Source organism: Rhodococcus wratislaviensis, from assembly GCF_041228765.1.
Classification (GTDB): domain Bacteria; phylum Actinomycetota; class Actinomycetes; order Mycobacteriales; family Mycobacteriaceae; genus Rhodococcus_F; species Rhodococcus_F wratislaviensis.
The window spans coordinates 1-57,671 of record NZ_CP150489.1 but is presented as its reverse complement, the minus strand read 5'-3'; the positions used below and the strand labels follow the sequence as shown (position 1 = coordinate 57,671).

Below are 57,671 nucleotides of genomic sequence, written 5' to 3'. Positions count from 1 at the left end.
TTCGCCAACCGATCAGCAACTGAAACGTACCCGCGTCGAGACGCGCACCGATATGCCCGCGGCACCGTCGAACGACTTGGGCGGCCGCGATGGCATTTGGCGGGACCCGGACTCGACTTTCGTGGCGCGATCGATCGCGGTCACCGTCGTGTTCGATCATCATTCAGATCTACTCCCCCACTTCGGGGATCGAGTGGCGGTGTGTCTCTGCGGCGCGGCCGTCAGCTCGCCAGGCTACCCCAGAGGAGACCCGACTAGAGCTCGACGGATATCCGTTGCTGCATCGTGCGGGCGTGTTGTTGCTTCGCGGTGATGGCAGCCTCGATGCGGCAGCGCAGGTTTTCGTCGTCCAGGCGTGGACTGTCGAACCCGGTCACCACCGCCAGCTCGGTTCCGATGCGGATGTGGGCAGTCTTATTGACCACCGATCCGTCGTCACGGCACGCCAGCTCGCGCCCAGCGGCGATGACCTGAGCCATGGCGTCATCGCGATCGGATGCCTCCCCTGCGCGCACCGATGTCCGCTGAATCTCCAGATCCCAAAATGACACGAACCACTCCACAACCGCTCCCTCATCCACTTTTCTTGAGTGAACTGTATGAGTCACCGGCGTCCAGCATGCAACGCGGCGCCCCGCCCACCTGCAATGCGCAGATGATCGCCGACGTTGTGATGGTGTTGCATCTGCATTGCGGTCCACATGTCCGATTGTCTGTTGCATCCGAATCGGGCGCCGGCGTTGCCAACCTCGTACTGTCGGCGTTGCGTTTCCGCAACCACGCGTTGCGTTGCCAACCTCATCTGGTTGGTCGGCAACGTCGGACTGTGTTGCGGTCAGAGGCGCTGGGTGTTGCGGAAGTTCGGAATTTGCTGGGCGGGACAAGCTTCGTTGCTGTTGGTCGGGTCGTCTCCCCGGTCGAGCCGCGGAGAGTACGAACCGGCCGTCGCCGCATTGCCGGGGCGGGTGATCAGGGTGCGCCGACCAATGTGTACTGCGGATCGAGCGTTGCCGCATTGCGTCCGTCCGCCATCTCCTCGAGCTCCGGCAACGGGGGCGTCCGGAACCCGGCGTCGACCGCGCGTTGCGCAACCTTGTCGAATCGGCGCATTGCGGTGCTTGCGGCCTTGGCCCGCGTGAGCGTGGCGATTTCCGCGTAGCTGTGCTGTTCGATGATTCGCAGTCGGGCCGTCTCTTTCACAACAGGCTCGAAGTCGGCGCACGTGTCGATGAAGTCGAGGAGGTTCTCGATGGTCTGGGCTTCGTCCGGCAACACGAATGGCTCTTGCGAGTCCTCCGGCGCATTGCCGACCTTCAGGGCATCGGCGTTGCGCCCGTCCAGTGCGCTGCGCGCAACGTGCTCCTCAGTGAGGGTCGCAACGTCGGTGAGGTCATCTGGGTTCGCTTCGGTTGGTTGCGCGGCATCCGCAACGCCAGTGGAACCCTCGGGTCCGGCCGCGGCGGTCTCACGGCTGTCGTCGGGTGCCGAGGAGTCGTCTGCTGTTGCAGCGTCGGCGAACTGCGCAACGGCGTGAGCAATGCGAGGCGCAACGTTCGGGTCCTGTGCAACGTCGAGGTCCTGTGCAATGTCGAGATCCGGCGCAATGCTCGGGGCACCGAGGGACGCAATGTGGCCGACGTTCCGTGTCGATGCCGGCATCGACTTAGCCGCCACCGTCGGGTAATCGGTCGTGATGTCCTCACCGTCCGGCTGTTCGAGGTCGCGGGTGTCTCGGACGACCGCGGTGTACTCGGTGTGGGCGGTGCCGATGGCCTTGATGAGGATTCCGACACCGTGGGTGAAAGCCAAGACCAAGAGTGGTGGAATGACTGCAATGAGGGAGGCGCCGGTTGGAGTCAGTGGGGTGTATCCCAGGTCGATGCCCGCTGCAACACTCCGCGCAGCTGCTTCGCCGGCGCGGTAGGCGTGGTAGGCGTTGCCGAAGACGCTGATGAAGACGACGACCACGGCGAGCCAGAGAAAGAAGTGCTTACCCGTTGCGCTGCCGTTGATTTTGCTTAGCGCAACGATGGCGATCGTTGCGCCGAGGATTGCGCCGTCGACGATGGCGGGGAAGATCCAGGTGAGGTAGTGCGGGATTCCGGCCTGCATTGCGAGGTCGCGTTGCACGGCGAACGAGAGTACGAACGCTCCGGTGGTGATGCCGACCGCAATGGCGATCGCAACGATTAGGGCGGCAATCAGGGCGCGGAGCTGGATTTGTGCTGCTCGGATACTAAGGTCGTTCATGATCGGGGTTTCCTTCCACGGGGTCCCGGTCCACGAGGCCCCCGCCGGCGCAATCGGCGGGGGCCTCCTTATGTTGGTGCGGCCAGTGCGTCGCGGTGGGCATGTCTCGAACCACAAAGTGCCCACCTAGCACCGATAGCTAGTGTTGCTATCGGTGCTAGCAGCCGTTTTTGGTCAGGTACTCGATAAGCGCGGCGTCGGTGACCGACGAGATGGTGATGCTCCGGTCCCCGGTCTCGTAGCGCAGCTTGTCCACACCGCGCGTCAGGCGCGCCTTGGTCGAGGGCCGCAACCGCACGTTGTGTTGTTCGCTGAGCTTCTCGACAGGCGATGCCGTCTCGGGCGCAGGAGACAAGACCGGCGTGACGGGCACGTCGGCGACAGACCTGATGGTCGATTCGGTCGGAAGTTGCGTCGGCTGCTCGTCGACGGCGGCCGGGGTGGGGTCTTTGACGACCCGGGGGCGCTCAGGAAGATCTGCGGCAGGGTGCGCCGGCCTGCGGATAGCGGGTTCACGTTGGACGCTCATACGGTTGCTCCTGCGGTCTTGATGGGTAGTTCGTTGAGAAGGTCGGTGTAGGCGAGCTGCAATGACAGGGATTTTCCGCCGGTGAATTTGTGGATGGGGGTGCGCGCGCTGTGTGCGTCCTGCCGGGTGGCGTATTCCGGGATGGTGGTGCGCGCGACGAGGTCGCCGTAGACCTCGCGCAGTTCGCTCTCCCGGAATCGGTGTTCGCCTGTCCCCCGCTGTCGGCTGAGGACGATCTTGTCGATAGCCAGGTTCGGGTTGGGGCGTCGCTGGACGTTCTCGACGGTTTCGAAGAGCTTGGTGACGCCTTGAACGCTGTCGATGGTGGGCTCGGTTACTGCGATGACCCCGTCCACTGCGCAGAAGACGGCGAAGAGGAGTTTGCCGAGCGACGGTGGGCAGTCGAAGAGGACGGCGTCGTAGGCGGAGAGGTCGAGGCCTTCGAAGGCGATGTCGAGGCGGAAGATGAGGTCGTTGGCCCCATCCGATTCGATGTTCGCGAGCGTCTGGTCGGCCGGGATCAGATCGACGCCGTCCCATGGGGTGGCAATGATGGCGTCGATCGCCGTGCCCGATTCGGTTCGGCTCATCAGGTCGTAGGTTGTCAGCATCTCGTCGGTGATGGTGACGCCTACGCCGTTGGTGGCGTTGCCCTGGGGGTCGACGTCGACAATGAGGACGTGTCCGCCGGCGTTGCTTATTGCGCTCGCGAGACCGAGGGTCGTGGCGGTCTTGCCCACTCCCCCCTTCTGATTGCAGATCGCGCATTTGCGTGTCATGACTTGGTTTCCGTTCCGTCGAGGCCAGGAGACTTCCAGATGCGCGCGATGAGCGTTAGTGCAACTCCGCACGCTCGCGTAGGGAGCATAGCCAGGCTTGGCCGCTGAACTAGCTCGACACGCCGAGCAACGCTAGCGCTCTTTGCTAGGTGAGCTAGCGTTCATAGCCTAACTAGTGGCTCTAGTTTGGCTTTCATAGCAATCGACGCTTCCGACGCAAACATAGCTAGGACGTCTATGGTTGCGACCCTATCTACAGTCTCTGTAATAGCTTTGCTCACAACAGTTACTGCACTAGTTTTCATAGCGACATTAGATACGACTGCGCTTATAGCGATGACAGCAACGATCGATAGCCAAACTTCCGTCGCAAGCATCGCGCTCTTAGCTCTGTTCGCACTCATAGCTCTGCAAGCACCCCTACGCCCCCTAGGCTGCATAGCCAGCTTATTAAGGCTAGAACGCCTAGAAAGGCTCGAAAGGCAAGTCGGACTAGACATGCAAGCGACCATAGAAAGCGGCGCAACTATAGCGCTCATACGGCGTCTAGCTCCGATAGATATCGTTGCTGATGTCTCTCTGATAGCGACGATTGCGGGAATTGCTGCGCTACAACGAGTAGCTGCGATCGTCGCCATAGCAGAACTATCCGCGCTATGAAGACTAGAGTCGATAGCCCAGTTAGACCGGATATTTGCGCTTCCCTCCCTGCTACCAAAGCGGATCCCGTCAATGCTATCGGAGCTAGCGTTGATATTTCAGCAGGTCAGGAAGTCGTCGGCGGCAACTATGCCACGAGGCACCGTCACGCGAAACGCACCCCTCCACCAGATCGCATCCGCCTAGGCACGGGCGGAACCCGGGGAAACAGAACAGGCCGGCTTCGAGTCTTCATAGCTCGACATGCCGCCCGAGCGGACCTCGCCCCGGATCCACCAAGTACGATTCTCGAGCTAGCGGCGCTCCGCTAGCTAGGCTAGCGGTCCAATCTCTGTGAGCGAGAACTGCTATTTCCGCCAGCGGCGTAAGTGCAACGGTCGCTATACCGCTAGCTACTATGTCGCTCCTAGCAGCCGTCGGCACGCGAGCAATCAACGCTCGCATAGATAGAGCCCCGTGGAGTGGTGTAAATCGTTGAGCGCGTGGCGCTGTGATTGCGGTGATCATACCGTAAGGGCGGTGGATTCCTCCTTCTTCGCGGGGATGTCGGCGTGCCCGGCCGAGGATTCCGGCTCGGGGGCGCGCAGTTGTGCCATCGATTCCTCGGATAGGTAGCGGCGGTCACCGACCTGCCATTCCTCGTGGGTTTCGATGAGCACACAGGTCGCCAACCGGAGCAGCGCCGCGGGGTTGGGGAAGATCCCCACCACGTCAGTGCGGCGCTTGACCTCCCGATTGAGGCGTTCGAGGGGATTGGTCGACCACACCTTGCACCAGTGCGGTTTGGGGAAGTCCGCGAACGCGGTGATCTGCTCCTTGCAGTCGCTCAACATCGTTGCCACCGCGGGAAACTGGGGTTCGAGCATGGCCGCGACGGTGTCCACCTGTTGCCGCACATCTTTCCCGGCGGGTTGGCTGAAGATGGTGCGGATGGCGGCGGCGACCATCTCCGCCTGCCCCTTGGGGACACGGGCGAGAACGTTGCGCAGGAAGTGCACCCGACACCTCTGCCACGCCACCCCGAGCAGCACGGTGTCGATCGCGGCCCGTAGACCGCTGTGGTGGTCGGAGATGACCAGCTGAACCCCATGCAGGCCGCGTGCACGCAGACTCCGCAGGAACTCGGCCCAGAACGCCTCGGTCTCGCTGTCCCCGACCGCGCAGCCCAGGACCTCGCGTCGCCCGTCGGCGGCCACCCCGGTGGCGATCACCACCGCCTGTGAGACCACCGCAGCTCCTCGCCCGCCGCGCCTGCCACCGGCACGGGCCTTGCAGTAGGTGGCGTCGAGGAACACGTACGGAAACTCCTGTCCGCCCAGCTCACGGGTGTTGAAGGCGGTCACCTCCTCGTCCAGGTCGGCGCAGATCCGCGAGACCTCGGACTTGGAGATTCCGGTGTCCGATCCGAGAGCGGTGACGAGGTCGTCGACCTTGCGGGTCGACACCCCGTGCACGTAGGCCTCCATGATCACCGCGTGCAGTGCACGGTCGACGCGCCGGCGGGGCTCGAGCAGCGACGGGAAGAACGATCCGGACCGCAGCTTGGCGATCTTGACGTCCAGGTCGCCGCTGGTGGTGGTGACCGTCTTCGTTCGGGTGCCGTTGCGGCTGGTGGTGCGCTCGTCGGTGCGTTGGTAGCGGTCGGCGCCGATGTGGGCGGTGGTCTCGGCCTCGATCAGTGCCTGCAGGATCGTGGTCAGCAATGTCCGCATCACGTCGCCGCCGTCGGCGGTGCGCAGTGACTCGGTCAGGGCGAGTAGGGCAGACTGGTCCAGGGCCATCGCGTGGCTCCTCTCGTGGAAACTTTGGTCGGTTTCTCACAGAGCCTCACGCGGTGGCCGTCCTCATAGGGAACGACACGCGGTCACCCTCGGGCCTTCCGGATTTACACCACCCGAGGGGACTCAAACCTCGCATAGCTAATCGAGATCTCTGCAATAGCGTTACTTTGCTATCTAGCGTCTCTAGCAACGCTACGTAGCATGACTAGCATCGCACCGTGGGTTACATCGCTTTCGCAACGAGCGCACATTCGCTGGACAGCGCGTCGCAGAGAAGCATTCCCCCGGGTTAAGAAGGAAGCGGCAGGACGTGTGAATCAGGTGTGCACAGAGCCGACGGTTCAGGGCAGTAATCGGTGGGCGAGTTGTTCGGCGTTGAGTTGCCGAATGCCGTCGTCGACCGCTTGGCGGTCGGTAAGGTCGACGCCTCGCTCGATGAGCGCTGCGGCCACCTGTTTGGCCGGGCCCCAGGTAGTTTCATCGTCGAATGCGTCATGGAACTCGGTAGGAAGGTGTCTACAGCATCAACGACGCGGCTGATCCATTGGCGGTCGATCTCCTGTTGGGTCAGCGCGAAGGTCAGCCATCGGCGCAACACGAAGGGCAGTGCGTTGCGTTGGTCGGCGTCGAGGACTGCTTTGCGGGGAAGCCAATCGGTGAGCAGCAGCATCACCTCGCCCGGGCTCCAGCACAGCGGTCCGGCGCCTATGTAGCCGTCGCCGTAGTCCAGGAACAGCTCTGCCAGCGACCGGCTCACCTCGTCGTCGCTTCCGATGTCGTTGAGGAAGTCCTCGACCAGTTGGCGGCGCCATTGCTCGGGAAGTCCGACGTGTTCGGGCCATTCTGGCAGGTAGTTCCGGCAGCGGGACCATGCCAGCGCCCGGTGATCGCAAAAGTCCTCGTCGGCGGTGCGGGGCCAGGTCATGTCGGTGGTGCGTAACGCGTGCGCGAGATCGGCGAGCACCTCGGCGACCGGGACCGACTGGAGCGGCATCGGTGCCTCGTCGGGCTCGCGCAGCTGGTCCCACGTGGTGGCTGCGCCAGGATTCAAGAGAGCAAGCTTGTCGATCATCAGCCCGCCGACCTGGTAGATATTCGCCATCAATGTGTGTGGGTGCGGTCCGTCGTAGTCAATGAACAGGACCCGTTCGCTCTCGTACACGTCGACCGCGCGCCACGCTGCGGTCGGAGTCCACGCCGCGACGGTGTGCCAGGCCGGCAGTGGTTGGGTTTCGGCCAAGATGCCGAGGGTGTCGGTCAGCATGGAAAGGTCGGCCGCAGGTGCGACCCGCGCGAGCGCGTCGACCGCGGCCAGCGAGTGCGGGGACGGTGTGGAGCATGCTCGGCCGGTGACCTGCATGCACAGTAGGTGCTCGGGTTCGTGTTCGGTCAGTGCCGCCATCGACCACGCCTCGCCGAGCCACCCGCTGGCCCAGGTCTCGGCGGTGAGCACATCGTCGATTTCGAGGAGTTGCCGGGCGTCGAGCAGCAGAAGATCGGCTGGGTGAAGTTGCCGAGGAGCACGGCGAACGGGTCGGCTTTTGCCGCCCTTGCGGCGGCCACGGCTCTTGGGCATATCCGCAGTCCACCACAGACATCGACCACGGCGCCATCACGACGCGCCGTCCGGTGAGATTTCGGCGACGTCCATATCTGCCGTCACGTGACAGAAACCGTAGGTAGCCCCGGGTATCAACGCTCGCCTAACTATTCGCAATAGCCAGAACTACCTAGTGTTGCTAGCTCGCATTGCTAGCAACACTAGGTCAGCGTTACTTGGCTGCCGAATAGCCGGGGAGGACGCGGTGCCCGTTGAGCGCGACCGCTGGGGTCGTGCGCCGTTGAAAAGTCTTCATCCACGAAGATGGGGGGGTGAACCGCCTGCTGTGCGAGAGGGTCGACTTCGATTACCAGGCGTACGAGGCCATCTCGGAACTGCTGGTGGGCAGGTGGTGCGGTGTCAGAGTTGCGTCTGCCCACGCTCAGGCATCATGTGTCCCTCATAGTGACGTTCTTGCGAGCTGGACCGCGAACCACGACTGCGGTTTCCACGACTGCGCGTGCCTCATCGGAAAGGGCGAGAATCGCGTGATCTCTAGCCTGGACCGTGGCCTCGTCGTAGGCGTGGACAACGACGTTGTCGTCGGCCCACACAACCGAGTGGTCACACGCTCTGATGAATGCGTGATTATGAGCTACAACGCGGCACTGGTCGAAGGCAGTAACCGTCGCGTGTGTGTAGGCCCAGACATGAACTTGCCCGGTGACTTCCACGGTCGTCGCGTCAGTGGCGACGATGTGCGCGGTCGCGGGTAGTGGTGAGTCGAGATGAATCCGTGCCTGCGATCCAGCGGTAAACCGCAAGGTCCACTCGTCGCCGGCCGATGCGAAGGTTTTGTCGTCGAGTTCGATTAGCTGACCTGCAGTGTCAACCACGACTGTTTTGGCGCCGTTGCGGAGACGCTCGCGGATCGAGTCTGCGTTGCGGCTGATGCGGGGAGGCGCCTGGACTCGGCTGACATAGACCCGTGGGTGGCGTTGGGTCGATCGGGACACGGTGTTCTTCTTACCCACGAGCGCACTCCGTTCTGTGCGAGTCGGCCACGATGATTGCCGCAGTATATGGCCGAGACTCGGTGGGGAGTGGTACCTCGCTCGGCGCGGTGGTGATCGTCCGCGGCCGGTCCGACCAGCGTTGCCCTATGTGCATGGTGCGCCGAGGATCGATGGGCATGGTTACGCCGCCTGCCTTTGGGGTGCCAGGGTGGCGCGGATCTGTTCCATGAGCGCTTTTCGGTGCTCAGGCGACGCCGCTGCGCGACGGGATCGTTCGCGTTCGGCGTCACGCTCAGCCCTGCGCTGTGCGCTGTGCGCAGCCTCTGCGGCGCGTTGCTCGCTGGGGGAGAGGCCCGACCAGTCGATTCTGGACAAACGCCAGGTCAGATATCCGATCGGCGAGCGAACAGTGTCTGGCCAGAGCTCACCTCGCGAGACGGTGTCAGCGGTCAAAGCTTGGGCGATATCCCGTCCTGTCCAGCGGGTGGTGTCGATTCCTGCGCGATCGATGACGTCGCACACCGCGCCGATGTGACCGCTGGGTGCGACGACTGGAGCTGCGGCGACCAGGGCAGAGGCGGCTCGTTGGAGATTTATCGGGCGCGGGTTCGTCTGATTCGAGGATGAGGGTTGGCTCTCGCGCGCGCCCGCGCGTTTGGTGATTACTTCTCTACAAGAGATCCCCTTCGGGGAAAAACCACTCAAAGATAGGGGGTCACGGTCACGGTCGCGGGCTTGGGGATTGGGATTCGAACCCGTCGGGGTGGTGTGGCGAGCGTGCTTCGCCGCGCGGTGTGTCCTGCGGGGGGAGCTGCCGCGCTTTTTTGGTTGTGGGGGAGCGGGGGTGGCTGCGACGAGGTCAGGTGGGGAGGATAGAGCCCATACGCTCGCAGCGCGGTGCTGACGCCCACCGTGGTGGACTTCTGCAGCTTGGAATTCACGCGTAGTCAGGGTGCGGCCCCGTACCAGCTCGAAGCCGAGGTGTAGTGCTTTCAGCACGCGGCGACCTCGTTTGACCACCGATTCAGACACACCAGCGCGGGCGGCGAGATTCTGGACGGTGGCAGTAACGCGGCGCCCAGTTTTCGAGTCGGCTGACGACGCGTGCACGGCAGCGACGGCGACCATACTTTCGACGCCGATCCTGTGTCGGGCGGCTGCGGCGCGTCCGGCGGCGGTCTTGGTGACTGCGTACCGGACCTGTCGCATCCATCCGTCGCGACTTGTCCAGATCGGGATGCTTGCTTCTTGGCCGGGATTGACGGGCAGCGTCCAAGATTTGCCGCGCTGATCGGTATCCGTATTGAGTTGTCGCAGCTCGTCAATCCACGGCGTCTGAAGTGGTTGCGTCGCCGGTTGCGTGGTTTGGGGAACCGGCGAGTGTGATTTATCCCACGACACGCCGAAATCGGAATGTTCAACCGTGGAAAGGGCATCAGGGTATGCGTTACCCTGGGACGTACCTAGTAGCACAGGTAATCCCTTCGGGGAATGCAGTACCGAGTCGAAGAGGCTGCACACTTCTTCTTCTCACCTCAGGGAATGACCGTCCTGCCAGACGATCGCCCTAGACGGGAGGACCTGCCAGTCCTCCCAGCGGGATTCATTGACTAAACCCACCCCCGCCCGGGGGTCCCTTTTGGGTGGTACCGCTGCTCTTGAATTAGCTATCGAGGTAGTTCCGATCCGCTAGTCGCCAGGCCCACCGCCCTCCTCCGCTGGAAGGGCCGGTACGCGCATACGCAGCACCGGAAGTCGCAGATCAGAACCCGCAGATTCCGTCGCGTAATAGGCGCCCTGGTAGGCCAACACAGGTGTAGCGCCGTCGAAAGGGTCTCGCCCGTGCGGGAGTGTCGTAGCCGGCACGTGGTCTCGTTGAGACAGACACGTGACTGACTGGAGGTTCGCAGGCAGGGCAGAGTTGCGGCCGTGCGTTATCATGGAGTAAGCACCGCCTCTTCCTTTCGAGGTAGTGGTGGTCAGGGAGCTGGTAAGGTCCCGAAATTTCATACACGGACAACCCCCGACGCCGCCAAGCCCTGGGGGTTGTTCCGTGTTCAGGTATCGTTCATGCGCCCATCGCCAATTGCTCGATGCGATGCAGCGACCCTGCAGCTTCGATTTCAAGTAGCCGGAGTTGTTCCGGTCGAATTTTCTCGCTGATGTAATCCGGGATGTCCAGTCCGTGCGTGATGGCGAGGATAAGCACGGAGTAGTCGCCAGCAGGGATGCCGAGTTCGGCTGCCCGACTCTCGTAAACCTTGTGGTGTCTGAGGGGCGCGCGGGTAGCGATTTGCCCGCGGGGGCCCTTGTTGTGCTGTGCCATGAGGAAACCCTAGATCGAACCTGTAACCGATACGGGTAACCCGCACTCTTCGGTGTGTCGCATGTGACTGAAGTGGTCATCACAGGTGGCTGCCTTTCGTGCACGAATCGGTGGGTCAGGATTGAATGGATGTGGCCGCGGGGGTTCAAGCAAGCCTGCTTCCAGCAGGCGCGACAAGATTGGGTGATCGGGACCGATCTGCCCTGCTCTGAAGCGCGCTGAACCTGTACTGCTACGCGGGATGTCGGTGGAGAAGTAGACGGGCGAGCGAAGCGACCTCACGGATCTGCTCAAGGGAAGCCGTTTCAGGATCCGTCACGACCAAGTCGATGACATCGACAAGCTTCTCTCGGGCGCCCACACTCAGGGTCAGCGCCTCAGCTGAGATCACCAGAGGACCGCACTTGGCGAGAAGTTGCTCGGAAAGCACGGTAGGTGTCGCGACGCCGTCCGAAACGATCCTGGCGCAGATGACATCCTGCATCGGGACGAGTTCCCACCGGCGCCCGAGGAAGTCGACAGCACCGACGGCGGTCATGCTGCGACTCCTGTCGCCGAACCCTGAAAACAGGCCTCCCAGGCATCGATAGCGGCGTTGATGCGGGCCTCCGCGACATCGGAGGGTCGAGTGGCGAGTTGCGCCCAGAACGCGCAGGAGACGGTCTCGGCACCGCTGAACTCGATGCCGGCCAGATAGTCGCAGGCGTCGATAGCGGAATCCGACACTGCAGCCCAGGCGTAGTCGGCGGCCTCGGATCGTGCGCGGCCGCCCTTGATCGTCGCAATGCAATCGATGACCTGCCAGCGTGCTTTAAGCGCGCTGACCTGGTCTGCAACTGAGTCAGCACCCGCTGACCAGTCGATAGACGTTGCCCGACAGAGTTCGGCCACGGTGTGTGCTGCCGATGCACTGAAGCCCGGGATGGTGCCGAGGCCCCAGCGTGGGTTGGCGTATAGATCTGCGAACCAGTTCCAGCGAATCTCCGCTGGCCCTTCGGTGGCAGGGGTCAGTGCTTGTCCGCTGGCCATCAGATAGACCCGGTCGGTGAGTGACGTCATGCCGCGACCTCGCAAGTCTTGGCTGCACTTGATGAGAGTCGTCGAGATGGTGCGGCGGGGCATTTGGTGCGGGCACTGCGGCCGCGGCGGATCGCATACTCGTTGAGCTCGGCGCGGGTGACGGCTCGTCCGGTAGTGGTGAACAGCAGGCCCGCGATGATCTGCTCCAGGGGGCGTTGGCCGGAATCGAGTTGGATGTTTAGTTCCTTCCGGCACTTCGTCAGGAGCGGGCATTCAGAGCAGATATCCATGGCCTTCCGCCACGACGGGAGATCGATGTCCTTGACCGTCCAGTCGGACCCCTTCCCAGCGCAGAGACCGCGAGTGGGGGACGAGCTGGGGGTGACGTGCATGAGTAGCCGGGACTCAAGAACATTTCGAATCCGGCGATAGGTGGGGCAGAATCGGACGGTCGCGGAGTACACGAAGCCGCAGCGAGGGCACCGATGATTGCCGGTGTGCTCGTCGGCCAGCCTTAACAGCTGCTCGTCCGAGTGGTCGGCGAGCGCTCGAACGTGGGTCGACCGCATGCCGCGGTCGGCGAGTACACGCAGTGCTCGAGCGGCTGCGGAACATAGCGGTTGGCTCTGGGTGCCGACGTATCCGCACCCGGAGCATTTCCCGTCTACTCGCTTATGCATAGCGAGTACGCGTCGCGGATCGGTCTCAATCTCAGGAGGCGCTGGGCGCGTAGTTGACGCGCCAACTAACGTATTCATGGCAGAGGGTCCATTTCTGCATTCGAAGTGAGGGCGGCTAACCCTTGACTTCTCGGCTCTTCCGGCTGCGGCTAACAGTCGGTTTGGCTGCGGGATCCCCTGGTCGGTGCTAACGACCAGGGGATTTCTCATTTGTTCTGGTGGCTCATCCTCCCCGGTGTGAGCAATGATGTACCGATAAACCGTACCGTTATTGAAGGACGGTGTGTCGAGCCTATATCTGGAGGCGCATGGTGTCTAGCAATGAAGGTCACCCTGTCGCACGGAGAGCCCGGCTCGTGTCTCGAAAAGTAATCCGCGGCTTCGTCCCGACGCGCCTCAAGGCGGCGCGGGAGAAAGCGGGCATGTCGCGCGGAGACCTCGCGCGCATTTCCGATGTCACCGAGACCGCGATCGGCCGGTGGGAGACCGGCGCCCGATCTCCGCAGATCGACCACCTGGCGAAGGTGGTGCGCGGGCTCGGCCTCCAGGTGTCGGACCTCGTCATCGTCCCGTCCGAGGGGCGATACCCCGGTGACTGGCGCATTCTCCTCGGCCTCACCCAGCCGGAGCTCGGCGTCAAGGCTGGCATCAGTACAACGATGGTCGGGGCGATCGAGCGCGGCGAGGCTCGCCTCACCGAGGACGTTGCCGCGAAGCTGTCCGCCGCCCTCGGAATCACGGGCCGCGAGCTGCGTGAGTCGTATGAACGCGCGCGAAGCCGCCCACCGGGTACGCCCGCCTGACCGATGAAGCGGAGCCGCTGACGACTCCGGCCAGGCCTTCGGTGGCGAGCTGGGTGGCGAAACTGGGTGCGCGGTGATAGCGGCCGACGAGTTACCGCCGAGAGGTGAAGTGAGAGTAAGCATTACCGGTTCCCCTGATTCTGCGTAGCTGAAAGCGGACCCAACGCGCTTGCCGCGCGGGCCATCTGCTTCCAACCAGGAATCGCTCACCGGTCGGTGCTCGCGGTCCGAGAGTGCCCTGCACCCTCAGTCGCAGCGGAAAACATACCAACCGGTGTAACGCATGTGCAAGACGAAACGATGGAAAGCCGCTGCGGGTCACGGAACCTGGAGGCCGGGCTATTTCAGAGCAACCGAGAACCTGTTATCGAACCGTCGAGGATTAGCCAGGCACCGCGAAATGTCAACGGGTACCTCCCATATGCTGAGGCAATGGCTATCCAGGGGATGTGGCTGGCTGTCGATATCATCGGCACCCGGCATACAGGGGAAGTGTTCATCCACTCGGCGGCGGGAGAGCGGGTCGCCCGTCGGCTGAAGCGATGTGCGAGCGAACTCGGTCTCGACAGGGCCGGGGAGGCAGTCGTGCGCGCGGTAGTGGAAGCGACTCTCGACGGGCGATCCATTCCGGCGGTTGAAGGGCTGAATGTCGAGACACATCAGATCGACGCGGCCGACGGCACACCCGTGGGACTGATTCTCTGGGTGGGAACTCGCAAGCCGGATCCGCGCCCGATCTACAACGCCTGGGTCCTGGATATGACGGCAAAGACCACGCGCACGAGCGGCGACGATCCCGGCATGATCGGGGACGGCCGGCAGTCCGGCGAGGAACGCCATGTCCAACACCTCTTCACCTGGCTCAACCCTGAGGACGCCTTTTCGATGGTCGGCGGCTACTACGACGCCTTGACCGGTGACGACGGCGATCTCATCCAGAGCTACTGGAGCCTGCGTCCCGGCGGCGAAGAGTACGTCCATATGTGGTCGAGCTGCCGCCTACGCGTCACCAATGAGGGCAACCAGCGGCATCTCTACGGTCTCACACTCAAGATCGAACACCGTGAGCTGGAAGCCAATATCTCGTCCCTCATCCGGTTCAGCAACGCCACGCTGCTTCTCGTCGAAGCCCGAGACAAGATCCCGCTGACCACGATCGGCCGTCTCGCGCCGCTCGGGGAGGATCGGATCACGCAGGTCATGGAGCAAGTCAATCTCGACGAGTTGACCCGAACCGACGGCCAGACGCCATCTGACCAGAAGCTTGAAATCAACGGCGAGCGCTTCATAGCGTCGACCTTTGCGCTGCACTCGGCGCGTGAGAAGCATGGCGACCCGGTCGCCATCATCCTGCTGGTCGAGGAAGACGCAGTTCCGGCACCGGTCTGATATTTCCCACTACATCTTTCCGAACGATGAAATCACTACCTGGAGGTAAACCCTTGCGCGTCCTCGTCACCGGAGCCAACCGAGGAATCGGCGCCGCGATCGCCAGCCATCTCGTTAAAGAGGGGCACACCGTGTGGGGCACGCACCGTGGTTCCGCCGTACCGGACGGCGTCCACGGCGTCGAATGCGATGTGACCGATGACGACTCGGTCGACCGCGCGTTCACCCATGTCGAGACCGAAGACGGTCCCATCGAAGGCGTCGTCGCCAACGCCGGCATCACCGACGACACCCTCGTGATGCGCATGAGCAGCGAGCAGTTCATCCGCGTGGTCGACACCAACCTGACCGGCGTCTTCCGGGTCACCAAGCGAGCGACTCGCAACATGCTCAAGCACCGTGCCGGCCGCATCGTGGTCATCGGCTCGGCCAGCGGCCTTTCGGGCATGCCAGGTCAGGTGAACTACACCGCGGCCAAGGCCGGCGTCGTCGGTATCACCCGCTCGCTGGCCCGCGAACTCGGCTCCCGTGGCATCACGGCCAATGTGATCGCTCCCGGCTTCACTGAGACCGACATGGCCGCGGCGGTCAGCGACAAAGTCGTCGAGACGGCGCTGTCGCACATTCCTCTGGGCCGGTTCGGCAAGCCGGAAGAGGTCGCTGCCACCGCGGCATTCCTGCTGAGCCCGGGTGCTGCATACATCACCGGAACCGTCATCAATGTCGACGGTGGCATCGGTATGGGGCACTGAAATTTAGTATCTGAACTGCATAGACGACACGTCCCTGAGGCTGGGGCCCTTCCTCGGAAGTGCCCCAGCCTTCTGCGTCCGGGGAAAATGCAATCAGCTTCGGTGAGATGACCGGTCCGGGCGGAAGTCGCTGAAGATCCTGGAATGGATCATCTCGGTCGTTGACGGACCATCCTGCGGCTGCGCGGCGCTTTGGGGACGTGGTCGTCCGGTGATCGGCGGCGCAGGGCGTGAGGGTCCGTACTGAGTGTGGAATGCCATCGAGGTCTCCTCGGGTACTTGTAGTTGGAGAAGCGAAGCGAGCAAACTGGTGTTGATCAGTGCAGATGACACGTCCCTGACAGATGGATGTCGGGAAGGTGTCAACTTGCGCAGGTGATGTGGGCGTACATCGCGAATTCCTTGTACGGCGAGTCGACCACCCAATGTGGGGGTGTCTCGTCCTCGAGTTGGACCTCGACCTCGCCGGGCCCGGGCTTGTCCCAGGTGACGCCCATCGAAAAGCGGTTGGGCTCATCCTTCTTAGGCTGAGTCGCCTCGATGATCCCTTCTCTGGTCTCGAAGTCGTGCTCGGGGTAGCCGAGATCGTCGTTCTTCACCTTCACGATCTGAGAGCCGTGCGTGAGCATCGCCTGCCAACCGTCCGGCGCCGTGAACTCGATCTTGAGGTTGTCACCGTCATGGATGCAGCGCGCGGTGACCTGGTCAGCCGCAGACTGGGTGACGAGGCCGTTGCCCTGCTTGTTGCCGACCCCGATGGAGATCGCGTCCTCCCATTGGTCTTTGACCGACGTGTCCACGGGTGGGGAAACCGTTCCGGCGTTGCCCGTCTCGGGCTCCGAGCTGGAGCAGGCTGCCAGGGATAGACCGACCGCCGTGACGGTTGCCGCAGCGAGTGTGGATTTCCTCATCTCAGCCCTTCCCGATCAACGGTGGGGAGTGAAATCCCCTGATGCAGAACATAAGCCAGTCCACTGACCTGGGAAGATAGCATATCCCTGGTGGTAAAACCCAACGCCTACCGCCTGTCTCGTGTTTCTTGAGGGCCGGCCGCGAGCGTTGCCGGAGCATGTCGGTGGTCAGTAGCGGATGTTGTCGATGAGCCAGCGTTCGTTGTTTCGGGTAAGCGTGATCCACACGTTGGTGTCGGGAGTGACCTTTTCGGTCTGGTCGCCGACGATGGCGGTTTGAGAAATGGTGGCGACACGGTGGACGACGGTGTCGGAGTCTGGTGGGCATCCCGAACAGCCAAGGTCGACGTTGGCAACCACTTTGGTGCCCTGGTTCGCCCACTGGTCCCACTGAATGCCGGGCCCGTGCTCAGGGCCGCCGTCGACGATCGTGCGGGCAGAGAATGCCTCGGTAAACCATGGGTGGGCGCGGGCATATGCATCGGAAGGGGAACCGTCAGTTGCCGGGTTCCAGGTGAATGCCACCGTCAAGCCTTGACGGGCCGCATCTTCGGCCGCGCGGGTGCCGGGCGATTGCTGTGGGGTCGTGTCCTCTGGTGCGACGGTGGCACTCGTTGTCGTTGGGTGGCTGCTTGTGGTTGGCGGCGGGGCGCCCGCGTCCGGGTCGTCTCGGTCGTCGCGAGCGAACTGCAGGTATACGAGAAGACCGGCCGTTATAGTCAGGAAGAGAACGACTAGGACCTTACGAACCGTCATCTCCAGTTCCTTTCTGTCCGCGAATATGTGGTTTGACCTGCATAGATGGCATGTCCCCTGGTTAGGTCATTCGCCGGGCCTTCATCCCCGATTGCAACGGCGCCACATTGACGACGTCGCCGGTGGTTGGGGCGTGAACCATTTGGCCGTTGCCGGCAAAGATGCCGACATGGCCGGGGCCACCCGGGCCCCACGAGCCGAAGACGAGATCGCCGGGTTGAGCGTCGTTGATCGGGATCTCGACGCCTACCGTCCACTGCTGCTCCGAGGTGCGGGGGAGCGTGGTCTTACCTCCGCTGGCAGCGAACACGGCGTAGCTGGTCAAACCTGAGCAATCGAACCCGCCACCGGATGGGCCGCCGGTACCGCCACCACCCCACACATACGGGGTGCCGAGGTACTCGCGGGCCGCGTTGACGACCTGTCCGTTGGCCGACTGGCTGGGAATGAATCGTCCGGTCGAGTTTGGGTTCGTGAACTTTGCCCGGGCCTTCATGATCTTGGGAACGTAGTGCTGCGTTTCGGGATACGGAGGAATGCCGCCGTACTGCTGCACTGCGCCGGGGCCGGCGTTGTACGCGGCGAGCGTCAGCTCGACCGGGTCCCCGGTGGCCTTTCCTGCGCCGATCATGCCGGTGACGTCCTGGTGGAGCGCGCACATGAAGTGGGCTTGGGAGAGCACCGCGTCATCGATCGAGTTTGGGTCGGCCTTGCCGTCCCCGTCGTAGTCCTTGCCCCAAGTCGCCCAGGTTCCGGGCATGAACTGGGCCGGGCCCATCGCCCCAGTGGATGAGACCGGTGCGCCCGCGCCCCAGCGGAATCCGTTCTCCTGCTCGAGCTGCGCGGCGATCAGCGGGGAGTCGATCTCCGGGCACACACCACCGGCCTTGCGGATCGGTTCCTCGAACTCGGGCGGAACGATGCCGGAGGCTAGTTCGCCGGCACCGGCGATGCCGAAGCCGGCGCAGTCCGCTGTCGATCGTGATGCGGCGGCGAGCTGCACGTTGTCGCCGCTGTGCGGGGCTGCGGGAGCACCGCCGGCCTGTGCGTTCAGATCGCCGAGCTTGGTCTGCGGATCAACCGCGGTGCCGCCCTGGAGTCGGCCGCCTTCCCAGTACTCGAAGTGCAGATGCGGACCGGTGCTCCCGCCGTCGTTTCCGATGTCGGCGATGTGATCACCGGAGCGCACTTGCTGGCCTTCACGCACATGTAAGCCGTCCGCGAACATGTGGCCATAGACCGTGGAGACGGGCTTCCCGTCGACGTTGCTGTCGATGACGATCCAGTGTCCGAATCCGCTGGCAGTTCCTGACTTGACGACAATGCCGTCGAGCGCGGCGAGGATCTTCGTGCCGACGGGGCCGGCCAGGTCGACACCCTGGTGTAGGGCGCCCCATCGTTCACCGAATCCGGAGGTGAACTGGGTGGTGCCGGGCTCGACCGGTATGCGGATCGGTCCGGACGGGGTGAGGGGGCCGGCTTGACCGTCGGCACGAATGTCGGCCTCGGAGGAGTCGGCCGGAACGGTCTTGCAGTGATCTTTCGGGATTACCGGGATTCCGGAGAACGAGCACGCCGATGTGCCGAGTACGACTGCGAGCGACCCGGTCATCAGCAGCACCCGTGCGGCGCGGCTGACGGTCACAACGCCCCTGGGAGTGGCGTGTCGAGTTCGGGGAGAGGGATCGGTCCGGGGACCGGGACTGGGGCGGGGGAGGGGGTCGGCTTCTGGCTCGGGAGCTCTTCGGTGTCCTCGCTGGCCTGCGGAGTCGTCGTGGGGGCCGCAGTCGGGGTGGTCGGTTCCGGAGTGGTTGTGTTCGGAGTTGGTGTCGAGGAGTTCGGGCCGGGACGATCAGTGGTGTCTGGCGCGAGCATCGCCACCTCGGACATGTCGAGTGTCGGCAGGGGAGTGTCGACCACCCAACGCTGTTCGCCGCCGGTGGTGTCTTCGACGATGAGCGTCACTCGGAGGTTCCCGGCCTGCGTCGGGATCGTCACCTCAGCCTTGCGTGTGCCACCTTCTGCGTTGATCAGTTCGCTGGCTGTCGGACCGGTGATAGCCACCATGGTTTGCGGCCTTGCCGCCAGCAACGTGTCGCCCGGTTGGGTGGAGGTGTATCGGGCGATCACCTCGGCCCACTTCGTATCCGAAGGCGAGGTGTCGACGTATGCGTGTGCGTACGCCATCGCGGTGGCAGTGGCGGTGGCGGCCACCTTGTATGCCGGTTTGCCGGCCACTTCGGACTCGCGGACCGGAGTCAGCTCGTAGCTGATGGGCTCCACCTTTGCCGACGTGGTGCTCGAGGCGGCGGGCGCGGCGGTCTTCGCAGTGTTTGTGGCCGGCTTCTGCTCGCCGAAGACCATGCCGATGATGAACAGTCCCAGGATCGCCGACACGACGGTGATTGCCAGGTTGGCGCGTGAATAGAGCACCCATCGGCGGATCGGAGCGAGGACGGGGTTGGGGCCAGAGGATGTCATCAGTTGTACCTGTCCGTGTTCCGGGGGGAGGTGGACTGATTGCGGAGCGAGGCGTCCCATAGCCGCGCGTGGGACTGCTGGCTCCGCACGCGCTGGCGCGGCGCCGAGTTCGCCACCGACGCGGTGCCGTCAGACGCGGCGGTGCCGCGGTGGGAGGTGTAGACCCGCATCGGTGCGATGGCCGAGCCGAGTCCACCGTCCCAGCGTTGCCCGACCGAGGCGGTGGCCAGTTCCCGACGTGCGCGCCGTTCCTGCTTCTGGGCCTCGGCTTCGTCCTTGTCGAGACGTCGCCACGCGGAGGTACCGGCCAGCAGGGCGCGGTCGGTGTCGCGGTCGCTGAGCTTGTTTCGGCCCTTGGCTATGTCGCTGCTGGCCCCGGCCGCGATCCCTGCGATACGGGCGTCGCGGTCCTCGGTGTCCCTGGCCGAGCCCAAGCGGTCACCGCGACCGAGTTGCTGGCTGAGCAGGTTCTTGCGGGCTCCGGCGCGGGATTCGGCAAGTTCTTGGCGGCGCCGGTTGTTCAGGCCCCGGCCTTCCGGGCGTACCGGGGTGACCGAGGTGTCGTTGTCGTCGAGGTCGCGGCCACCGCGCCGGGCGAACCGCTCCGCGGCCTTCTCAGCGATCGCCGAGGCGGGACCGCCGGCGACGAAGCTTCCGGCCTCGAACAGCTTGCGCTTCATCGACTTCTGGGCGCCGCGGGCCTTGCGGTTGACCATGCTCGCGTTGTTCTGGGTGAAGGTCTGCGTCATCCGCTTGAACGGGCGCATGGCTGACCAGCACACGACAGATAGCAACACCATGAACCACAGGCGCCAGCTGCCGTCGACGGCTCCGTTGCTGGTGACGTAGAGCTGCACCACCATCATCAGGTACAGCGCCACAATGACAGCGCCGGCAACCCCCCACAGGTAGGCAGAGGCGAGCATCCGGAATGCCCGGGCGAGCAGCCCGCCGTGGGCGATGGCGATCGGCACCCACACCGGTGCGAACAGGATTGCCAACCGGATGGCCAGCAGGGCGGTGAGCTTGAGGAGCGATGCGCCGATCCACAGGATCGAGGGCAAGCCCAGTTTGATCATTGCCATGAATCCGGTCGTGGACCGGCCGGATTCTTTGCCCTGGAACTGGTGATATGAGAGCTTGTGGTCCTTTTCCAGGGACGCGACGATCTCGCGGAACTTGTCGGCCTTCTGATCGGCCAGCTCGCTTTGTGCGTTCGGGTCGTCGGCGACCGCTCGCTGTTCGGCATAGCTGAATGCCAGTGCATCTCGCAGCTTCGGACCCAAGCCCGCGGCGTCCTGGGGGTCGTAGTTCGTGCCGAACCACCCCTTGCGCCAGTCCTCGAGGAAGATCTTGTCGAGCAGCACGTTCCGCGGGTCGGTTTCGCCGCCGGCGAGAGTTCCGGCGCCGTCTCCGTTGCCGAACGAGACCGAGAAGATCTCGTCCTGGGTTTCGGTGATCACCGCCCCGAAGGTGCCGTCGGCGATGTCGATGGCTTTCTGCGGCGCCCCGACCATCAATGCGCCCAATGTCAGTGCGGCGGCCGCGACGCCTGCGGTCTTGGTGACCCCCGCGGCGTCCGCCTTGAATGCCTTCCACAGGATGATCGTTGAGGCCACGGTCAGGCCGAGTCCGAGCCAGATTCCGTATACGCCGGACATTCCGGTGACGATGGAGTTGAGGATGCGGTCGAAGTTCTCGAGCGCGGAGCCGACGCCGTCTTCGGCGGCTTGCTGGCCGGTCTTGGTCTGGTCGTCGAGCCAGAATGCGGCCGCCGCGAGCGACTTGCCGATGGTCATGAACATGTTGCCGAGTCCGGTGTCACCGACGGCGTCGGGGGCGCGGACGAGGTCGTTGCCGCAGCCGAGGTCGTAGGTGGACCAGTTCAGCCCCGCCCAGCCGTAGGACTGATAGCCGGTCGAGCCTGGGCCGCCGCCTTCGGGCATCGGTGTCCGGTCGGCGCTGGTGGCGTCGAAGTACGTCTCGAACACGTCGTTGGGGAACTCCGGGCGCGGCACGTCCTTGCAGTCGAACCCGTCGGCGGCGGCGACCGGGCCGCCGGGAGTGATCACCGGTGCCAGCGCCAGTGCCAGCACGACCGCAAACCGCGCCCAGATGCTCACATAGCGCCTGAGACGATCTCCCTCAGTAGCGGTGGCCACGCGGGGGAGACGGGGGCGCAGCGAGCCGATCAAGCGGCACCCCCGAAGGCGCTTCGGGTGGCGCGCGAGTTCAATGCGTCGAACACGTGCGCCAGGTGCGTGAAGTGCGTCCAGTCCGACCGGACGAGTTCGATGTCGTCGGCCATCTTGATCACGAACCGGCGGGCCTGGTCGAAGTCGCTCGTGTCGGTGTCCTCGTCGAGGGTGTCCTCGCCGCCGCTGCCGAGATTGGCCAGCAGGTCTTCGTATCCCTCACCGAGGGGCAGGTTCAGCAATTTCAGCCCACCCTCGATCGCGTGGGCATTGCCGCCGAGGTCGCCGATGATCACCTCGTACGACAAGGCGGACTTGTCGTCGGACCCGTCGACACCGAGGAAGTCGTCCGGCAACTGGCTGCACACCAGCGCCCGGACGTACCACTTGCGGGAGTCGCGAGAGATCCGCTGGTTCAGGGTGCGGCCGGCGCCGGTCTGCTCGAGGTACTTGTTCTCGTCGAGGAAGAGAACCTTGCGCACGTGCCGGGGAAGCTCGTAGACCAGTCGGTTGGCCAGCCACGCGGCCATGTGCATCAACGGCCCGGCCATCCGCTGCTGCGGCGTCCACTGCGACGGATCGGTGTGCTCGGGAGGAAGCTGCAGGCCGGGCATCGTCAGGACTGTCAGCCGGATGCTGCTGTCGACGTCGTCGACCTCGCCGCGCGTGCCCTCCTCGGGAAACAGCACGCGTGCCTCGGCGAGGTCCGCCATCATCACCAGGTCCTGGTGAACGCTCCTCGCGCAGGTGCGCAGATCGACGTTCTCGTCCTCGCCTCCGATGACGGCGATGGCGTCGAGGACCTCGCGCAGGTTGTGATGTCGTTCGCCGCCGACTCTGTTCGCCGCGGTCTGCAGAACGGTCTCGGTCCACTCGTGCTCGAGCCGGGCCGGGGTGAGCATCATCTTCAGTACCGACACCGCGACCGAGATTCGTTCAGCGGCGGCCGCGCGCATGTCCGCCTCGTACTGAGCGGCAGCGGCCGCGGCCGGGTCGAGGTCGTCGAGGTAGTCGGGGCTGGCCGGGTCGTACTCGGGATCGGTGCGGCGTGGGTCGACGATCACTCGATACGGGTTGAGCGACCCGGGGCGTGAGCTGCGACCGGTGAGCGCGTGAACTTCTGCGATGCCGCGGAATTCGGGCAGTTGCGCAAGCTTCTTGAGTGGTCCCGACGGATCGAGCACCACACCGTAGGCGCCGGCCCGTACCGCCTGATAGACGGTCACCCCGGCGAGGAACGTCTTGCCGGAGCCGGGGACGGCGACGACCGGAGTCAGCCCGGACTTGTCCTTCTTCGAGTGCGCGGCAAACAAGTCCCAAATCACGGGTCGTGGGGCGATGCTCGCGGTCTGGCCGAGCACCACGCCGGTGCGGTCACCGAGGCGATCTCCCACGGCGGCCATACCGGCGGAGAGGGCTTCGACGTTCATCCGGCGGCAGTGTGCGTAATTCGCTAGCCGCTCGCCGGGCATGAACTCGCGCAGCAGTTGGTACTGGCCGTGCTCTTGCTCGAGAGAGATGTGTGGGACGTACATCTCGCGCAGCATCGCGACCTTGTTCTTCGCCTCCTCGGGGGACGCACCTACCACCAGGAGCCGGTAATAGCCCTCGGTGCGCACTGACAGGCCCGAGTGGTCCTCTTCAATGTCGGAGATGACGTGCTGTGCCCGCGTGTGCTGTTCGGCCAACTCCTGCGGAGGCGACTCGTCGTGCTCGACGGTGTAGTGATCGAACTGCGCCTCGATCTTCGAGGTCAGTCGGCGCATCTTGCGCAGCGTTTCTCCCTTGCTGTGCACGCGGATGCGTTCGGACCATTCGATCGGCTCGCCCGATGGGTCACCGATTACCTGCCACGGCAACATCCGCTCGGGGATCGGCAGCGGTGCCATGCGCCCGACTGTCAGCACGATCGCGTACCCGGTGTAGTCGCGGCCGTCCACCAGACCCGAGACGGTGGTGTACCCGTCACCGGGGGTGAGTGCGACCCGAGCGAGGTCCTCGAGTGCCGGGATGTCGGACGCTTCCCAGTCGCCGCCGCCGGCGAGGACGCCGTCCGCGTCGAGGGGCAATCCGAGTGTGGCCGAGCGCCGAAGCAGATAGTCCATCTGCCCGGGTGTCGCGGGCCGCGCCCGCACGCCCTGTCCGGCGAGGTGGCGTTCGATGGTGGCGAGATGCTCGGCCATCGTGTCTCGCTCATTGATGAACGCGTCGGCAGCCCATCGGCGCACCAACCGAGCCAGACGTCCGAGCAGCGGCCAGTCGAGGACGTTTCCCAGAACCTGCGCGATGGCGTCGAGTGCCTGTCCGAGTCTTGATCGCGGCGGCAGGTCGATGCCCCAGTACCGACCCTTGAGGGTGGGGTTGTCCCACAGCATCGCGTGTTGGTGACCGTGAAGGTAGTCCGCCCAGGACAGGGCGCCGGGCACATCGTCGATCGGCTCGGCCCACGCGTCGTGTTGCTGCGCCCACTGCCGCACCGGCCACGGCGTTCGAACCACCCGCCGATGCAAGGTCGTCACCCCGGATTCGGCGAGGTTGGCCAATACCAAAGCCTCGCTGCGAATGTACTGGCGCTGACGGCCGACCGGTCTCATATTCCAAGGCCCCGGAGGCTGGACGAACCATGCCGTCGAGGTGCTGCGGGTGCGGGTGATGTTGCCCTCGACGCCGGCCAGCGCGAGCCGGATGGCCTTGCGGTCGCGTTTGGCCTGCTTCTTCGCCGCGGTGCGCTGCCGATCGAACTCGGCTTCGGAGGTCTTGCCACGCTTGCGGCCTCGCCGCGGGCCCGCGGGGTCGTCGACGACGGGCGGTTCGGTGGCTGCGGGGCTCGCCGTAGGTGTTCTGAGCGGTTCGACCGGCGGCATGCTGGCCTCGGGGACCTGGGACCAGGCCAGGTGCTGCGGTGCCGGTTCGGCAGTCGGGGCGGTCGGGGCGGCGTTGCGCATCGCAGCGGCCCAGGAGGGAGGCAGGGCACCCGGCGGCACGACCGGCGGTTCCGGCTCGTCGAAGTTCGGGTCGAACAGGGCGGCGATGTCCTTGTTCAGACTCATCGGATTTCACCTTCGATCGGGATAGTGGACAGGTCGAAGACGGCGGGCCGTGAGGCAGCTGGCACCGGGGCCAGGACGGTCTGTCCGGGCTTCGGCGACCGTGGCGCCACCAAGTCGTTCCACGCCGCGATGAACACGGAATGCAGGGGGCGGTCGGCGTTGATGTACCGGGTGATCTTGGTCGTGAGAAAGACGGTGAGCGTGACCATCACGGCCAGTGGCGTGAACCCCAGAGGGACGTGCACGATCATGCGGGCGACAACGAAGACCGTGACCAAGATCGCTGCACCCACCCCGACGGCGGAGTACCGGATACGAATCGGGAGGGTTCTGCCGGAGGGCCCAAGATAGTGCGAGTCCACGCGATAGAGCAGATCGTCGTTGTCGATCACGCGCTCACTCCCTTCGAGGATTTGTTCACAGGGACGAGCACGCCTCAGACGTCGACGCCGAAGAGGCTGAGGAAAAATGCCCCGAGCCCGTTCATCGCGCTCTGGCTACCGGCGAGCACGAAGAAGGTGATCGCGACGAGAGACAGTCCGCCGACTGTAAGCACCTTCGAGAAGTTGCTTTTCAGGGCTCCGAGCGCGATCGCGCAGACAACCAGCAGGAAGATCACGACGAACACGTTGTCGCCGATCCAGTCCTTGAGGTTGTTGGTGTTCACCTCGGTTTCCTGAGCAAGAAAGTCACCCCCGATCTGGGTGGGCTTGGGCGAAGCGAGTGCGGCGTCGACGACGGTGGACGCAAGCGACATGGGGTTCTCCTCGGGTCGGATCTGGCGAGAGCACCTGAAACTTGGTGCGGGCGACCGTAAGGAAAATCCCGCGCCGACTTCAACGGGGTATGTGGATAACTTCTGCCGGGAAGGTGTTGCGGTGGTCGGCGCCGCATCGGTGGTACTTGTTTTTCGACAATCTGGTGACACACAGATGTGCTGGGCGCGGGTACCGGTTGCGTGGGCCGTGAGGGTGTCATGCGCAGACCCCTGACGGGTCGTATGGCGTTCGGCGTGCGACGCCTTGCCCATCAGTCTGAGATGAGGGTCCGCAGAGCAGCTCAACAGGCAGTGCACGGGAGCGCGACGGAGCGGCTGCAGCATGGCGTGGCAGCGCCAAATTCAGCGCGGAAACGGTGGCTTGGCCGACCGTGTTCAGGGGCACGCAAGCACGCGTCTTCTCGCCCTCAAAATGAGGATCGAAACAGGGTGGGGTGCGGCACCGATCAGAGGGCGCTCTGCGAAGACATGAAAACGGGCGTCCGAGCAGTCGAATCCAGCGTCCGGAACAGCGGGGAAACCCACCCCCTCCGGGGGTCACTCCCCCCGGCCCTTCGGGCCTAGGGGGGAGTGTAGTACTAGAAATTGCGCCGCGCCAACCTATTTCGGAACGCCCATGTCACACGCTTCCTGCGGTGCTGTTTCGACTGCGCAGCGGGACGTTGTAAAGCACGCCCTCCACGGACCCCGCGGCGGCATCGGGACCGCTTCGACCGATAAACGCCTGCCCCTGCCCGTATCGCTCGCAGCAAGGCGTCTCACACGCATGCTCGGGCGGGTATTGGACCTGCTCGACGCAGCGGTCGGAGAACGGTGGAAACGCCTGCCACTCGACCGCTCATTCGGGCGCTCTGCAACGTGAGCCGCGACTGCTGTTCGGAGCGCTGCGACGGGCTGGTCTATGGCTGCACCCGCGCCGCTCCGCCAAGTGCGGCGAACACCGCCACGCGGAGGCCACATCGACACAGCGAACGAGTTCCCCGGATACCGACCTCGCCCCGACTTGCGAAGCACACACCGGGTCTCGGTGAGCCACGCGCAGACTGCTGTGATCCGGGGTCGCCGGGATGCTCTACGTGGGCACCAACGGGCTCGGGACGATTCGTCGAACGCGTCGCTCGGAAGTTATCCACATACCCCGTTGAATCCGGCGCGCGTTTTTTGCCACAGTGCTCCCGCATCACTCCCGCATCAATGTCGGACCGAGCGAAAGGGGGACGCGGTGAACGCGAGTCGTGACCCGGTAAAGGACTGGGTGGTTCAGCAGTACCGCGAGATCTTCGGCGACTCCGACACCGCACGCGCAGGCAAGCAGGTCGATTCGGACGGCAACCCGACGCGCATCGGCCGGTTCACCCCCACCTCACCGATCGCTGTCGCTGGCGCTGCCGCGGCGGTGTACGCGCCACGGCTGCTGCCGGCCGTCGACGGCAGTGAGACCGCGACGGGCCTCCTCACCCAGCTGCACGGCTACCAGTGGCCTTTGCTCGCTGTCGCTGTCGCTGCCGCACTGTGCGCTGTCGATGTGTCCCGCTACCGCGCGCACAAGTCGACTCAGATGCTCGAATCCGTGGTACGTCAGACCACCGGTCACCTGCCCCGGAAGGTCATCGTTTCACTGGCTCCCGGACGACGGGCCATCCGCAGGGCAACGATCACACTGCATCCCGGCACCGTTATCCGGCCCAAGGCGTTCGACGAGCTGACCCGGGCCATCGAGGAGGCATGCCCTGGCCGCGGCAAGTGGGAGGTGCGCGTCAAGCATGAGGCGCACAAGAATCGAATCCTCATCACCCGCGCCGAAATCATCCCCGACACTCGCTCCCCGCGGCACAAGGCGCTGCAGGCGGCGCTCGATGCCGGCGCGATCCTCAAAGACGCGAAGGTCACCGTCGACTCGGTCGACGACACCGGCGTCGAAACCGGCTTCAAGATCACGTTCGAGCCGTCGATGAACTCCGGTGCGCGCGGCTTCCAAGCAAAGGTTGACGAAGCACTGGCATCTCTTGCGGGCGTGCACGAGTCCGGCCGCACTTGGACCACGGAGTGGACCCCTTCGCAGGGCCACCTGGTGATGCGGCTCGTGGCTGCGATGCCGACTAGGGTGGACCACCCGCTCGCCCTGGTCGACGAGGACCTGCGGCACCTGCCGTATGCGACCGGCGCGGCGGACCTGACGATGTTCTGGGATGTGTCAACGAGCTCGAACAAGCCGCATTGCTTGATCGTGGGCCCGACAGGCGGCGGCAAGACATCCGTCATCCGCACGTTGCTCACCGAGGCGGCGCGCCGTGGCATCCCGTTCGTCGGCGTCGATCCGAAGATGATCGAACTCGATGGCCTCGAGGGTTATCCCGGCTGTGGCGCGATCGTGTACGACGCGCTCCGCGCGGCAATGTTCGTGCGCGCGCTGCACACCGAGATGATGGCCCGCAACGCTTACATTCACCACAAGAAGATCGAGGGCTCGCAGCTACCGCTGATGATCGCGGTCCTCGATGAATTCTTCATTCTCTCCGGCAAGTGGCAGCGGTTGGCGAAGACGGGTGACGACGAGACCCGAGAGCGACTCAAGGAACTCGACCCGCTCGGGGCGTGGGCTGACCTCGCCGTCCTGGCGCGTTCGGCCGGCATCCGCTTGTTGCTCGGTGTCCAACGGCCGGACGCCAGTCTGTTCGGTGGCGCCAGCGGTAACGCCCGGGACAACTTCGGCACGCGCCTGAGCCTCGGGAATCTCTCCCAGGACGGTGCGCTGATGATGTGGGGTGACTCCACGGTCGGACGCGAGGTCGACACGTCGGTAAAGGGACGCGGTATCGCGCTCGGCACCGACGGCAGCCCGGTCGACGCACAGATGTGGTGGACCCCGAACGTCGACCGGCACCCCAACAAGTGGAGCCAGCTCTCCGAGTCGGAGAAGGCAATCATCGACGGGCTCCAGCCAGCCGAAGCGCCGGAGTTCACCTGCTACTCGCGTGAGCTGGCTGAGTTCATCGAATCCGAGCGCGCATTGGCCAAGCGAGCCCGCGAGCACGGCGACGTTCCGGAACCAATCGTGCTCGGCGACAGGCCGGTCAGCGCTGCCGCCGACGATGACGATGTCGCCGACGCGATCCCGGCCTCCGCGATCACCGAGGGCATGGTCGTGCTCATCGACGACGGCCAGGGCAGCGAAGTGCCCGTCACCGTCGATGCGGTCACCGTCATCCGAGACAAGGACACCGGGGACGTCTTCGAAACGACGTTGTCCATCAACACCGGCGGACGGGTCAAGACCAATGTCCACTACGGCCCCACTGACGTCGTGTTCCTCCCCGTGCCGGACCGGGTCCCCGCGACCGTCTGAAACACCCCACCCACCCCAGGAAAGGAATCTCGATGACCGAAGACACCGACACCAATTCCACCGCCCCGGAGCAGCAGCCCACACCGCGTGTGCCCCGACCGGCCATCGGGTCGATCGCCGCGGCTGCAGGACTACTCGGATCGACTATCGGCGGTTCTTTCCGGCCGCTCTCACACGTCAGCCAGACGGCCATCCACGACGCCCATTACGGCGACTGATTTCCACCCCTCCACCGATCACAACCAACCCGAGAGGACACACCATGAGCCGCCGCATCTCCCAGTCGATCACCCCGACCACCGCGGACATCAGCGCGCTGCGCAGCCCGTTCGTCACCAAGGGTGTCAGCGATCCGGTGATCACCGAACTACGCGGATACCTCAAGGATTCCGTGCCCGGATGGCTCGCCAAGCTCAGCGAGACGCAGGAGCTGACCCGCGACCGCCTGGTCGAGATCAAAGACGCAGTCGACAAGCGCCGCGCGGTGTACGAGGCACTGCCCGAAGGCGAAGCCCGCGACAAGGCGCTCGCAGCTCTCGACCGCACCCAAACCATCGTTGACGAGATGGACACCGAGCTGTCCGGCGCCAACGCCTTCAGCGGGATCAACTAACGATGACACCGACCATCGATGTCGAGATCACCTCCGAAACGACTGCCCGCGCGATCCTTGCTTCCGCCGAAGTGGACCCGGTGGACCTGCACGCGACCGAAACCGAGACGCTCGAGGCCGTGGTGCACAGGTTCCTGCACTCAGTCGCCAAGGACCAGAACGTTGATCTGGAGGTCGTGTACCGGAAGGGTGAGAACAGTCGCCACCTGACCGTCCTCCCGAACGGCAAGGTGGAGCCGCGCACGCCCAGCACACCGATCCCCACCACCGCGCCCACGGCACCCCCGCCGGCACGGGCGCAGGACTCCTCCGCACCACCGACGGGGCCCGTGGTCGTGGCTGCCGAACCCATCACGTACGAAACCCGGTCTGAGGTTGTTACGCACCCGCAGACGCCGGCCCCCAGTCGGCCGCAGGCCCACTCGCAGACCCGTTCCAGCACTCCGCAGTACCAAGGAGCCGACGAGGCCGTCACCGGCCCACTGGAGGCGCTGGCGGATCTGGTGGCGGAGCCGGCCTCGCCCGTGGCAAGTGATCCGGCACGGCTCGGCCTGCGAGGGCGGCTGAATGCAGCGCTCGGGCTGAAACTGGTGCCGAAAGAAGCCTCACTGGAGATGCGGCTGCGGGATGCGCAGACCATCATCGCAGGCCCGCTGCCGGACCGTGCGCTGATCGGTGTCATGCAGGTCAAAGGTGGTGTCGGGAAGACGCCTCTGTCGATTGCGCTGACCGACAGCATTGCCACCTATCGCGGCTCCCGCCGCGTTGTATGCGCCGACCTCGGGGAAGTGGGTGGCAGCTTCCCCGATCGGGTGGCGGTTCCGCCCGCTCATGGCTCGGATGCGCTCGGCTTGCTGGCGGAGATCAGCCCCGCGGCAACCGATGTCCGTCCGACGACGCTGAGGCAGTACCTGACCCAGCAACCGAGCGGGGCGGATGTCGTGATTGGCGGTGCGGCCGCGCCTCTCAGGTACGACCAGGCGCAGGCGCTGGGAATGATCCTCAGTGCGCACCGGGACCTGATCGTCGCCGATACCGGGAACTCGAGCCTCGCCGAGAGTTGGCAGTGGGTGGCCGGCGCCGCGCATGTGGTGCTCATCCCGGTGCCGATCCGCACCGACGCCGCCATCGGCGCACAACGCACACTCGAGGCCCTCGCCGCCGTCCGGCCCGACCTGTTGAGCCGAACAGTCATCGTGATCACCGATGGCCCCGGAGACATCCCAGAAGACGAACACGACATCGTCGAGCGGTTCAGCAACCTGAAGGTGCCGGTATGCCGGATGCCGTACGAGCCACGGTTCGCCGGCGGCAAGCGCATCGCGTTGTCTCAGTTGCGCCGTCAGACCCAAGACGCGCTGACCGTGCTCGCCTCGACCGCCATCGGCCTGATGGACCGTGCCGCTGGCTGATGCGTTGGTCCGGCCAGTCCCGAGCCGGACGTCACTTCGAGGACTTTTTCCGACCCACCTCGTTCACCGGCCGCATTCGGGCCGACCCCAGCTGAAAGGCACATCCGAGATGAGCAACCAGATCCCCGCCGGCAATCGGGCCGCGCGCCGCGCAGGTGGCCGGCACCGTCGAGCCAACGCTACGCACGCGGCCACTGCCCTGGCGGTAGCCACGGCTGCCCTGGCCTCCGGTATCGCCCTGTCGCCGTCCGCGGTGGCCGCGCCGATCCAGGGAGGTGTCACCGGTGGAAGCAACCAAGAAGGTGTGACCGGAGCCGACACCCCAGGCGGAACCACCACCTCCACCCCGGCACCCGCGGCCCAGCCCGCATACGTCCCCGAGGCGCCGGCGGAACCGGAGTACTGGGTCGCCCCGCCCGCCGCGTACCAGGACATCGAATGGCGAGCATTGCCGAACTACGACTACGACAACGACTCGTACGTCATACCGGACGACTACTACGTCGCACCCGTCCAGGTGCAGGAGTTGCACCTGCCCACCGCCGTCGCGCCGACCGCTCCGATCATCGCTCCACGCGACACCCTCCGGATCGGTGAAATGCACATCAAGCAGCCGAACTGGATCACCGACGAGGACAAGGACCGCACCAACAACACCTTCGCGGTGGTCGAATCAGGGGTGTCGACGGCCTGGCGATCGATGGGTGTCGAGACCGACCGAGCCGACCGGATCGCCGCCGCCCAGGTCGGTGCCGGAGCAGCAGGGGCGAGCGTCGGTGCCCTCACCGCAGGCGCGACGGCCGCCACCGCAGGCGCTCTGGTCGGCGGCACTATCGGCGGCATCGCCGGAATGACCGCGGGCACCGTCTTCCTCCCCGGAATTGGATGGGTGCCGGTCGGCGTCATCGGCACCGCCGCGGGCGCAGGTATCGGTGCCGCCTCAGCGGGTCTCCCCGCCGCTGCTGCTGGCGCCCTGGTCGGCGGCGGCATCGCAGTGGCCGCGGTCACCCCGCTCGCGGCGGGCGACAAGAGCGAACCCCACGAGGTCGAAGTCCCGGACATCGACCAGGAGGCAGTGACCGCTCAGACCGAGACGGTCCTCACCGACTGGGAGAACTCCGGCCCGATCGGACAAGCCGCCGCCTCCGCCGTGCAGGACACCGTCGAGTCTGCGCCTGCGATCGACCAGCAGGCCCGCGACTTCGCCTCGGCCCAGCCCGGAGGACAGCAGGCGATCGAGCAGGTCGAGGGCACCCTCACTGCGTTCTTCAACGACGCCACGCCGGGTCTGGCGGGGAACCTGCTGGCCAGCGCCGTCGGTGGCGGCGTCGCGCACGGCAACTGATACCGAGAAAAGTGGGTGCAACACCATGAAGAAGCCGAACCTCGGACGTAAGTCCTCACGGCATCCCGCCGTACTCGACCTTCTCGGTGGTACACCCACCGGCGACGTCCCCCCAGGCACCCCCACCAGTGGTGCGGTGCCCGGGGGGCCGGCCAAACCATTACCGGCAGCAGCCCGGAGAACGCGTGGCCCTTCCGGGGGTCGCCGCCCATACGTGAAGACCGCAGCCGTAATGGGCATGGCCGCCGCCATCGTTGCGGCCGTGGTGGTGGCGAACGAGATGCGCGAGGACAACCCCGATCCGGCTCAGGCGGCGATGACGGCGGCCGCCCCGACCGACGAGAACGGACTGCCCACTCTCAACCTGCCCGAACCTGAAAGGGTCGAGGAACCGGAGGCCACGGGGGACGGCGAATGCCGCGCCGATCGCGGTGACCAGAAGAGCGGTGCGGGCGTCATCGCAGCGTTCAACCATGCCTATTACAGCCAGCGCAACGGGGAAGCCGCGCGAGCGCTTGCGACGCCTACTTCATCGGTGCAGCCCGCACCCGAGTTGCAAAAGTTCATCGACGCTGTGCCGGTCGGCACCAACTACTGCATCCGCACGATCAAGCTGTCCGACGGGGTCTACCTGGTCGACCTCTCCCTGATGAAGCCCGGACAACCGGTGGACCGCGGCACCCAGACTGTCACTACCCAGAAGACCGATGGCCGCTGGTTCGTCGACGTCTTCACATAACCCCGCCCACCGGGCGGCATGGCCACCGATCACCGAAAGGAACCACGAACCGATGACCCTGTCCCACAGGCGGCCCCGCCGGACAGCTGCCGCTGTCGCTGTTGCCGTCGGCGCCACCACCGCGCTGACCGCCTGCGGAAGCGACGAGGGCCGCATGGCCGCGGCGGTCTCAGCCTCGACCAGCGCAGTGATCGTCACCGATGCCAGCACCGATCTGGGCAGCATCATCATCGGCTGGGGACAGGACCACTCGGACACCGAAATCACCACGCCACGCCCCGACCAACTCGACGCTCGCTGCTACGGAAGCGGAGACGCACTCGCAATCGACATCACCGCCCCGCACGGATGGAAGATTCACGCCAGCAGCGGCTCTCAGATACTCGCCATCGAGAACGTCGACCAAGGCCTCGCCCGAACCGACGTCGACGCCACCAACAAGTACCTCGACATCGCACAGTCGATTGACTGGTCCCAGCCAGACGAGGTCGATATCGCGGCCACCGCTGATGCCCCACGGGGCTGGAACGCACCGGCCGGCCCGGCACGCGTCTACCTGTCCTTCCACATCGACTGCCGCTGACCTGCGGAAATGACACGTCCCGCCGAATCCTCAGAGATGTGAAGCGTTAGACAACCGGAGGAAACACCTTTCCCACATTGGGAAGGGGCTTTTGGGTCGTCGCGACGAGGCGGCACCCCATCGACCACTTCGGAAAGGGGAAGACGAACCGGCGCCCATCGGTGTCTCGGGGTGGCCTGGCTTCAGATGCTGCCGGGGATGTGAAGGACTTCGATGCCGGCCGTCTCGTACAGCGCATCCCAGAGGTCGGTGCGATCGGGCAACGCGTCGGTGCCGAGCACGGTGAAGTCTGTGGGGATCGCCACTGTGCTGGTCTGGTCCCCATTGGGTGCGAACAGGGCGTAGCAGGCGTGCACGTGGGTCATTTCGTGCCGCGCCCAGTAGCGGATTCCGTCGAACCCGGCTGCGCGGAACGCGTGCGCCCATTGCTGGGTGAGGGCGTAGTCGGTAGTGGTCGAGATCTCGGATGTCATGCCGAATCCGATTGCGGCGTTCGAGGTTGCGTCGGCGAGGTACAGGTCTCGGGTGACTGCTACCGCGGAGATGACGCGGTGTGCGATCTCCGGGCTCGGGATGATCGCGATGCCGCACCAGGTCTCGAGGAGGGTGATCAGTTCGGATTCGGCGGTGTAGCAGGGGCCGGGGAGGTCGAAGCGGCCCCCGAGGCTGGTGCCGAACCACCACGGGGCGAACTTGGCCCCGTGTGTGCGGTACGTCGTCGTGCCGGCGGGCACCGCGTGCACAGGGAACCGTCCCCGGAGTGTGTCCGGGGACGGTGAGACGGCGAGGTGTGGTGTCGCGCGGGATACGCTCACGAAGCCAGCCGTTCGGCGGCCTGCCGGGCGAGCGTCACGACATCGGCGGTGTCGCCGTCGAGAAGGGCCTGCCTCGGGGTGCGATCGTCGAGTTCGGGTTGTGGGCTCGACAGCCACGAGGCGATGGTCCAGGACTGGACGTCGGCGGACGCCCACACCTTCAGGACGTCTTTGATACCCCGGATCGGGACGTGCGGCGCGGTGTCGGTCAATCCGCCCGACCAGTAGCCGATCGTCCCGTCGGCGGCCTCGAGGCGCAGCACCCGAGACTCCCTGACGGCTTGGCTGAGGGCCTGCTTCGTCCAGCCGGTGGCGTCGACGGCCTGCTTGTGGGTCAAGATCGCGCCGAGGTGGTTCTCCCAGGCGCGACGGGCCTTGAGGTTCGAGAGCACGTTCTTGACGCCGGCGGCGACGTATTTGGCGTCGACGTCGTCGAGCTGGTCTGCGGCCATTCCGCTGGCGGTGAGCTGGTCGTCGACGACCTTTTTCAGTGGTGTGCTCATGCCACCATGATCCTCGGTCAAGTAGGTCAAGTCAAGAGGTCAAGCATAGTGCTGTGTGTCGCCTCTCCGGCGCTCTGGTCAGGGATTTTCTTCACTATCGAGTGAGTATTACCGTGGTCCGCTCGATCCTGTGGTCACTCGCATACCGAACCTCCGGTCCCGCTCAACCAGACACCGAAGTTTCCAACCCCCGAAGATCCTCCCTGGCGCCGACGCATACGCTGACTGGCCTCGACTCGAACGCGGGAGGGCCGTTGGCGGAGACCAGCACGATGTGGCACTACACCGACGCAGCCGGACTGCTCGGAATCCTCGGGAGCAACCCCGAGCAGCGAGATCCGAGTGTGGTCGGGCCGCAGAGCTGCCAGCCATCCTTCCGGGCAACCGCGGTCCAGTACCTCAACGACAGCCGCGAACTCATCCACGGCCTCGAGATCATCAAGAACGAGGTACTCCTCAAACGTGCCGCCGAGCTGGACGCGATCGACTACCAGCCCCACGAGCGCCACGAGATCGCCAATGCTCCCGCCAAAGCGAAGTTCCTCCGCGCGCTCTGCGAGACGATCGAACAGGTCGAAAACCGCACCTACGAGCACCACATCCACTGCTACATCACATCGTTTTCGAAGAACCCGGACGCACTCAGTCAGTGGCGGGGCTACTGCGGAGGACTCGACGGTTTCATCATCGGCATCGACAGGGACAAGATTCCGGAGACCCCCGAAACACAGGTGAGGGAGGTCTCATACAGCGACAGCCTCCCGACGTCGTCGGTGGTGACCGACAACGTGAATGACTGGCTGAACTGGCGGCTCTCCTCCACGCATGCGCCCGAAACAACCTCTGGGATGCTCAATCAGTGCGTTCGGGAACTATCCGCGTCCGCCACCCAACTCAAGCATCAAGGCTTCGAGGAGGAAGCCGAATGGCGAGTCATCCACCTCGGATACCGCCAGGGCGCATCGTATCGAAACCGCGGCGCGCAGCTCATCCCGTATGCCACCTGGTCGGTGCCGGCCGACGCGGTTGTCGGTGTTCGTGTCGGCCCCGGCCCGAACCAGCAGGAGAACTACTTGGCGGCCAAGGGTGCGCTGTACTCGTTTGGGTATGCCGAGGTGGCGGAGAAGCTCACGAAGTCTCCCACGCCTTTCCGGTAGCTCCTATCGGCGACGGAGTCGAGAGCATGTCGGGCATCCGGAACCCAACCCTGTTCTGGATTTCGGAATGGCATCCCACTCGTGAGCGAGTTGGCATCTCCACCAAACCTTCTTGCTGCTCCCGGGTTTGACTGCATCTGGTCGGAGGTCGGCGTTGAGGTGGGGGTGCCATTCGGCTGCGATCGTCGGATACAGGTCTGCGAGTGACTGGCCTGGTTTGGGAAGCGCACGTGCGAGTCCTGCACGCATATGTCCGCAGGGTGGGCAGCCTTGACCGTTGAGGCATCGCGCTTTCGGCGTCGCCGACCACTCGTTGCTGCATTCCGGGCAGATCCACCAGATCTTCACACTGCTACCGGGCTTGAGTTTCTGTGGGGTGAGGGCATCGTTTCGGTCGGGGTGCCACTGGGCGGCGATCTCAGGGAAAAGGTCGGCGACGGATTCCCCGTCCTTCGGTGTTGAGCGCTTCTTCCCGCGAGTGACGTTGGCGCACGTCGGGCAGCCTTCTCCTCTGCTCCGGCCGGCAATAGGTGCTTCCCACTCGTGGCCATCGTGGCACTGCCACCACACCTTCTTCATGCTGAAGGGCTTGGCATCCATTGCGGTGAGGCTGTTGTTCATGGTCGGATGCCATTGCGCGGCAACATCGGGGTATCGGTCGGCGAGTGATTGTCCGTCTTGCGGTCTGGCTGAACGAATTCCGCCTTCCTTGGCGGCGCACTTCGGGCATCCGTGGTTGTTGCTGCGGGTGCTGACTACCGCTTCCCAGTCGTGAACACAGGTGGTGCATCGCCACCACACCTTCTTGCCGCTGAACGGTTTCACGTGCGACGGCTCGAGTGGATGATTTCGCGTGGGGTGCCATTCGTCGGCAGCCTCTGGGTGCAGGTCGGCGAACGATTCCCCTGCGCGTGGTGTCGCGAGCGTGGCGCCTCCGCGGCGGTGACCGCAGGCCGAGCATCCATGCCCAGCGGCGCGCGTGACCGGGGCTGCTTGCCACTCCCGCCCGCATGTTCGGCATTCCCACCAAAACTTTGTTGAGCTTCCTGGGTGGACTTGGTCGGGCGTCGTCGATCCGTTGCGCGTGGGGTGCCATTCTGAGGCGATGTCGGGCAGCGAGTTGACGATGCTCTTGCTGCGGTTCTTGTAGACGGCGAGGTCGGCTGCTTCTGTGGCCCAGCAGTTGTCGGACGCCACGTAGTGGTCGTGGTGGTCGACCTTGTAGCCGTATTTCGCTGCTCCGATCAGGACGGTGTCTGCCAACTGTTTGATCGGGCAGCTCGCCGAGACGAACACCTCCATGCCGCCGAGGGAGTCGAGCGGTAGCTCTCGGACGCGAAGGACAGCCCATCCGGCACCGATCAGAGCCTGGGTTTGCTTGAGGTCGGCCTGCTGCCCTGTCCGGTGGTAGTGCGCCCCGTCGTATTCGATGGTAAGACGGAGGTCGGGGATCGCGATATCCGCTCGTACCGGTCGCCGACCCGCCACGGGGATAGGGGGATGGTCGTGGTCGACGCCGAACCCGGCTGCGGCCAGTTCGTGCGCGAGTCGGATTTCACGCTCGGATGCGCCCACCGTTGAGCATTTCGGGCACCCGACCCCGACGGACCGGGGAGCAACCTGGGCGTTCCATTCGTGCCCGTGGGCACATTTCCACCACACTTTCCTGCTGCTGCGCGGTTTGACGTCGAACGCTGTCAGCTCACCGTTGCGGTCGGGGTGCCATTCCGCAGCCAACGTCGGATTCTTATCGCCCAGTGATTCACCAGGTTTCGGGGTCGATTTGGACTTGCTGATCAGGGCACGCCCGCACTGCGGGCACCCTCGGTTGGAACGCGTGCGGTGATCGGGGTCCGTCGACCACCCCCAACTGCACACGGCGCAGATCCACCACCGGTTGGTCTTGCTTCCGGGATTCACGTCATGAGCGGTGACGGCACCGTTCTTCTCCGTGTCCCAGTCGGCGGCGATGTTCGGATACAGGTCGGCAAGGGAACGCCCAGGTTTCGGGGTCGACCGCTTCACGGCCCTCAAAGTTTTCGCGCATTCCGGGCATCGCTCCCCGCGAAGGCGGTTCTGCGGCTTCGTCTGCCACTCGTGTCCGTTCTTGCATTGCCACCACACCGTCTTCGCGCTCGCCGGTTTGAGATCGAATGCTGTCAGCGGAGCGTTCTTGCTGACATGCCACTCACACGCGACAACGGGATGAAGATCGCCGAGTGACCGCCCCGGCTCCGGACGCACGCTTGACATACGGAAGGTTCCTTTCGTTAGTGGCTCGGAGCCCGAAGGAGTAGCAGGTGAGCTCCCGAGCCGTGCCGGCGCCGCTCGGTCGTTGCGACCGTGCCGAACGCGGTGCTCGTGTGGGTGAGGAGCCGTCGACGGGGCATCCGCGCTACGACCAACATCGGACCATCCTGCTTCGCCTCGGGATGCCCTGGCCTCATGAGCTCGTCGCAACTGGGTCTAGGGCACTGGCGCAGGGTGAGGGTCCGGCCCACGGCTGGTGGTCGACGGCAATCGCGGCCATTTCCAGCCGGTCAACTCTTCGAGACGACGTTGCCGGTCGGTCAGAAGGGTTCCTCGGGTATATGCGGCGCGTTGTTTGCGGACCCAAGAACCGAGTCGATAGTCCTCGATCACATAGGACTGGGGGACGCGAGGGTCACCGTGGTTTTCGACGTAGTCGAGGAGGCGGCGGAATCCTTCCTCCCATTGGTCGTTCCGGGCGCCCCAGGTCCATCCGGTCACGGCCTGGAGTCGGCGTTCGCGGGCGGTGTCGAGGGTGCCTTTGGCATGGCTCGCGCGTTGCGTGGCGACCCAGGCACCGAGCTGGTAACCAGCGGCCCGGTAGGCGTAGGGGACGAGGGCGTTACCGTGGCGTTCGACGTAGTCGAGGAGCCGGCGGAAATACTCTTCCCAGTTGTCGATCCGGCCGTCCCAGGTCCAGCCGGTCAGTTCCTGGAGGCGGCGTTCGCGGTCGGCGTCCAGGGCACCTTTCGCGCGGTTGAGGCGTTGCGTCGTGACCCACGAACCGAGCCGGTAACCATCGACGACGTAGGACTGAAGTACGCGGGCATCGCCGTGGGTTTCGACGTAGTCGAGGAGTCGGCGGAACCCTTCCTCCCATCGGTCGGCCCTGTGGTCCCAGGTCCAGCCGGTCAGTTCCTGGAGGCGGCGTTCGCGGTCGCCGTCCAGGGCACCCTTGGTCCGGTTTGTGCGTTGGGTGCCGATCCACGCGCTGAGCTGGTAGCCCCCGACCGTGTAGGAGTGCGGGACGCGGGCGTCACCGTGGGTTTCGACGTAGTCGAGGAGTCGGCGGAACCCTTCCTCCCAGAGGTCTGCCTGAGCGTCCCAGGTCCAGCCGGTCACCGCCTCGAGTCTGCGTTCACGGTCGGACTCGAGGGCCCCTTTCGCACGGTACGTGCGTTGCGAATTCACCCACACCCCGAGCCGGTAGCCCTCGACCTCGGTCACGTATCGCGCCGGCACCCGGGCGTCACCGTGCTGCTCGACGTACTCGAGAAGACGCTTGAAGCCTTCTTCCCATCGGTCGGCCCTGTGGTCCCAGGTCCAGCCGGTCAGTTCCTGGAGTCGCTGTTCCCGGTCGGGTTCGAGGGTGCCTTTGGCGCGGTTCGTGCGCTGCGTACCGACCCACCCACCAAGCCGGAATCCGTCAGTCGTGTGAGACGTCGGGACGCGGGCGTCTCCGTGGCGCTCGACGTACTCGAGGAGGCGTTGGAAGCTCTCCTCCCAGTGGTCGGCCTTGTGATCCCAGGTCCAGCCGGTCAGGGCCTCGAGTTGCCGCTGACGATCGGCGTCGAGGACCCCGTCGGCGCGCTTACCGCGAAGCTGACTTACCCACGCGCCAAGGCGGTACCCCTCGATGGCGTAGGACGCCGGGACGCGGGCGTTGCCGTGGGTGTCGACGTAGTCGAGGAGGCGGGCGAGGCCGTCCTCCCATTGGTCGACCCGGGGAGACCACGTCCAGCCGGTCAGGGCCTCGAATCGTTCCTGACGATCGGTCCGAAGGGTTCCTTTGGCGTAGAAGTGGCGTTGGTTGTTGACGAACACACCCAGCCGGTAGCCCTCGACGGTGTAGGACGCCGGGACGCGGGCGTTGCCGTGGACGTCGAGGTAGTCGAGGAGGCGTTGGAAGCCGTCCTCCCATTCGTCGGTCCGAGCACTCCACGTCCACCCGGTCACCGCCTGGAGCCGACGTTCCCGATCAGCCTCGAGGACGCCTGTGCTGCGCCCCGTGCGTTGAATATTGACCCAATTCCCAAGTGGGTAACCCTCAACCCTGCAGGACACCGGGACCTTGGCATCACCATGGCGGTCGACGTACTCCAGGAGCCGGCGGAAGCCGTCCTCCCATTGGTCGGCTTTAGGGTCCCAGCTCCAGCCGGCCAATTCCTCGAGCCGGTGTACCCGATCGAGGTCGAGGGTGCCATCCGTCCGTTTGCTGCGCTGCTTGGTGACCCACGGGCCGAGCCGGTAGCCATCAATGATGTACGAGTTCGGGACACGAGAATGTCCGTGATCCCCGACGAACTGTTCCAGGAGCCCGAACCAGAACTCCCACGGTGCGGTGGTCTGCTCGACCAGGCGCACGTCGAAAGCGCGGGCGAAATCGGCGCCGACCTGTTCGGGCAGGTCGAGATGAATTTTGGTGGGCAGTCGTGGCTGTTCGCCCTGCCGGCCGAGCTGTCGCCTGAGTCCGTCGAGGTGCTCGCCGAGTTGGCTGTCGTGTGACCGGAGCGCCTTGATCACGTCCCACACCGGTTTGAATACCGAGTTGTCGAGGGCGACCGCCGGGTCTTCGTCGGTGTCGACGAAGACCGGAATGACGATGGTGCCGATGGTCTTGTCGGCGGCGAGCCTGATGGCGCGGCCGACGGCCTGCACGATGTCGACCTCGGAGCGGCGCGGGTCGATGAAGGCCACGCTGTCGAGGGTGGGGACATCGACGCCTTCGGCGAGACACCGCGCGTTGGCGAGCAGTCCCCTTTGGCCGTGGTCGAGCCGGCCGAGGTGGTGCAGGAGCGCATGACGCTGCCCGGCGGGCATCTCGCCGGAGGCGTAGTCCGACCACACCTGACCCAAGGGTTGCTGGTCGGCGGGCATCCAGGAGATCACCTCGGGGAGGGACCGGGCGAACTCGTGGGCGCGCTTGACCCGTGAGTGGAAGGTGATCGTGCGGTGCAGGTCGTAGCGGCGCATCGCCTGGGCGAGACCGATCTGTCCGGCGAGCGTGCGGGCGTCGGTCACCTCGGCGCCATCGGTAGTGACGAACCGGCCGCGCTGGGCCCAGTCCCGGTAGGTGGCGTCATCGACTGCGACGACGGCCACCTGGTAGTCGGTCAGCAGTTTACGTTCGATCGCCTCCGCGAATCCGAGCCGGTGAAATACCGGCCCGAACACCTCCTCGTCGTCCATCGAGGCGACCTCGAAGTCGGCGTCCTTCGCTTGCCGCACGACCCGGCCGGTGAAATAGCGCGGGGTGGCGGTCATGAACAGTCGACGGTCCGCCTTGATCGACTCCGCGTCGAGGATGGTGCCGAAACCGGAGGAGACGCGGCCAGCGCAGCGATGCGCCTCGTCGGCGATGACCAGATCGAAGGCGGGCACCCGCCCCAACCGGAACGCGTCGGCGATCTGGGGAGATGACTGGTAGGTGGCGAACACCACCCGCGGACCGGACCGTCGCCGCAGAAATGTCGCGATCTCTTCCGGGGCGGTCGTGACCGGGAAACCCAGGTCACTCGTGTTCGCGACCGCGGCATCCGGGTCGGCGACCGTCTCATCGGAACACACTGGCAGGAAGTCGAACGCCTGCGCGGTGTGGGAGGTCCACTCCCGCAGCGTCTGAGCCAACAGCGACAACGAGGGCAGCAGCACCAGCGTGCGTTCGGCGGCGAGCTCCTCATTGATGAACAGTGCGGTCAGGGTCTTTCCCGTGCCGCAGGCCATGATCAATTGGCCGCGGTCGTACTCGTCGAAACCCTTGATCACCTTGTCGATGGCCTCGCGCTGATGCGGGCGCGGACGGTTTGGTACCAGTCTCGGCGGCCGCAGATCGGCCGGAGATCGGGGCCAGTCGACCGCGGCGACCTCGAGGTCACCGCGGAGAAGGACACTCGCCTGCTTCTCCTGCGCTTCCAGCGTCCGTTTGGCGGTGCGCCCGATCAGGTTGGTCGTCGCGATCAGCAGTCGGAAGGCGAACTCGGGCCGCCCAGACTCGGCCAGGAAGGTGTCCACGTCCCGTTTGGTGATCGAGACGGCCGGGTTGTAGGCCTTGGCCTGGATCGCCCACAGGCGCCCGAGGCGATCCTCGGCGACGAGGTCGATGCCCGCATCAGCGCCCCAGCGCTGAGGCCAGTCCTTCCACAGCCACACATGTCGCAGCTCGCGCGCGTAGACCGGATCGTGCCTCAGGAACCAGTGGCAGATGCGCTCGAACTGACTGCCACGCCGAACGGGATCAGTATCCAACTGTTCCAACAGATCACCGAGTGCCGCCATAACGAGCGAGATTAGCCTGCCGTACCGACGATGACCGGTAGCTCGCTGGAAAGCCGGGACTGCCGCCGAACGATCCCACTCGGCGGCCTGGGCCGGCGCGCCCGCGGATTCGAAAATGTAAAGGGTGTGGCGGTCGGGGAGCGCACGCTGCAGGCCAGCCTGTGGCGTTGCTCTTGTCCCGGAGGGGTTTCGCCCTCCGAAGACCGGCGGATTCAGTCGCGCAGTTGTCGGCGCCTCGGGTGGTACCCCGCCGATACATTCACGCGACCTATACCGCTGCACCGGTTCCTCTGGTTTGATTTGCCGGTGAAGTATGCAGTTGCCGTGGCCAGCATCCTCGGCGTGATATCCCTGTCCGCGTGCGGATCCGACGGTTCCGCAGCGCCGGCGTCGACTCCCACGACGACTACCGCCGCACCCACGACAACGAAGAAGTTGACCGGTGACGACCTCTTCGTCCAGAAGCTTCGCGACGGTGAAATCTTCCCGACGGCAGGCCAAGTACCTCTGTTGACCCCACTCGCGCGACAAAACTGCAGCGCCCTGGCAAGCACCACGCTCCCCGATATCCAGAAGTTCGACAAGATGGTGGAACTGTCGATGATCCTGGGAGCAGGCAAGAACATCTTCGACAACCAGGTGACCGCCGACGCGTACATGAAAGCCTCGATCACGGCGTACTGCCCCCAGTGCCTGGCGTTGATTCCGGCATGACGACACCGACTCCTCCTCCGGTGGACCGACCCCGAGGGCACCCAGCAGCTGCGGTTGGTGGGACGGCACCCAGTGGACCTCGGCGACCAGGCCGCGAGCGCTGCAGGAGGACCGAAAGATACCGCCACCGCCGATCGATCGGGCGCCGGTGCCTCCGCCGTCGACCGGCAGTCTCGACGGCCTCAACTTCGGCAGCTAGCACGCGTGTTACCCGCGCGTATCAGCTAGTTGAAGGCTGTCGTCGCCTCGGTTGTCGCCGCGGACCCACCTCACCCACCGACCGGAGAAACAATGCGTAGGAACATTCTGGCAGTAGCCCTAGCTGCCGCCGCCCTTGCGATGGTAGCGGGTTGTGCATCGGAAGAGGCCGCGCCGCCACCGCTGTCCAGCCTCACGCCCACACCGGTGGCGACCACAACTACCGAAAAAATCAGCGCGACAACCGAATTACCTCCGCCTTCTGAACCGATCGTGGATCAGGTCGCTCCCGCGCAACCAATCGAAGTGGTGAAGACGTTCATGTTCTGCGATGGGCACCCGCTGGTTGGTGTGTACAGCGGCTCCGACGGTCGGCAGTACTCGGTCCCGGACGATCCGCAGTGCGAGCAACTCATCCCTGAGGAAACGTTCGCTCCGCCGGCTGAAGTGGTGAAGACGTTCATGTTCTGCGATGGGCACCCGTTAGTTGGTGTGTACAGCGGCTCCGACGGTCGGCAGTACTCGGTTCCGAATGACCCGCAGTGCGGACAACTCGCACCTGTCGAGACCACGCGTCCGTACCCGACGGAGGACGAGTCGTTCCTCGAAACGTGCATGGTGAAGTCCGGGCAGACTCGCGAGGAATGCGTCGCCAATATCCAGGACAGTATCGACAAGGGATATATACGGGTCCCGTGACCTGAATACTTCTTCGAACTGGGCCGCTCCTCGAAGTGTTCAGTGCTCACTTATTCTGGTCTGCAGTGTCATTCACGTGGATGACACTGGTTGGCTCGGGAGAGTCGACCCGTGGACGCCGTGCGGTTCCACGGTGACACGATGTTTGCCAGAGGGTGTCCGAGGGTGAAACGAACCGATTAGTATGCGCAGTTGATGCGACGGACGTCGGTAGCCAGGCTTCGGCTCTTGTCCGGCCGCGCAGGTTGGTGCGGTTTCGGGTCGAACGAGGGTGGTTCTGGTGGAGTTTCCGATGCTGTCCAAGGGACAGAACGTGTCGCTGCCCGCTGAGGTGGAGCAGATCGATGTGGTGCTGGGGTGGACCGAGTCGGAGGTCGAGGTCGATGCCTCCGCGCTGTTGTTGAACGCGGAGGGGAAGGTCCGCTCCGACGAGGATTTCGTGTTCTACAACCAGCCCGAGTCGACAGATGGGTCGATCCGGTTCCTGGGTACGAGCGGCACCGAGGAAGGTGCGCAGGCGCGGATCGCGATCGACCTGTCCGCCGTGCCGGAGGACGTGCACACGGTGGCCCTGGTCGGCAGTGTGGGCGAGGCCAGGTTCGGTGATCTCGGAAAGCTCGCTCTGCGTGTCGTCGACGGGGCCGGGTACACGTTGGCGGAGTACGTCACCGCCGATGCCACGACCGAGTCGGCGTTCGTGTTCGGCGAGGTGTACCGCCGCAACGGGGAGTGGAAGATCCGGGCGGTCGGGCAGGGCTGGGAGTCCGGGCTGGCAGGTTTGGCCACGGATTTCGGTGTCGACATCGACAACGAGCCGGATCTCGAACCCACAGGTGCCCCCGATACCTCCTCCGGCAGTGTCGAACCCGCCGCGCCGTCGCACGGGTCCGCCGGTGACGCCCCGCATCTGGTGCCCGAACTGCCCGCCACACCCACCGCACCGGCGACACCGGCGAAGCCGAGGACCCGGGGTGTCCGCACCGCCAAGCGAGCGGTGAAGAAGTCGAAGCCGGTCGAATTCACCCTCGCCGAACAGGACACCTGGCAGCCGGCGCGGTTGTTCTCGGTCATCGGTGTCGGGACCGGTGAGGAACAGGAGCGGCGCGCTACCTCCGCGCTGATCGCCACCATGCAGGCGGTGCGCCCCTTCGCACGGGCGGTGTGCGCCCGGATAGGGGCACCGGTCGGTGTCTTCGAAGGTTATGTCGAGGTGGCGTACGAGCGGGGTGAGAGCAAGGTGATCCCCGACGCGGTGCTGAAGGTCTCCCGCGGCGCCAGGGTGTGGACCGGCCTGCTCGAGGTCAAGACCGGCAACGGCAAGCTCAAGAAGGAGCAGCTCGAAAACTATTTGGATGTGGCGCGGAAGAAGAAGTACGACGTGGTGGTCAGCCTGTCGAACGACGTCCCCGCCAGTGCCGGGGAGTTGCCGGTGGAGGTCGACCGCCGCAAGCTCGCCAAGGTCGCGCTGCGCCATCTGTCGTGGGCGGAGGTGGCGCACGAGGCACGGATGTTGCTCTCGCACGGCGGTATCGACGACGACCTGCAGGCCTGGATCCTGGCCGAATTCCTGCGCTACCTCGACCACCCCCGCTCCGGGGCGGCGGAGTTCGTCGACATGGGCCGGCACTGGGTGACCGTCCGCGACGCGGTCACCGCCGGTACCCTGCGCGCCGGCGACCAGAAGGCCGCCGCCGTGGCCGACACCTGGGTGTCCCTCTCCCGTCATCTCGCGCTGCGGTTGACCGCCGAACTCGGTGTCACCGTCAAACACATCCTGCCCCGCCGCCACGGTAGCGACCCGGCCGCCCGCAATGCGGCGGTAGCCGAGAGGTTGGCGACCGACGGGGTGTTCGAAGCGGTGCTGCGGATCCCGGAGACCGCCGGTGATCTGGTGGTGATCGCGGATGTGCGGACCAACAAGATCCGCTGCCGCACCACCGTGGAGGCACCGAACGAGGGAACCTCCGGTCGTCGGCTGTCATGGCTACTCAAGCAGCTCAAGGACGCACCCGGCGACGTTCAGGTCGAAGCGGTGTTCTCCGAGCGCGGCAACGAAGCCTGCGAGCACCTCGACACGGTGCGGGCGGACCCGAAGGTACTGACCAATGGGCGCTCCGGCGACATCGTCTCCTTCTCCCTCGAACAAACCTTCCCGATGGGCGGCCGGCGGTCGGGCACCGCGGCGAGCTTCATCACCAGCGTGACGTCATCGACCGACGCGTTCTACGGCACGGTGGTTCAACAACTGCGGGAATGGGTGCCGGCAGCGCCGAAACAGAATGAACAGCCGAGAACCGACATCGCCGAATCCTAGACGGCGAAGGCGTGTCCGCGCCGCCACGTTCGTATTCGGGGGCAGGCAGCCTCAGTTCGGCGGACAAGTCGTGCGCAACCTGCAGGGGCCGGGCGCAGATGTCGGTCCTCGGGTTGCGGTCGGTAACCTCTCGGCCAGGCTATGGATCCCTCGGCCACACCAGTTATCGAACGCCGGTTCATGGTCGAATACGCAATCCGAAACCGCTCCGGGTCCGCACGAGGTCCGCACGAAAGGTCAAGACCAATCTGCGTGACCGTCTGCGGCGCTATCGACCTCGGATGACATACTGTCCAGGTGAATTTCGGTGCGACATTCCGACGGATGCCCAAGTTCGTTCTTGTGATCCTCGTGACGCTTTTTGTGACTGGTGTAGGTCTGACGGTGTGGGGGTTCCTGTGGGACGCGCAAGGAAAGTGGGATAACCATGGATTTGGACTCAACTTTCTCACGTCCGGCGTCGGATTCTGCTTCGGTGCACCCATCGCCCTAATTATTCTGGGAACCGTTACCAACGAGGTGCAGAGCAGAGGCTCAGAGCATGATGTCGCGGCACTGTCGAAGAACGCGTGGTCTGACCTCGTAGCCTCCGTCGAGGAGTACTGCACTGACGATCGCATAAGCGGTCTACGCATGGTCGCGCAACGGATCTTTGTGGAATACGAGGGTGCGACCGGGCCGCTGATCGAGTTCGCAAAGTCGAGAAATATGGTTCGACTTGGAACGACGAGTGGGCATGGATACGTTCCTGAGCGGAGCACCGATCACGAATATCTATTCCTACTGCGCACGGACTTGAAAATTGCGGCTAAAAATATTGATAATGATCTCGCGATTCTCGATAGTAAGATTGGGGCAATGGGAATCGTCGACTACGACTGGGCCGACATATGTTCCAAATGGAGTCTAATCAACGGGCATGTCCGTATCCGCCGCCTTGAGAGCGGGCTGCCACGGCTACCGCGGACCGTTGAAAGCGGTCTCGGCTACAACTTACGAGAGGACAGAAATCCCATGGCGGAGTTCCTGTCTCACCTTAACGGATCAAGTTCCCAGTATCACCCTGCGTTGAACGGGATGCGCAGCGCACCCCACTTCCTTCGGATGCTTGCTGAGAAGGAAGAAGGCCCACTTCTGGACAATATTGTGTCTAGTTCGATTTCAGACCTTGATACACGTACGCCGCGCGAGTTTATGGACGCGGCGGTCGGGTCATCTAATAGACTAAATATGATTCGGAATCACGTTCGGTCCGTCGCTGTGATGTCGTAACGCCGGTGATGCCGCATTTGCGGTATCGAGTTGTACTCTCATATTAGAAACCAGTAGCGTTAAACCGCTCGATTTACATTCTCGTTGCCTGCTTCGGCGTCGCCCATTTGAGTTGCATCTAATTCCCACCGCGGGTCGTGCAGGAGGTGCTCGGGTGCTTGCAGGCTCAATCCCCACAGTGGCCGGATGCTTTCCGGAAGTCGGCGTTGCGGCGACCATACGAGCGGTGACGTTGACGACGATTGCCGTGCATCTGACTTTCGCGCAGTTGAAGCTGTCGGTGAGCGGACGACGCCTGCGCGGCGACCACCGGCGCCGCGAGGTCGGGTCGGCGGTCCGACGCTATTTAGCTACACAATTCGCCGAGGATTTGGGGGAATTGACAGTGACGATTCCCCGGGTATGCGGTCCCCGCAACATTATTGCTCTTGGACTATCTCGGAAGATGGGTGCCAATCGCGATCCGTGATGATATCTATGACGGATGACAACCAGTCCCGATGAAGGGGAAGAACTCCAGCCGCCCTACGTGAAGGGCTTTGTGATGATCCTTCCGGACGGCATACCTATTCCGGACCAAACCGTTTGGACCTTTGAGACACAGGAGCTTGAGCCACTTCTCGACGATATCCACTTCGCCCCCACGGCCAGCTTCCGTGCGCCGGTTCCCTCCGATGGCGTCGGCCGCAACTTCGTCTCCTTGCGCTTCTGGCAAGTTGACGATGAATCAGAGTCGCCGTTCGGAGCTGATGTCAGGCACCTTTTGAAAGCCTTTAATCGCATCCATCCACCAGAGGATCGGAACGTGGCACTGGCACCCTCGGAGGCAGTGAAAGAGGTTGACCTCCAGCGGCATAGGACCATCGTTGAAGCGGTGACGTTCGTAGCATCCACGGACGACCTGATCGCCACTGCGACCAAGCCAGATCCCCTGACACGATGCCTCGACGCACTGTTCGAGTTTCACCGCGCGTATCGAGTCGCTGCCAAGACGCCGACTGAGGAACTGACGTATGCGCAGCTCTTCCCCTTGATCGCGACGTTCAGGCGTCGTGTCGACGACGACAAGGTTACTCCCGACGGGACCATGCACCTGTCAGACAACATACGGTTTGGTGCCCTCGCTGAGCACATAGGCAACGTGGACTTCGAACTGGTCGCTGCGCAACTCTCCCGCCTTCGACTGGGCGATCCCGTCATGTCGTTCCTAGAGCGCCGCGTCGACGCGCATTACGAGCTCTCAGTGAAGGGTAATTTCGGTGGTGCGATCGTCCAGCTTGCGATCGCCTGTGAGGTCATTCTTGACGGCCTGCTGGGGATGGTGCTCTGGGAGGGAGGCGTCAGCGACGCCGACGCCGCGACGATCTTTTCCCTCGACATAACTCCTCGCCTGAAGAACGAGTATGCGCCTCGGTTAGGGGGGAACTGGGCGCTGGACACTGGAATTCTAAGTTCTTGGTTCGATGATGTCGCCGGCATGCGGAATCGAGTCGTGCATGGTGGGTACAGACCGACGTTCGTGGAGGCACGATGTGCCAGTGAGTCCGTTGACTCATTGGCCAAGTCAATAGGAGATCGCCTGGTTGACAAGTTCAGGGACTACCCGAAGACGGCCTGGCTCTTTCTGGGGCCTAAGGGGTTCGAGGACCGAAACCGACTTACGAGGCGAGTAAGGGAATGGATCGATGTGCAACAGCCGAATGCAGTCCTCGACTGGGTGCGCGAATATTCGGAATGGCGCGACAAGGTGAATGCTCAGGTCCAGGGGCGCAGGCGGAAGACACCGTAAAGGAGACGCTCGGAGCGCCACCGTATCTGCCGCGGCTGTCCGGCCGCGAACACCGCAACCGTGCCGACCACGGTGTTGAACGCGGCGGGGAGGGAGGCGTTGATCGTCACCTCGGTCGTCGAAGAATCTGCGAGGGCCGCTGGAGAGCGCGGAGATCGTCTCCCCGCCGGGTTGTGGTGCATCCCGTGCCGACTCCCCTCGACAACAGCCTCAAGGAGGGGCACGACCCGGTCAGCCAAGCACCCAGAGCTCGGCGCAGCTGACGCCTCAGCCATCATGTTCGGTTCACCCGACACGATGTTTCCTATGTAGGCCGTACTCGGTGTCATCATTCAGCAATGACTTTTCCCGGTGGCGATACCGAACTGGATATTCCCTCAGGGACCCCACGCTCGAAGTTCATTCGCTATGTCCGGACTGCTGGTAAGGACCACGATCCGCTATTCCCGATCACTCCGGCGACGAGACCGATACGTGTGGGCGTGGATCTGCGGACGCTCGGTGCGGATCCGGACAGTTTCATAGAAGCTGTGCAGATCCTTCGTCGACCCGAGGTCACCCCACTGTTGCTGGTGCATCGCGGAGATGACGCCGACGTCGCGGCGCGGTGGATGGCCGCCCTTGAGACCGACGAGCTGCACACAATCGGGTACACGGACCGCGAGTCCTCGGGGAGGATCGCTGATTCTCTCGAGTTCTGGGTGAGAACGACGAAGGGCGGCGAAGCCGTCGCCAGCCGCCGGTGCGGCTTCTTCGACGTGTATGCACTTCTTGACGAGAACGAGTCCACCGTCGGGGGACTCACCCAAGACGAACGGTGGCGGACCGCAGCCTTGGCATCGACCGCCCTGCGGCTCGGCATCGACGCCCTCGTCTCGACAGCATCGACGGTCGGGCGCTCGGACGTCGCCGACAACGACCTAGTAGCGATGATTCGCCCGGAGGAGCTGCATGCGATCTTCGGGCACTACCTACGGATGACCGGCAACCTGATCGTGAAACACACTCGCGAGGGCATGGGAACGGAGATCGAGAGGGCGCCGTCGGTGGCCGACCTCTATCACTACGGCATCGACAGCTACCTGCCTTGCCTGAGCCTGGTCCAGCTGACCGCTCGCCTGCAGGGTGACGCCGCGGTGGTATCGGAGGTCCATTCGGTGTTCACACGACTGCGCCGTGCGGCCCGAGCTGTCGACGAAGTGCTGGCCGCTTTGTCTCGGACCAACGGACAAGGCGCACCTACGGTGGATACCGTCGAGCACGTCAGTGAGGCGTTCGACCGGGAGTTGCTCTACCTCACGGCGGCATTCGACACCTACGGGCGCCTCTTCAGGCGCCTGCTCGATCCGGGCGACAACCTCCGCAACGGTGCGCGATCGTTGCACTCGAAGAAGCTGATCGACGATTACATCGAACCGAACTACCCTGACCATCCCGCGCTCGATGCCGTGCGCGCGCTGCAGCCATATGCATTCACCTGCGCCACACTGCGTAACCGGATCCATGAATCTGTACTCCCGACCGGCGCGTACCTGACACGCAGCTACGGCGGCGCGAGCACCGTCGCGATCGACCTGTCTGAGATCGACAAACTCGAACTCGACCAGGACCACGTGGACCGCCTCGGCGTGTGGATGTCGACACCACCCAACGCCCTGCTCGCGCCGTCCCGCCCGGTAAGCGATATGGCGACCACCGCCATTGGATTACTGACGGCTGGCCTCGAGTACATCGACGCATTCTCCCGCCTCATATTGTGCACACCGCCCGCAGCGGCACCACGTGCGAACGGATTGCTGGGAGCGGCCCCGGCTACCCCGGAGGAGCAGATACCTCGGAGCCCCGAGGAGCAGTTTTATCGGGACTTCTTCGGATGGGACTCAGCGTTCCGGATCTCCGGCACCGATGAATAGGGCAAGCCGCGCGCGAGGCTAGGCGGTGATGTCATTCCTTGCCCCGCAGGCCTGAGAGGGCACGAGCGAGGAGTTCGAGGACTCGTAGTGCGTTGTGGCCCGGCCCGGGTGTCGGCCCGAATACGGCGGTGATGAGCAGCACGATGATTGCGATCACCACCGCGCTCACACACCCGGCGACGAGGATCGTGAACAGCAGTGGGTAGGTCTTCGTGAGGTGGGCGAGTACATCGGTCATCGGGTGGCTCCCTCGTGGGTTGGCGTTGATGTCAATCAACGCCACGACGCCCCCGAGGCCGAATGCCGACGGAGTTCCGGAAAGTTGGTGGCCGGTTGTTGTCGCAGTTCGGCGGCCGTTTATGGTGTCAGGAAAATTCTTTGTTGCCGCAACGTTGAGGCAACGTGGAGGTCCAGGATGGGAGCCGGGCGCGTGACAATGGATGGACGCGTCGGGCTGAGGGAGGCCCTGTGCGGTCTGCGCGAAAAGGCGCGAAATCGACACTCCCAGGCGAAGACGACGAACACGGCGCTTGCGAAGAGCCTGCCGAGGCGGGGCTACAAGGGTCCGAAAATCTCGCCGTATGCGGTGGCGTCGTGGTTTCGCGAGGGAACGCCCGCCCGGTTCGAGGAGCAGCTTCTCGCCCTGGTGGATCTTCTGACTGACCTAGCGGGACCGGATGCGCCGCCCATGCGGCGGGATGAGTGGACAGCGCTATACGCCGAGGCGCAGAAACCTGATCCACCGCGGCCGAGCGGCCCGGTGCCCGGCGACGTGCTCGACCCGGAGACTGAGGGGGCCCCTGGAGACCGTGCACCGTTAGAGGTCGATGACCATCACGACGAACTACCGGCCGAGTCGGCACATAATGCGGACCGCGAGCATTGGCTCGATGCGGAGTCGGCCAGTGCCCTTCGGGCGGCCGTCGGCGGGCAAACCCCGTCGGCGTCAGTCGCGGTGTTCGGGCGATGGTGGCAGCTGGAAACGTGGCTGCGCGAGCTCCTCTATCTTGAGTTGCGCGCTAAGCTCGGCGCATCCTGGACGTCAGTGCTGGACCCGGATCTCGTGACTGCAGTGGAGGAGCGCCGCACGCTCGATGTCCCCGACGACGCGAACCCTCTGGCGCAACTTCACTATGAGCAGCTCGTCGAAGTCATCGATGAACACTGGGATGTGATGTCGTACGCTTTGCCGACGCGACGCGCATGGAATGGTCGGCAACATGAACTCGAGCAGATCCGCGGCCGACTCGGCTACCTGCGCAGACCGCATCCTGATGACTTGGTGCGCGTCGAGCAGATTCTCCGGGACCTCGAGCACGGCGCCTTTGTGGCGGTCGATTCGTACACCCACCGTTGGCGTCCGAATCCCGGGAACCATAAGGACGTCGTCACACAGGGTTGGATCGCCGGTAAGCATGAATCCGCCCTCCGCCTGCTGAGCGAGCACGTAGACCGAGACTATGGGGCCCTGGTGGTTCAGATAAGCCGTCGGCCGTGGATCACGACAATTCCGGCCGATCTGTCCAGTGCGCCCGGAATCCTCTGGCACGCAGATGTTTTTCTTCGTCAACGGTACGTTGATCCGGTGGACCTTTGGTCGGCACTCACTGATCGGACACTGCGCCGGCTGCTGGTCCACGTCACGATGGATACATTCCAAGTGGGTTTCACCTTCTCCGCGGTTGACGATGAAGGGGAAGTGGCGGATGCGATCGGGCGCGCATTTGATGCGGTCCTTTCGGTGTCGCACACGGGGCGATCGCCCGAAGACTTCAAGGCTTATCGAGCCCGTGCACAGAGTCTCGATTTCCGCGTGCAGTCGGGGACGGGCTGGACGATCGGTGCCACGGCACCGATGACGACCTTCGGCGCGGGCGGTGGGGTGGACGTCGCACCGACATGGTGAAACCCGCTCCTATGTCTACACGTCTCACATGAGGCGGGCAGCACCTCGGTCTTCAGCACGCCCTGATGGGCATTCGAGGCCGTCTGAGGCATCCTGCGCCGACACCAGCGGCAGGTCTATGGCGTTCGATGAGGCGGTCGAAATCGGCGGTGGTGAGCACCCACAGTGAGCGACACGGCCACGGGTACATTCCCAGGACCGCCAGCCGTCGTGGCATGCCGCACCGATTCCCGCGGGGATGGTGAACACGACCCGGCGTGACCGAGTTCCGAGCGTGCGGCCGCGCCGCTGTACTCGGAGATCGGACCGAGCAGCGCACTCACGCTGCTCGCAAGGCCCTGGCCGGTGTCTACAGCAACTCTCCCGGAGGCAAGTAGGTCGAAGGTGGCGGGCACGATCCCTGACGCGGGAAGGACGTTGGCATGATCAGTGGTCCATGACTGGACAACTACGATTCGCGTTCGGTATCGAACAGACGCGCGCGCTCTTGACCGTGCCTGTCCGCGATGTTACAACCCGGGAAACTTCTGCGACTCAAGGGCCTTGAAACCGCCGTTGCAGAATGCCTGCGATTTGGCGAGCGTCTCTAGAGTGACCGGCCACCAGTGGTTGGCGCCGTACATGTCCTCCTTTGATTGCCGTTCGATCTGTAGTTGTTTGGTGACCTCTGCTGCGCCGCCGCGATCGAAGTGGCTATGGAGTGAGCCGAGCATCGACGTCATTGTCTCGACCGCTTCTTCTACGTACCGAATGCCCAGTTCAAGATCGGCGAACTGGTTGCGCAGAACCTCCCAGATTTCGTCGGACATCGAGGGAGGCTGAACGAGCTCGAAGGTAATCGTCACAGAGGAGCTGACCGAAAGTGTCGCCGTCAGGTACCGGGCCGGGCTTGTTGGCAAAGTATCGAAGTATGGATGGAGAAATCGGCGACCGCCACCCAGGCGCATGTATCGACTCAGCTTTTTGCCGTTGCAAGTCCTGCAGATGGGCACTAGGTTCGGTGCGTAGACGGCGTACTCGCCAAATTTGGATTTCGGCAGGTAGTGATCAATCTCAGTCGCCTTGAACTGGTAGCAGTATGGGCACTTGCTCCTGTAAACCGCATTTAGAATGGCTGTCCGCAGAATCTTAAAATGAGCGAGTTTGAGAAAGTAGGCGGTGGCCTCCAGTTCGTCCTGATCAAAATCTGAAATGCTGGGATCGGCTACCGGACCGTCCTTGTCCATGACGCGAACCAAGTAGGTTTCATAAAGTTCAAGAACCTTCGGGGCGAGGGCATCCGGCCGCAATCTTCCTTCGCGTTTCCGCTCATTGGCGACGTGCCGATAGTTTGCGATATCGTCGGCCACCGGCTGAATAGCCCTGATCACAGCAGCTCACGATAGTTCGCGACGAGCGCTCTGCCCTGCACGCTGAGTCCGTTTTCGAACATCTCGTTGATCTCTTCCGTAGTATGCTCCGATGAGAGGGCCCGTAGGATGCCTTGATAGTCAGTCGCGCTGCTGTCGAGTGAGAAGACATGTCTGGTGATTGCACCGATATTTTCGGCGAATGTTTCGATTTCGGGTTGTCGAAGGGTCACGCCACTTTCATCCCGTTCGAGGATATGTACACATTGCGACGGCATTTCCTGGACTACTACGGGACTGTGTGTCGCAATGATGGCGAATGAGTTGGACGCTGCGAGTAGTACCTGGATTGAGCGGAGCAGTGCTGCAACTAGCGGTGGGTGTAGATGTGTCTCTGGCTCATCGATGAGGACCAGTGATCGGGTACGAAGATGGGTGGCGAGCTGGGTGACGATGTTCAGGACGATCTTGTGTCCAGTGCTGAGTTGATTGAATGCGATGATCGCGTCGGCTCTACCCATCCCGCTTCCTAGTTGCGTCAGGTCGACACCGGCCTGTCCAAAGGATGGTTCACGGGCGAGAGCTTCAAATGCAGAAATCAAGTGTATGCGTGTGTCTAGACGCCCAATTTCGTTCAGCGCACCAACGAACTCGGACTGGACCTCATCGATCGACTTCAGCTCGAACGCGTCATTCGCAACGGTTGTTTGGCGACGCAGACCGCAGTACACGTATCCAAAAGCGACGTTCGACGCGGCATCTGAATCGACCGTATTCCTGATACCGCGGATGCTCTCTGGAGTTCGAAAGGTATCGAACGCGCTGTAAGAGATGGCTACGACCGCGCCGAAGGTGGTGTCGCTTCCCGAAATCGTAGAGTCACGCTGTTCGGAGTTTGATTGGGCGCGTCCTCTACTCGCTGCGAGCGCAAGATCGGCGAGCAAAGTCGTTTTGCCAACCCCGTTGTAGCCGATCAAGACATGGCACCTGCCCGGCAACTCTTGCGAGTCATCGAACTCGAACGGCATCGGACTCGTAAATCCGTCTCTGCGCCATTCGAACTCAAAGGACAATCGATCAGTTGGCAGAGCACTGCCTCGAAGCAGTTGTCGACCTGCGGTGAGGTTGTTGACAGCCTCACCGAAACGAAGCAAAGACGTGTTCCAACCCGGATTTCTGTCACCATCACTGAATTTCTTCTCAATCGCCGGGTCGTATGCCGCATCCTGAAGAGCGATCAAGTAATTCAGTCTCAGCGTTTCGGGAAGCCGCATCAGGCTCTCGTAGTATTCAATGTTCTGCCCGAGTGAACAGAAGTTTGAATCCAGCTCTGAGAAGGATGGCGACAGCTCCGGACGACCTGACTCCTGATCCCGTTGAAGAATCTTCACATTCCCCAGTGTCAGTTCGTCAGATGCGCTGAGCATCAGAGTTGCGGAGTACGTGGTCTTGAAGCCGTAGTCGTCCCAGTTATCTGCCCATAGTCGTACGTATGGGTGCTGAATTGCAGGCCTTGCATTTCGTGTACCGACTAAAACGAATCGCAGCCGGTTGTTTGTAGGTTGCACATCTCGTAGGTTATCTGGTTCGAATGTCGAGTACCTGCTGGGTCGGGGTCTCGGCGGGCCATGTTGCTCTGTGGCGGGTGGGGCGCCGGCGAATTTGGAGGCCGGCTGATGGGGCGGGCTGGGTGTTCAGGCTCGGTGGTGGGGAGCGTCGCCCGTCGGGGGTGGTGCGATGCCCGTTTTGGGGGTCGCTGGGCGAGCCGCCCACCGGATGGACCAGGTGGCCTTGCCCACGGCGGATGATCTGCACCTGCTCGCGGACTCGCTCGGCTACACCGTGACGAAGGCGGTGCAGGCGTGACGGTGGAGGCGGTGATCGTCCGCGATCCCGACGGGCCGACCAGTGTGTGGGTGTTCGTGGACGGTGAGCCTGTCGAGGCCGTGGAGAGCTGCATCGATGCCGGTGCGGGCTGGGACTGGGACGACTGGACCGAGCACCGGGACGAGATGCTCGCCGGTGCCTCTCCGGCGGCCCGTGAGCTGATGCTTACACTGCTCGATGGTCCGCCCGGCGGGGTCTATGTCGAGGGCCGCGACGATCGGCCCTGGCTGGACGCCGCGGCCTAGTTCGCCTCTCTCCGTGTACGGCCCGCATCCGACTTCCGGGGTGGGGGCCGTGTGCCGCGTGAGGGCCGTAATAGTGCTGTGACCTGGTGTGATGACATGTCCCCGGTTTGTGATGTGGGGGCGCCGACGACGTGCCGGGGAGTGCCGGCGCCGACGACGTGCCGGGGAGTGCCGGCGCCGGGGTGTCAGCGGGCGCGCGGGGTGTTTGTTTCGTCCGGTATCGAGCTAGTTTTGAAAGTTGTTGATTCGAAACGTGTTTGGGTAATCATTTGGGAAATAAGTATGTACGTGTTTTGTGCACAAACATTAGGTTGTGAGATTCGTAATATGTTGCTAATCAACATGGTTGGGTGTTTCGATATTTTGGATTGTTTCGGAGTGCGTGGGTGTGAGGTGGTAGGCTGTGGGTATGACATGGAGCGGTGCGAGTGGGCGGCGGGTCGGGCGGACCTTCTTGCCTCCCCAGCCTCGTTTGGGTGTGGGGGCGGATCGAACGGGACGATTAAAAACGCAGTTGAGTAACCTAATTCCGGAAACTCAGAGGAGCGAAGCGACTCGATCGACGGCAACGGGAATCGGCCCACTACGAGCCGCGCAGCGCTCCCTGGCGGGGAGCGAAGCGACCCGCCCCCGTCTTCCGGCGCGAAGCGC

General features: G+C 64.0%; 47 protein-coding genes and 1 pseudogene. 21 read left to right on the top strand and 27 right to left on the bottom strand.

The window, feature by feature from the left end; genetic code table 11:
* Nucleotides 1–254 precede the first annotated feature (254 nt).
* The 11 genes from WKC72_RS39165 to WKC72_RS39115 form a co-directional block, all read right to left on the bottom strand.
* Entirely contained in the window at nucleotides 255–563 is a 309-nt protein-coding gene (locus WKC72_RS39165) for a hypothetical protein (protein ID WP_370185190.1), read from the bottom strand.
* Nucleotides 564–969: 406 nt separating this feature from the next.
* A complete protein-coding gene (locus WKC72_RS39160) occupies nucleotides 970–2,250 on the bottom strand; it encodes a DUF2637 domain-containing protein (RefSeq protein WP_370185189.1) in 1,281 nt (426 codons plus the stop codon).
* Between the two features lie 157 nt (nucleotides 2,251–2,407).
* The gene (locus tag WKC72_RS39155; protein ID WP_370185187.1) at nucleotides 2,408–2,779 is read right to left on the bottom strand and encodes a hypothetical protein; all 372 of its coding nucleotides are present in this window, start codon (nucleotides 2,777–2,779) and stop codon (nucleotides 2,408–2,410) included.
* On the bottom strand, nucleotides 2,776–3,558 hold the full coding sequence (locus tag WKC72_RS39150; RefSeq protein WP_370185185.1) for a ParA family protein: 783 nt from the start codon (nucleotides 3,556–3,558) through the stop codon (nucleotides 2,776–2,778). Before WKC72_RS39150 ends, WKC72_RS39155 begins: the two co-directional genes overlap by 4 nt.
* A 1,163-nt stretch (nucleotides 3,559–4,721) precedes the next feature.
* Nucleotides 4,722–5,999 (bottom strand): IS256 family transposase, encoded by a 1,278-nt coding sequence (locus WKC72_RS39145; RefSeq protein WP_016884933.1) that lies wholly within the window; start codon nucleotides 5,997–5,999, stop codon nucleotides 4,722–4,724.
* 289 nt (nucleotides 6,000–6,288) lie between these two features.
* Nucleotides 6,289–7,575: a hypothetical protein gene (locus WKC72_RS39140; RefSeq protein ID WP_370185183.1), complete on the bottom strand. Its 1,287-nt coding sequence runs from the start codon at nucleotides 7,573–7,575 to the stop codon at nucleotides 6,289–6,291.
* Between the two features lie 413 nt (nucleotides 7,576–7,988).
* Complete coding sequence (locus tag WKC72_RS39135; protein WP_011600540.1) at nucleotides 7,989–8,573, bottom strand: hypothetical protein; 585 nt, start codon at nucleotides 8,571–8,573, stop codon at nucleotides 7,989–7,991.
* A 2,050-nt stretch (nucleotides 8,574–10,623) separates the two neighbouring features.
* Nucleotides 10,624–10,881, bottom strand: a complete 258-nt coding sequence (locus tag WKC72_RS39130) for a hypothetical protein (RefSeq protein WP_005245100.1) — start codon at nucleotides 10,879–10,881, stop codon at nucleotides 10,624–10,626.
* 232 nt (nucleotides 10,882–11,113) lie between these two features.
* On the bottom strand, nucleotides 11,114–11,419 hold the full coding sequence (locus WKC72_RS39125; RefSeq protein ID WP_370185180.1) for a hypothetical protein: 306 nt from the start codon (nucleotides 11,417–11,419) through the stop codon (nucleotides 11,114–11,116).
* Nucleotides 11,416–11,940, bottom strand: a complete 525-nt coding sequence (locus tag WKC72_RS39120) for a hypothetical protein (protein ID WP_370185178.1) — start codon at nucleotides 11,938–11,940, stop codon at nucleotides 11,416–11,418. Before WKC72_RS39120 ends, WKC72_RS39125 begins: the two co-directional genes overlap by 4 nt.
* Nucleotides 11,937–12,470, bottom strand: a complete 534-nt coding sequence (locus WKC72_RS39115) for a hypothetical protein (protein WP_370185176.1) — start codon at nucleotides 12,468–12,470, stop codon at nucleotides 11,937–11,939. Before WKC72_RS39115 ends, WKC72_RS39120 begins: the two co-directional genes overlap by 4 nt.
* Nucleotides 12,471–12,937: 467 nt before the next feature.
* Here WKC72_RS39115 and WKC72_RS39110 point away from each other — a divergent pair, with 467 nt between their 5' ends.
* From WKC72_RS39110 to fabG, 3 genes are all read left to right on the top strand, one after another.
* Complete coding sequence (locus tag WKC72_RS39110; RefSeq protein ID WP_370185174.1) at nucleotides 12,938–13,384, top strand: helix-turn-helix domain-containing protein; 447 nt, start codon at nucleotides 12,938–12,940, stop codon at nucleotides 13,382–13,384.
* Nucleotides 13,385–13,816: 432 nt separating this feature from the next.
* On the top strand, nucleotides 13,817–14,773 hold the full coding sequence (locus WKC72_RS39105) for a hypothetical protein (RefSeq protein ID WP_370185172.1): 957 nt from the start codon (nucleotides 13,817–13,819) through the stop codon (nucleotides 14,771–14,773).
* A 26-nt stretch (nucleotides 14,774–14,799) separates the two neighbouring features.
* Nucleotides 14,800–15,525 (top strand): 3-oxoacyl-ACP reductase FabG, encoded by a 726-nt coding sequence (gene fabG, locus WKC72_RS39100; RefSeq protein ID WP_037203227.1) that lies wholly within the window; start codon nucleotides 14,800–14,802, stop codon nucleotides 15,523–15,525.
* A gap of 362 nt (nucleotides 15,526–15,887) precedes the next feature.
* Here the strand turns inward: fabG and WKC72_RS39095 are convergent, their stop codons facing one another.
* From WKC72_RS39095 to WKC72_RS39060, 8 genes are all read right to left on the bottom strand, one after another.
* Entirely contained in the window at nucleotides 15,888–16,325 is a 438-nt protein-coding gene (locus WKC72_RS39095) for a hypothetical protein (RefSeq protein WP_370185170.1), read from the bottom strand.
* Nucleotides 16,326–16,604: 279 nt separating this feature from the next.
* Complete coding sequence (locus tag WKC72_RS39090; RefSeq protein ID WP_370185169.1) at nucleotides 16,605–17,192, bottom strand: hypothetical protein; 588 nt, start codon at nucleotides 17,190–17,192, stop codon at nucleotides 16,605–16,607.
* A gap of 61 nt (nucleotides 17,193–17,253) precedes the next feature.
* On the bottom strand, nucleotides 17,254–18,837 hold the full coding sequence (locus tag WKC72_RS39085; RefSeq protein ID WP_370185167.1) for a peptidoglycan DD-metalloendopeptidase family protein: 1,584 nt from the start codon (nucleotides 18,835–18,837) through the stop codon (nucleotides 17,254–17,256).
* Complete coding sequence (locus tag WKC72_RS39080) at nucleotides 18,834–19,673, bottom strand: hypothetical protein (RefSeq protein ID WP_370185165.1); 840 nt, start codon at nucleotides 19,671–19,673, stop codon at nucleotides 18,834–18,836. The genes WKC72_RS39085 and WKC72_RS39080 overlap by 4 nt, the downstream gene beginning before the upstream one ends.
* Nucleotides 19,673–21,796 (bottom strand): hypothetical protein, encoded by a 2,124-nt coding sequence (locus WKC72_RS39075; RefSeq protein ID WP_370185164.1) that lies wholly within the window; start codon nucleotides 21,794–21,796, stop codon nucleotides 19,673–19,675. The genes WKC72_RS39080 and WKC72_RS39075 overlap by 1 nt, the downstream gene beginning before the upstream one ends.
* A gap of 68 nt (nucleotides 21,797–21,864) precedes the next feature.
* On the bottom strand, nucleotides 21,865–24,918 hold the full coding sequence (locus WKC72_RS39070; protein WP_370185163.1) for an ATP-binding protein: 3,054 nt from the start codon (nucleotides 24,916–24,918) through the stop codon (nucleotides 21,865–21,867).
* Nucleotides 24,915–25,310: a hypothetical protein gene (locus WKC72_RS39065; RefSeq protein WP_005245113.1), complete on the bottom strand. Its 396-nt coding sequence runs from the start codon at nucleotides 25,308–25,310 to the stop codon at nucleotides 24,915–24,917. The genes WKC72_RS39070 and WKC72_RS39065 overlap by 4 nt, the downstream gene beginning before the upstream one ends.
* A gap of 44 nt (nucleotides 25,311–25,354) precedes the next feature.
* Nucleotides 25,355–25,675, bottom strand: a complete 321-nt coding sequence (locus tag WKC72_RS39060) for a hypothetical protein (RefSeq protein WP_005254297.1) — start codon at nucleotides 25,673–25,675, stop codon at nucleotides 25,355–25,357.
* A 1,243-nt stretch (nucleotides 25,676–26,918) separates the two neighbouring features.
* Between WKC72_RS39060 and WKC72_RS39055 the strand changes: the two genes are divergently transcribed.
* The 7 genes from WKC72_RS39055 (at nucleotide 26,919) to WKC72_RS39025 (ending at nucleotide 33,734) form a co-directional block, all read left to right on the top strand.
* On the top strand, nucleotides 26,919–29,042 hold the full coding sequence (locus tag WKC72_RS39055; RefSeq protein ID WP_370185161.1) for an FtsK/SpoIIIE domain-containing protein: 2,124 nt from the start codon (nucleotides 26,919–26,921) through the stop codon (nucleotides 29,040–29,042).
* A 32-nt stretch (nucleotides 29,043–29,074) separates the two neighbouring features.
* A complete protein-coding gene (locus WKC72_RS39050; RefSeq protein WP_370185160.1) occupies nucleotides 29,075–29,260 on the top strand; it encodes a hypothetical protein in 186 nt (61 codons plus the stop codon).
* A gap of 44 nt (nucleotides 29,261–29,304) precedes the next feature.
* The gene (locus tag WKC72_RS39045; RefSeq protein WP_370185159.1) at nucleotides 29,305–29,655 is read left to right on the top strand and encodes a hypothetical protein; all 351 of its coding nucleotides are present in this window, start codon (nucleotides 29,305–29,307) and stop codon (nucleotides 29,653–29,655) included.
* A 2-nt stretch (nucleotides 29,656–29,657) separates the two neighbouring features.
* Entirely contained in the window at nucleotides 29,658–31,067 is a 1,410-nt protein-coding gene (locus tag WKC72_RS39040; protein WP_370185157.1) for a ParA family protein, read from the top strand.
* 109 nt (nucleotides 31,068–31,176) lie between these two features.
* Entirely contained in the window at nucleotides 31,177–32,412 is a 1,236-nt protein-coding gene (locus WKC72_RS39035) for an insoluble domain protein (protein WP_370185155.1), read from the top strand.
* A 238-nt stretch (nucleotides 32,413–32,650) separates the two neighbouring features.
* The gene (locus WKC72_RS39030) at nucleotides 32,651–33,151 is read left to right on the top strand and encodes a hypothetical protein (RefSeq protein WP_370185154.1); all 501 of its coding nucleotides are present in this window, start codon (nucleotides 32,651–32,653) and stop codon (nucleotides 33,149–33,151) included.
* Between the two features lie 52 nt (nucleotides 33,152–33,203).
* Nucleotides 33,204–33,734 carry a hypothetical protein gene (locus WKC72_RS39025; protein ID WP_370185152.1) on the top strand — a complete coding sequence of 177 codons (531 nt, stop codon included), beginning with the start codon at nucleotides 33,204–33,206 and terminating at the stop codon, nucleotides 33,732–33,734.
* Nucleotides 33,735–33,916: 182 nt separating this feature from the next.
* Here WKC72_RS39025 and WKC72_RS39020 read toward each other — a convergent pair whose 3' ends face one another.
* Both WKC72_RS39020 and WKC72_RS39015 read right to left on the bottom strand, forming a co-directional pair.
* Nucleotides 33,917–34,549, bottom strand: a complete 633-nt coding sequence (locus WKC72_RS39020) for an RES family NAD+ phosphorylase (RefSeq protein ID WP_370185150.1) — start codon at nucleotides 34,547–34,549, stop codon at nucleotides 33,917–33,919.
* Entirely contained in the window at nucleotides 34,546–35,052 is a 507-nt protein-coding gene (locus tag WKC72_RS39015) for a hypothetical protein (RefSeq protein ID WP_370185148.1), read from the bottom strand. Before WKC72_RS39015 ends, WKC72_RS39020 begins: the two co-directional genes overlap by 4 nt.
* Nucleotides 35,053–35,306: 254 nt before the next feature.
* Between WKC72_RS39015 and WKC72_RS39010 the strand changes: the two genes are divergently transcribed.
* Nucleotides 35,307–36,209, top strand: a complete 903-nt coding sequence (locus WKC72_RS39010) for a DUF2971 domain-containing protein (RefSeq protein ID WP_370185147.1) — start codon at nucleotides 35,307–35,309, stop codon at nucleotides 36,207–36,209.
* A gap of 3 nt (nucleotides 36,210–36,212) precedes the next feature.
* On the opposite strand, the gene WKC72_RS39005 is transcribed toward WKC72_RS39010, so the two are convergent.
* The 3 genes and pseudogenes from WKC72_RS39005 to WKC72_RS38995 form a co-directional block, all read right to left on the bottom strand.
* On the bottom strand, nucleotides 36,213–37,784 hold the full coding sequence (locus tag WKC72_RS39005) for a zinc-ribbon domain-containing protein (RefSeq protein WP_370185525.1): 1,572 nt from the start codon (nucleotides 37,782–37,784) through the stop codon (nucleotides 36,213–36,215).
* A gap of 18 nt (nucleotides 37,785–37,802) precedes the next feature.
* A pseudogene (locus WKC72_RS39000) lies at nucleotides 37,803–38,462 on the bottom strand (zinc-ribbon domain-containing protein); the annotation flags it as partial.
* A 213-nt stretch (nucleotides 38,463–38,675) separates the two neighbouring features.
* Nucleotides 38,676–42,734, bottom strand: a complete 4,059-nt coding sequence (locus tag WKC72_RS38995) for a Helicase associated domain protein (protein ID WP_370185145.1) — start codon at nucleotides 42,732–42,734, stop codon at nucleotides 38,676–38,678.
* A gap of 306 nt (nucleotides 42,735–43,040) precedes the next feature.
* Here WKC72_RS38995 and WKC72_RS38990 point away from each other — a divergent pair, with 306 nt between their 5' ends.
* The 7 genes from WKC72_RS38990 to WKC72_RS38960 all read left to right on the top strand — a co-directional run bounded on the left by WKC72_RS38990 (nucleotide 43,041) and on the right by WKC72_RS38960 (nucleotide 51,633).
* Nucleotides 43,041–43,448 carry a DUF732 domain-containing protein gene (locus WKC72_RS38990; RefSeq protein WP_370185143.1) on the top strand — a complete coding sequence of 136 codons (408 nt, stop codon included), beginning with the start codon at nucleotides 43,041–43,043 and terminating at the stop codon, nucleotides 43,446–43,448.
* Nucleotides 43,449–43,739: 291 nt separating this feature from the next.
* Nucleotides 43,740–44,345 (top strand): hypothetical protein, encoded by a 606-nt coding sequence (locus tag WKC72_RS38985; RefSeq protein WP_370185142.1) that lies wholly within the window; start codon nucleotides 43,740–43,742, stop codon nucleotides 44,343–44,345.
* A 280-nt stretch (nucleotides 44,346–44,625) separates the two neighbouring features.
* Entirely contained in the window at nucleotides 44,626–46,659 is a 2,034-nt protein-coding gene (locus tag WKC72_RS38980; protein ID WP_370185140.1) for a TerD family protein, read from the top strand.
* Nucleotides 46,660–46,983: 324 nt separating this feature from the next.
* Nucleotides 46,984–47,931, top strand: a complete 948-nt coding sequence (locus tag WKC72_RS38975) for a hypothetical protein (RefSeq protein WP_370185139.1) — start codon at nucleotides 46,984–46,986, stop codon at nucleotides 47,929–47,931.
* A 226-nt stretch (nucleotides 47,932–48,157) separates the two neighbouring features.
* Nucleotides 48,158–48,400: a hypothetical protein gene (locus WKC72_RS38970; RefSeq protein ID WP_370185137.1), complete on the top strand. Its 243-nt coding sequence runs from the start codon at nucleotides 48,158–48,160 to the stop codon at nucleotides 48,398–48,400.
* Nucleotides 48,401–48,415: 15 nt separating this feature from the next.
* Complete coding sequence (locus WKC72_RS38965; protein ID WP_370185135.1) at nucleotides 48,416–49,720, top strand: hypothetical protein; 1,305 nt, start codon at nucleotides 48,416–48,418, stop codon at nucleotides 49,718–49,720.
* A 482-nt stretch (nucleotides 49,721–50,202) separates the two neighbouring features.
* Nucleotides 50,203–51,633 carry a hypothetical protein gene (locus tag WKC72_RS38960; RefSeq protein ID WP_370185133.1) on the top strand — a complete coding sequence of 477 codons (1,431 nt, stop codon included), beginning with the start codon at nucleotides 50,203–50,205 and terminating at the stop codon, nucleotides 51,631–51,633.
* A 31-nt stretch (nucleotides 51,634–51,664) separates the two neighbouring features.
* Here the strand turns inward: WKC72_RS38960 and WKC72_RS38955 are convergent, their stop codons facing one another.
* On the bottom strand, nucleotides 51,665–51,871 hold the full coding sequence (locus WKC72_RS38955; RefSeq protein ID WP_370185131.1) for a hypothetical protein: 207 nt from the start codon (nucleotides 51,869–51,871) through the stop codon (nucleotides 51,665–51,667).
* 192 nt (nucleotides 51,872–52,063) lie between these two features.
* On the opposite strand from WKC72_RS38955, the gene WKC72_RS38950 reads away from it, so the two are divergent.
* Nucleotides 52,064–53,539, top strand: coding sequence for a hypothetical protein (locus WKC72_RS38950; RefSeq protein WP_370185130.1), 1,476 nt, complete (start codon nucleotides 52,064–52,066; stop codon nucleotides 53,537–53,539).
* 509 nt (nucleotides 53,540–54,048) lie between these two features.
* On the opposite strand, the gene WKC72_RS38945 is transcribed toward WKC72_RS38950, so the two are convergent.
* Together WKC72_RS38945 and WKC72_RS38940 are read right to left on the bottom strand one after the other, a co-directional pair.
* Nucleotides 54,049–54,909 carry an HNH endonuclease gene (locus tag WKC72_RS38945; protein WP_370185128.1) on the bottom strand — a complete coding sequence of 287 codons (861 nt, stop codon included), beginning with the start codon at nucleotides 54,907–54,909 and terminating at the stop codon, nucleotides 54,049–54,051.
* The gene (locus tag WKC72_RS38940) at nucleotides 54,906–56,279 is read right to left on the bottom strand and encodes an AAA family ATPase (protein ID WP_370185126.1); all 1,374 of its coding nucleotides are present in this window, start codon (nucleotides 56,277–56,279) and stop codon (nucleotides 54,906–54,908) included. Before WKC72_RS38940 ends, WKC72_RS38945 begins: the two co-directional genes overlap by 4 nt.
* 346 nt (nucleotides 56,280–56,625) lie before the next feature.
* On the opposite strand from WKC72_RS38940, the gene WKC72_RS38935 reads away from it, so the two are divergent.
* Both WKC72_RS38935 and WKC72_RS38930 read left to right on the top strand, forming a co-directional pair.
* The gene (locus tag WKC72_RS38935) at nucleotides 56,626–56,754 is read left to right on the top strand and encodes a hypothetical protein (RefSeq protein ID WP_370185124.1); all 129 of its coding nucleotides are present in this window, start codon (nucleotides 56,626–56,628) and stop codon (nucleotides 56,752–56,754) included.
* Nucleotides 56,751–57,020 (top strand): hypothetical protein, encoded by a 270-nt coding sequence (locus WKC72_RS38930; RefSeq protein ID WP_370185122.1) that lies wholly within the window; start codon nucleotides 56,751–56,753, stop codon nucleotides 57,018–57,020. Before WKC72_RS38935 ends, WKC72_RS38930 begins: the two co-directional genes overlap by 4 nt.
* The last annotated feature ends 651 nt before the right edge of the window (nucleotides 57,021–57,671 follow it).

Excerpts from the sequence above, each read along its gene's own strand:
- WKC72_RS39160 (WP_370185189.1), bottom strand. The coding sequence starts at position 2,250 with ATGAACGACCTTAGTATCCGAGCAGCACAAATCCAGCTCCGCGCCCTG.
- WKC72_RS39155 (WP_370185187.1), bottom strand. The coding sequence starts at position 2,779 with ATGAGCGTCCAACGTGAACCCGCTATCCGCAGGCCGGCGCACCCTGCC.
- WKC72_RS39150 (WP_370185185.1), bottom strand. The coding sequence starts at position 3,558 with ATGACACGCAAATGCGCGATCTGCAATCAGAAGGGGGGAGTGGGCAAG.
- WKC72_RS39145 (WP_016884933.1), bottom strand. The coding sequence starts at position 5,999 with ATGGCCCTGGACCAGTCTGCCCTACTCGCCCTGACCGAGTCACTGCGC.
- WKC72_RS39140 (WP_370185183.1), bottom strand. The coding sequence starts at position 7,575 with ATGCCCAAGAGCCGTGGCCGCCGCAAGGGCGGCAAAAGCCGACCCGTT.
- WKC72_RS39130 (WP_005245100.1), bottom strand. The coding sequence starts at position 10,881 with ATGGCACAGCACAACAAGGGCCCCCGCGGGCAAATCGCTACCCGCGCG.
- WKC72_RS39125 (WP_370185180.1), bottom strand. The coding sequence starts at position 11,419 with ATGACCGCCGTCGGTGCTGTCGACTTCCTCGGGCGCCGGTGGGAACTC.
- WKC72_RS39120 (WP_370185178.1), bottom strand. The coding sequence starts at position 11,940 with ATGACGTCACTCACCGACCGGGTCTATCTGATGGCCAGCGGACAAGCA.
- WKC72_RS39115 (WP_370185176.1), bottom strand. The coding sequence starts at position 12,470 with ATGCGGTCGACCCACGTTCGAGCGCTCGCCGACCACTCGGACGAGCAG.
- WKC72_RS39105 (WP_370185172.1), top strand. The coding sequence starts at position 13,817 with ATGGCTATCCAGGGGATGTGGCTGGCTGTCGATATCATCGGCACCCGG.
- fabG (WP_037203227.1), top strand. The coding sequence starts at position 14,800 with ATGAAATCACTACCTGGAGGTAAACCCTTGCGCGTCCTCGTCACCGGA.
- WKC72_RS39090 (WP_370185169.1), bottom strand. The coding sequence starts at position 17,192 with ATGACGGTTCGTAAGGTCCTAGTCGTTCTCTTCCTGACTATAACGGCC.
- WKC72_RS39080 (WP_370185165.1), bottom strand. The coding sequence starts at position 19,673 with ATGACATCCTCTGGCCCCAACCCCGTCCTCGCTCCGATCCGCCGATGG.
- WKC72_RS39070 (WP_370185163.1), bottom strand. The coding sequence starts at position 24,918 with ATGAGTCTGAACAAGGACATCGCCGCCCTGTTCGACCCGAACTTCGAC.
- WKC72_RS39060 (WP_005254297.1), bottom strand. The coding sequence starts at position 25,675 with ATGTCGCTTGCGTCCACCGTCGTCGACGCCGCACTCGCTTCGCCCAAG.
- WKC72_RS39050 (WP_370185160.1), top strand. The coding sequence starts at position 29,075 with ATGACCGAAGACACCGACACCAATTCCACCGCCCCGGAGCAGCAGCCC.
- WKC72_RS39045 (WP_370185159.1), top strand. The coding sequence starts at position 29,305 with ATGAGCCGCCGCATCTCCCAGTCGATCACCCCGACCACCGCGGACATC.
- WKC72_RS39040 (WP_370185157.1), top strand. The coding sequence starts at position 29,658 with ATGACACCGACCATCGATGTCGAGATCACCTCCGAAACGACTGCCCGC.
- WKC72_RS39035 (WP_370185155.1), top strand. The coding sequence starts at position 31,177 with ATGAGCAACCAGATCCCCGCCGGCAATCGGGCCGCGCGCCGCGCAGGT.
- WKC72_RS39030 (WP_370185154.1), top strand. The coding sequence starts at position 32,651 with ATGGCCGCCGCCATCGTTGCGGCCGTGGTGGTGGCGAACGAGATGCGC.
- WKC72_RS39025 (WP_370185152.1), top strand. The coding sequence starts at position 33,204 with ATGACCCTGTCCCACAGGCGGCCCCGCCGGACAGCTGCCGCTGTCGCT.
- WKC72_RS39015 (WP_370185148.1), bottom strand. The coding sequence starts at position 35,052 with ATGAGCACACCACTGAAAAAGGTCGTCGACGACCAGCTCACCGCCAGC.
- WKC72_RS38995 (WP_370185145.1), bottom strand. The coding sequence starts at position 42,734 with ATGGCGGCACTCGGTGATCTGTTGGAACAGTTGGATACTGATCCCGTT.
- WKC72_RS38985 (WP_370185142.1), top strand. The coding sequence starts at position 43,740 with ATGCGTAGGAACATTCTGGCAGTAGCCCTAGCTGCCGCCGCCCTTGCG.
- WKC72_RS38975 (WP_370185139.1), top strand. The coding sequence starts at position 46,984 with ATGCCCAAGTTCGTTCTTGTGATCCTCGTGACGCTTTTTGTGACTGGT.
- WKC72_RS38965 (WP_370185135.1), top strand. The coding sequence starts at position 48,416 with ATGACAACCAGTCCCGATGAAGGGGAAGAACTCCAGCCGCCCTACGTG.
- WKC72_RS38955 (WP_370185131.1), bottom strand. The coding sequence starts at position 51,871 with ATGACCGATGTACTCGCCCACCTCACGAAGACCTACCCACTGCTGTTC.
- WKC72_RS38935 (WP_370185124.1), top strand. The coding sequence starts at position 56,626 with ATGCCCGTTTTGGGGGTCGCTGGGCGAGCCGCCCACCGGATGGACCAG.